We start from the raw sequence: 55706 nt of genomic DNA, 5'->3' as shown, positions 1-55706 counted from the left end.
TCGGTCTCGCCCCTCTGGGCGGCGAGGCGCATCTTGGTCTGCAGGTTGGTGGTGATCTCGTGCAGCCTCTCGGGGGTGAGGTCGACCGGCTGCGACAGGGTCTTCACCAGCTCCGCGCGCGCCCTGTCGGCGCGATCCATGGCAGCGAGTTCCTTCGACAGCTTCGACTGCTCGACCTCCTGCATGTAGGCCTTGAGGTCGTCGGCCGTCATGAAGGTCTCGTCGCCCAGCTTGGCGTGCGGTGCGTTCGGCGCGGCGGTTTCCGACATGTCTTTCTCCCTCTCGTCCTGGGCCATGGGCGGGACCGGGCCAGTTTCGGCAGACCTCCCGCTTCGTCATTGTCCGATATCAACACCTTCCTGGCCCCGGCGCCAAGATGCAGTGCAAAAGCGCCACTTGCCGGAGGTTCCATCGTAAGGTTCAGGCCAGACACAAAAAGACCGGCGCGGCCAGGGGCCGGCGCCGGTCTGTTCAAAGCAGCTGGAAAGGTCGGCGATCAGATCGCCGCGAACGTCCCGGCGGGGATGCGGAAGAAGCCGCGGCCGTTGGACAGGGTGCGGTAATGGGGAGCAGCGCTCAGGAACAGGCGCTCGAACCAGGCCTTGGGCGCGACGCCCTCGGGCAGGCGGTCGATGGTGAGCACTTCGGCGCTGGGGCTGAAGCGGACGTGGATCAGCACGTCATCGGCCTTCTGGACGGGGGCTTCTTCAACCGGCAGCTCAACGCGCTTGGCAAGGGCACTCATCACATCGTCTCCTCAGGAAGGGATCAAGAAATCCGCAACGGAGCCTCTGGAATGCGGCCGCGCTCCCTTGAAAACACTGGGAAACGCGAACCCTGCGGCCTCGTGCGAGCTTCTGCCGGCCGAGTGCGAAACCTTGCGCTCCACCGGGCACGCCCGAAGACCCCGTCAACGTTTTGAGGTTAGGAGACGGCGAAAGATCATTCTTTGATCATGATCAATTGTTGGGCGGCGGCCGCCGAAGACCCGCGCGGCAGGCGGTCGCAGGACGGCGGGGTGCGCGGCTCAGGCCTGTCAGGCAGGTCCCTGCCACGCGAGAAATCGTGATCGACCACAAGGCGCAAAAATTGCTTGAGTGAGCCTGAAGGGCGCCGGTTTCGGCGCTGCATGTCGCCTCGCTGCCCCCGGGCCGGCGCGGCGGAAGGGGGTGGTCGCCATGCGCATCGTGATTCTGGGCAGCGGCGTCGTGGGCACGGCGTCCGCCTATTACCTGTCGCAGGCCGGACACGAGGTGACCGTCGTCGACCGCCAGAAGGCGGCGGGCATGGAGACCTCTTTCGCCAATGCGGGCCAGGTCTCGCCCGGCTATTCCGCGCCCTGGGCCGGGCCGGGCGTTCCGGTGAAGGCCATCAAATGGCTGCTCATGCACCACCGTCCGCTGGTGGTGTGGCCAAGCCTCGACCCCAAGCTCTATCTGTGGCTCGCCCAGCTGCTGGCCAACTGCACCGAGGCCGCCTATCGCCGCAACAAGGCGCGCATGGTCGCCCTCGCCGAGTACAGCCGCGACGCCCTCGACGCGCTGAGGTCCGAGACCGGCATCACCTATGACGAGCGCACGCTGGGCACGCTCCAGCTGTTCCGCACCCAGAAGCAGCTCGACCATGTGCATTCCGACACCGAAGTGCTGGACGCGCATAACGTCCGCTACGAGTTGCTCGACCCCTCCGGCTGCATCCGCGCCGAGCCGGCGCTCGCCCGGGTGCGGGACAAGTTCGTGGGCGGCCTGCGGCTGCCGGGGGACGAGACCGGCGACGCCCACATCTTCACCCAGCGCCTCGCGGAGATTTGCGCGCGGCAGGGCGTCACCTTCCGCTATGGCGCCACCGTGGAGGGGCTGCGGCACGAGGCGGGACGCATCACCGGCGTGGCTCTGGCCGGCGGCGAGGTGATCACCGCCGACATCTATGTGGCCGCCATGGGCAGCTATACCCCGGCGCTGCTCGCGCCTCTGGGCATCCGCCTGCCGGTCTACCCCGTGAAGGGCTATTCCCTCACCCTGCCCATCGTGGACCCGGACGCGGCGCCCCGCTCCACCGTGATGGATGAGACCTACAAGGTGGCCATCACCCGCCTCGGGGACCGCATCCGGGTGGGCGGAACGGCGGAACTGGCCGGCTTCGACCTGAATCTCAGGGAACCGCGCCGGGCCACCCTCGCCTTCTCGGTGGGCGACCTCTTCCCCGCCGGCGGCGACATCGCCAAGGCCTCGTTCTGGACCGGGCTGCGGCCCATGACGCCGGACGGCACGCCCATCATCGGCCCGACGAAGCTGGCCAACCTGTTCACCAATACCGGGCACGGCACGCTGGGCTGGACCATGGCCTGCGGATCGGGCCGGGTGCTGGCGGACCTGATCGGCGGCCGATCCCCCGACATCGACACCGCCGACCTCTCCGTCGCCCGCTACGCCGAGGCGGCCTGAGGGGCGGGCCTCAGTTTGAAAAGAAGCGCCGTCGGCCCCCTCTCCCGCTTGCGGGGGAGGGCTGGGGAGCGGGAGAGGGTTCCATGGTTCCCGGTCGAAGCCGCAGAACTCAAACTGAGGCACCACAGTGATTCGCCACCCCAGCTGCCGCTGGGGCACCAAGCGGGCGACCCTGCCCCGCCGCCATCTCCCACAACCGCAAGTCCTGAGGGCGGTTTCCCGCGCCCCCCGCGCAGCGGCCTTGCCTTGCCGGCGGCGGCGGCGTCTAAGCTCCCGCCCCGGGAGGGCCGCATGCGTTTCATCCACACATCCGACTGGCAGCTCGGCAAGCCGTTCGGCCGCGCGCCGGAAGAGGCCCGCGCGGCCCTGCAGGAAGCCCGCCTCGGCGCCATCGATGCCCTCGCCCGCGCCGCCCAAGCCCATGACGCACCACTGGTGCTGGTGGCCGGCGACGTGTTCGACAGCGCCGAGCCCGGCGACCGCGTCTACCGGCAGGCGCTCTCGCGCATGCGGCAGGCGGCGAACGTCACCTTCGTGCTGCTGCCCGGCAACCACGACCCCCTGCGCGCCGATGGCCTGTGGACCCGGCTCAAGGCCGAGACCCCGCCCAACGTGATCGCCGCCGTCGCACCCGAGCCCATCGCCCTCGGCGAAACCGCGGTGCTGCTGCCGGCCCCGCTCACCCACAAGCGCAGCCTGTCCGATCCCACCGCATGGTTCGACACGGCCGAGACGGCACCCGGCCTGTTGCGCATCGGGCTGGCCCACGGCTCGGTGCAGGCCTTCGGCTCCGACCCCGACACCAACCTCCTCGCCCCCGACCGCGCCCGGCGCGCCGGCCTCGCCTATCTGGCGCTGGGCGACTGGCATGGCCGGCTCCGGATCGACGAGCGCACCCATTACAGCGGCACGCCCGAGCCCGACGATTTCGGCCGCGAGGCCACGGGCCTGGCGCTGCTGGTGGACCTCGCCGGCCCGGATGCGCCGCCGCAGGTCACCGACCTTGCCATCGGCCGCCACCATTGGGTCGAGGCCGACTGGACCCTTTCCACCGCCTCCGATCTCGACGCCCTGATGGCTGGCCTTGCCCCCGGACTGGCGCGGCAGGACGTGGTGGCGCGACTGCACCTTGGCGGCCTGCTCTCCCTCGGCGACCGGGTGGCGGTGCGTCGCCGGCTGGAGGATGCCCTCGCCCACGAGCTGCGCTGGCTCGACCTCGACCTTAACGGCCTCGTCACCCGCCCCACCGACACCGACCTTGCCGAAATCGACGCCTTCGGCGACCTGCGCGCCGCCGCCGAACGCCTCAACGCCATGGCGGCCGAGGGCGGCGCCGAGGGGCGCCTCGCCGGTGCCGCGCTGGAGCGGCTTTATGTGGAGCATCATCGGGCCCAGCGGCCGGGAGAGGCCTGATGCGCATCCGCCGCCTGACCATCGAGAACTTCCGCAAGTTCCGCGCGCCCGTGGTGCTGGACGGCTTCGCCGACGGGCTCAACCTGGTCTGCGAGCCCAACGAGACCGGCAAATCCACGGTGCTGGACGCCCTGCGGGCCGCCCTGTTCGAGCGCCACAGCGCCAAGAGCGACCGCATCCGCTCGTTCCGCCCCCAGGGCGACGAGGTGGCGCCGACGGTGGATCTCGCCTTCGACGTGGGCGGCGGGGAATGGCGCCTGTCCAAGCGCTTCCTGGCCGCGCCGCAGGTGACGCTGGAGGGGCCGGACGGGCGCTTCGCGTCGGACGCGGCGGAGGAAAAGCTCCAGGCGCTGCTCGGCTTCAACCGCGCCGGCAATCGCGGCGCCGATGAGGAAAGCCGCGGCGCCCTCGGCCTGTTGTGGGTGGAACAGGGCCTGTCCTTCCAGCTCGGCGCCCCCGCCGAGACTGCCCGGCGCTCGCTGGAGGAAGCCCTGGCCGGCGAGGTGGGTGCGGTGACCGGCGGGCGGCGGGCGAAAGCCGTGGTCCTGCAGGTGGAAAAGAGCCTTGGCGACTTCCACACCGCCACCGGCCGCCCCACCGGCCGCCTGAAGCAGGCGCAGGAGGCCGCCGAGGCTGCGCGCGCCGAGGCCGAGGACGCCCAGCGCGAGTTGACCCAGTTCGAGAGCCTGCTGGAACGCCTGGAAGGCAAGCGCAACGAACAGCGCCGCCTCGTCCGCGACATGGAAAATCCGGAGATCGATGCTGATCTGAAACGGCTCGGCGAGGACATCGACCGCGCCAAGCAGGCGGGACAGGCGCTGCGCATCGCCGATCTCGCCCTGCAGAAGGCGTCCGGCGATCGCGCCGCGCTGGAAACCCGCACGGCCGCGCGCGTCCAGATGCGCGATGCCCTTGCCAAGGCGGAAGCGGCGGCACGCCACGTCGCCGCCGATGTCGCCGCCCACGCCGAAGCCCTGGCCCGCGCCCGGGGGGCCGAGCAGGAGGCCGCCGCCGCCCTGGAGCGGGCCCGCACCGACCTGCGCGCCGCCGAGGACGCCCGCGACGGCGCCCGCACCGAACGCGATGCCGCCGAGCGTCGCCGCATCCTCGCCGCCGCCTTCGCCCGGCTGGAGCGGGCCGAGGCGCTCGCGGCCGAAATCCGCATCCGCGACGCCCGCATCGCCGCCGAGCGCATGGACGAGGCGGCGGTGAACCGCCTGCGCCAGCTGGAAGACGCCGCCGGCGCCGCCCGCGCCGCGGTGGAGGCGGGCGCCGCCAGCTTGCAGGTGGCGCTGGAGCCGGGTGCGCCGGCCATCCTCATGGACGGCGCACCCCTCGCCGACGGGACGATGGTGCGCCTCACCCACCCCATGGTGATCACGGTTCCCCGCGTGGGCACCTTCACCCTCACCCCGCCCGCCACCGGCGCGCCGGCCCTTGCCGGTCTCGAAACCGCCCAGCGCAAGCTGGCCGAATTCCTCGCCGCGTCCGGCCACGCCACCCCGGCCACGGCGCGCACGGCGGCGCGGGCGCGGGCCATCGACGAGGCCGAGCTTCTGGGGCTGCGCACCCGGCTGAAGGCCGAATGCCCGGCCGATGCCGCCCTCGGCATCCCGGCGGGTCTCGATCCGTTGCGCGGGGCGCTGACCGGCCTTACCGCTCCCGCTCCAGAGGCAAAGGAAGCCCCCGCCGGCCTTGCCGACCTTGAAACGCGCACCCGCGCCCTCCGCACCGCCGAGACCGCGGCGGCGGCCCGGCGCGAGGCCATGCTGGAGGGGTTGAAGAGCGCACAACAGCAGGAAATGGCCCTCGCCACCGCGCGGGAGCGCGCCGAGGGCGACCGGCGCCGTCTCGCCGATGACCTCGCCGCCGAGACGGCAAGCCTCGCCGACGCCGACCTCGCCACCGCGCTCGCCACGGCGCAGACCGCCGAGGGGCGCACCCTCATGGATCGCGAGGCGGCCCAGCGTGCTGCCGACGTGCTGGACGAGGCGACCCTCGTGCGCAAGCGCGACGCGCTGACGAAGCGCCGCGAGACTTTGCAGGGCCAGTTGCCGGCCCTCGCCGGCGAAGTGGCCCGGCTGGAGGAACAGGCCAAGACCCTGGGCGGCGAAGGCCCTGCGAGCCGTGCCACCGCCGCGACCGAAGAGGCGGACGCCGCCGAAGCCGCCTTCCTGCGCCTGAAGCAGGAGGCGGACACGCTCGCGCTCCTCCTCAAGGTGCTGAGGGAGACCCAGCAGGAGGCGGCGCGGCGCTATCTGGAGCCGGTCACCCGCCGCATCGAACCTTATGTGCGCCGGCTTCTGCCCAATGCGAGCCTCGCCTTCGGCGAGACCCTGCGGCCCGAGGCCCTCAGCCGCGGCGGGCGGGAGGAGGCGGCGGACCTGCTCAGCAAGGGCACGCAGGAGCAGATCGCCATCCTCACCCGCATCGCCTTCGCCGATCTCCTGATCGCCAAGGGCAAGCCGGCCTCGCTGGTGCTCGACGACGCCCTCGTTTTCGCTGACGACGACCGCTTCGACACCATGATGGAGATCCTCACCGAGGCGGCGACCCGCATGCAGGTGGTGATCCTGAGCTGCCGCGCCTCCGCCTATCGCGGCGTGGATGCGACGCGCCTCGCCATCCGCGAGGGGCGGTAGGCCATCGAAGCGCTGTAAGGAGGGCGATGGAGCGGGCGGCGGGAATCGAACCCGCGACATACAGCTTGGGAAGCTGTCGTTCTACCACTGAACTACGCCCGCGCGCCGGGCGACCATAATCGCAGGCGGCCTCCCCCATCAAGGGCGTTGCGCGAAATACCCACCGTCTGGAGCGGGCGCCCGGTCCGCCGCGAAACGATGCCCCGCGACCTCCGAAGGGCATCTCCCCATCCGCCCGCGATGCGGGCCGATCGGACACGATCGTTCGCTTTCCCGGAGGAGGAAGGCGGAATTGCCGCCCGGATGATTCCACCGGAGCCGATCCGGCTCTATGGTTGGCGAAATATCCCTGTCCCAGCTCCGGCCGCCCCGCCCATGACCGCGCACCACAAGACCCCCCATGCCTTCAAGGCCGTGTTCCAGACCTTCGACGACCTCGCCGACGGCGCGGCCGGGCCGGCGCGGCTCGCCGCGCTTCGGGCCGAGCTGGCGCGGCTGAACGTGGACGGCTATGTGGTGCCCCGCGCCGATGCGCACCAGAATGAATATGTGCCGCCCTGCGAGGAACGCCTCGCCTTCCTCACCGGCTTCACCGGCTCTGCGGGCACGGTGATCGTGCTTCAGGACACCGCCGCCTTGTTCGTGGACGGGCGCTATACCCTACAGGCCCCGGCGCAGGTGGACACGGAGGCCTTCACGGTGGTGCCGCTCTCGCAGATGCGGCCCGATGCGTGGGTGGAAGCGAACCTGCCCCGTGGCGCGCGACTGGCCTACGATCCCTGGCGCACCACCATCGACGGCCGCGACCGGTTCGCCAAGGCGGTGGGGGCCGCCGGCGGCATCCTCGTGCCGCTGGAGGCCGACCCCTTCACCGCCATCTGGCCCGACCGGCCCGAGCCGCCCCGTGCGCCGGTGCGCCTGCTCGACCTGTCCGTGGCAGGCGAGGATACGGCGGCCAAGCTCCTGCGCGTGCAGGAGAAGCTTGCCGCCGACAAGCTCGACGGCGCACTGATCTCCGATCCCCACGGCGCGGCCTGGCTGTTCAACATGCGCGGCGGCGACGTGGCCCACACGCCGCTGCCGCTGGCCTGGTGCATCGTGCCGCGCGAGGGGCTGCCGGACCTCTTCCTTGAACCGCTGAAGCTCTCCCACGAGGTGCGCGCGGCGCTGGCCGGGCATGCGCGCCTCCACGGCACCGGCGACCTCGACACGGTGCTCGCCGCCTTCGCCAAGGGCCGCAAGATCCGCCTGGATCAGGCCACGGCGCCGGTGCGTCTGGCCGGCCTCATCGAGGCGGCGGAGGGCACGGTGGACAAGGGCGCCGATCCCATCGCCTTGCTGAAAGCCTCCAAGAACCCGGCCGAGATCGCCGGCATGCGCGCCGCCCATGTGCGCGACGGCCTTGCGCTGGTGCGCTTCCTTGCGTGGTTCGATGCCGAGGCGCCCAAAGGCCATCTCACCGAGATCGAGGCGGTGGAGGCGCTGGAAACCTTCCGCCGTGGCACCGGCACCCTCACCGACGTTTCCTTCCCCACCATCGCGGGCGCGGGGGAGAACGGCGCCATCGTGCATTATCGCGTCACCCGCAAGACCAACCGGGCGATCCGTCCCGACGAATTGTTCCTGCTGGATTCCGGCGCGCAATATCCGGACGGCACCACCGACATCACCCGCACCCTCGCCGTGGGCACGCCGACCGACGAGATGCGCCGCCACTACACGCTGGTGCTGAAGGGCCATCTGGCCCTGAGCCGCGCGGTGTTTCCGGAGGGCATCACCGGCGCCCAGCTCGATCCGCTGGCGCGGCAGTATCTGTGGGCGGCGGGGCTGGATTTCGACCACGGCACCGGCCACGGCGTGGGCGCCGGCCTCTCGGTGCATGAAGGCCCGGCGCGCATCTCCCAGCTCGGGCATCTGGCGCTGGCCCAGGGCATGATCCTGTCCAACGAGCCCGGCTATTACCGCACCGGCGCCTATGGCATCCGCATCGAGAACCTGATCCTGGTGGAACGCCGGAATCCGGAGGGCGCGGAGAAACCCTGCCTCGGCTTCTCGACCCTGACGCTGGTGCCCTACGACCGACGGCTCATCGACCTCAGCCTGCTGGATGGCGCCGAGCGGGAGCAGGTGGACGCCTATCACGCGATGGTGGCCGGGGCGCTGGCTGCAGAGCTTGATGAGGCCGAGCGGAACTGGCTGGCGCAGGCGACCGCACCGCTTTGAAGAAGCCCAAAGGCCTGTGACACCTGCTCCTGCCGCGCGACTCAGGCCGGTTTTCGCGTGCTGCCAAGGGATGAAGCCCCCGGAGCGGAACCTCCGCCGGTCCGGCCGCGTTCTCAAAGCGCGGCGGATGACGCGCCGCGCTCAGATCAAGCCAAGCGACTGCGCCCTCGGGCCAGCCCGGATGCGGGCCGGCGACGCGTGCGCGCGTCGTGAAGGGAGGCTCGCCCCGTGTCCACCATCCTCATCATCATCCTGATCCTGATTCTCGTCGGCGCGCTGCCCAATTGGGGCTACAGCCGCGGCTGGGGCTATGGACCCGGCGGCATCGTCGGCGTGCTGCTGATCATCGTGATCGTCCTGGCGCTCACCGGACGGCTCTGATCGTCCCTGCCGCAGAGCCGGAACGGGTCCCTGACGCGCGCTTCGACGCGCGCGGCAAGTCTGGGAGCGGCAAGTCCGGGAGCGACAAGTCCGGGAGCGACAAGTCCGGGACACGACAGGCCTTTCGCGACACGGCGCCGGCCCTTCTGCCGGCGCCGTGCTGTCGTCACGCCACCTTTTCGATGACCCGGCCCAGCTTCTCCACCAGCTCACCCACCTGATCCTTGGAGATGATGAGCGGCGGCGTCACCACCAGCGTGTCGCCGGCGATGCGCATCATCAGGCCGTCCTCGTGGAAGGCCCTTTCCAGCGCCTCGTAGCCCTTCAGGCCCGGCGCGCCGTCCTTCGGGGTGAGGTCCACGGCGCCGGTGATGCCCACGGTGCGGATATCGAGCACGCCGGGCTTGTCCTTCAGGCTCATCATCGCGTCGGCGAAGAAGGGCTCCAGCGCGCGGGCATGGGTGAAGGTGTGCTCCCGGGCGTAGAGGTCGAGGGTGGCAAGGCCCGCGGCGCAGGCCAGCGGATGCGCCGAATAGGTGTAGCCGTGGAACAGCTCCACCACATGCTCCGGCCCCTTCATGAAGGCATCGTGGATGCCCTTGCGCACCAGCACGCCGCCCATGGGCACGGCGCCCGCCGTGATGCCCTTGGCGAAGGTGATCATGTCCGGCACCACGCCGTAGCGCTCGGCGGCGAAGGCGTGGCCGAGACGGCCGAAGCCGGTGATGACCTCGTCGAAGATCAGCAGAATGCCATGCTTGTCGCAGATCTCGCGCAGCCGCTTCAGATAACCCTTGGGCGCCGGCAGCACGCCGGTGGAGCCGCCCATGGGCTCCACGATCACCGAGGCGATGGTGGAGGCGTCGTGCAGGGCGACGATACGCTCCAGTTCGTCGGCGAAGTGCGCGCCGTAATCCGGTTCGCCCTTGGTGAAGGCCTGGTTCTCGCGGTCGTAGGTCGAGCGCAGGTGATCGACGCCGGTGAGCATGGTGCCGAAGGTGCGGCGGTTCGACACGATGCCGCCCACCGAGATGCCGCCGAAGCCCACCCCGTGATAGCCCCGCTCGCGGCCGATGAGGCGGGTGCGGGTGCCGGCGCCGGTGGTCTGGTGATAGGCGAGCGCGATCTTCAGCGCGGTGTCCACCGCCTCCGAGCCGGAATTGCAGAAGAAGACGTGGTCAAGGTCGCCCGGCGCCAGTTCGGCAATGCGGCTCGCGAGGCGGAAGGCCTGCGGGTGGCCGTACTGGAAGGTCGGGGCGAAATCCACCTCGGTGGCCGCCTGGCGGATGGCCTCCACGATGGGCTCGCGGTTATGGCCGGGATTGACGCACCACAGCCCGGCGCAGCCATCGAGAATGGCGCGGCCCTCCGGAGTGTAATAGTGCATGTCCTTGGCCCGGGAGACGAGCCGCGGTCGCTTCTTGAACGAACGGTTGGAGGTAAACGGCATCCAGAAGGCGTCGAGATCGTTGGGGACAGCGTCCGCCCGCACGCCCGCGCTTTCGGTGACCAGATCGTCCAGAGCCATGATGTAACCTCTCCCACGCGCCGGCAGCGTCAGGCGAGATCTGGGCCTGCCTGCTGCCATTGTTCGGCCGCGTCGGTGCGGAAGCTAGCAGTGCGCGTGGCCGCTGGGAACACCGGAGCCGGATACGTCCCGACACACCTGCCGCAGCCTTGGCGTCGAAGGCTGAACTGACATGAGCTCAAGGGATTAGCGGACGATTCACCGTCTTGTGGGAAACGCCTGTGTTTCCTGTCCGGACGGATCGCGCCCAAGGGGAACGGCGGGACGGCCCCCTTGCACGCGCCATTGTTCTGACCCACAAAGATTGTGACCGTGCGTAAGGATGGTATCTTGGTAGAGCAAACGCCAGAGGCTTGCGAGCCGGACGCCGTCATGGACCTTGGCGCTCCGGCACCCGCGGAAGCCGCGCCGCCGGAAGACAACGAGGCGACCCTCGTTCGCGCCGCACTGGAACGTGTGCTCGCGGCCCCTGACTTTATCGCATCGCCCCGTCTGGCGGCCTTCCTGCGTTTCGTCGTGGAAGCGACCCTTGAGGGGCGCGCCGACGAGATCAAGGGCTACACCATCGCCGTCGAGGCCCTGGGCCGCCCGCCCTCCTTCGATCCCCAGTCCGATCCCATCGTGCGCGTGGAGGCGACCCGGCTGCGGCGCGCGCTGGAGCGCTATTACACCACGGTGGGCGCGGAAGACCCTCTGGTCATCGACATTCCAAAGGGGGGGTATGTCCCCCTGTTCCGGCCTCGCACTGAAGCGGAAGCAGGGCCGGCACCCGCCAGGCCGGAGCCGCAATCCCCGCCCGCGGCGCCGGTGCCGGATGTGCCGCTCCCCACACCGGTCTGGCGGCGCACCGGGGTGCGGTTGGCCGCCGCCGCGGCGGCCGTGGTGCTGGTGGCGGGGCTGGCGCTGCTGGCAGTGCAGATCAATCCGCTCACATCCGACCGCGGGGCCGCCCTGGCGGACCGCATCCGCCTGCCGGTGGTGGAGGTCCTCCCGTTCGAGGCCGCCGGTCCCGGTGCGCCGGCGGCGGCCGAACTGCGCGCCATCGAGGAGCAGATGCGCGACGCCTTTGCCCGCTTCGACTTCGTGGAGGTGAAGGCCGCCGGCGCCACCAGCGACGAAACCGGGGTCCCCGAGGCCTGTCTTGGCCCGCAATCGCGTTCGGTCTTTGCCCTCAAGGGCCTCGCCGAAGGCCGTGCCGACGGTACCTTCTCCCTGATCACACGGGTCACCGATCGCTGCGACGGTTCCATCATCTGGTCCGCCGCCCTCGACGGCCTGGCGCAGGGGCCCGCGCTGGCCGACAGCGAGCGCCGCGCCGTTCGCGACGTCGCCACAGCGATCATGGAAAGTTACGGCGTCATCCCGGTCCGGGCGCGGGCACAGGCCCTGGCCAAGGCCCCCGATTCCGGCTTCGGCTGCATCGCCGCCGCCGTCGCCTATGTTCGCGGCGACCCCCAGGGCCAGCGCGGCAACGGGACCGCATGCCTTACCCAGCTGACCCGGCGCGAGCGGGATTTCGCCCTCGGCTACGCGATGCGGGCGACGGCGCAGCTGTACACCACCCTGCACGACGACACGCCCAATCCCACCGCCGAGGAAATGGAGGAATTCCTCGACGCGGCGGAACGGGCGGCCGAGCTGGCCCCGGCGAGCGCCTATGCGGCCCGCACCCTGGCGCTGGTCCAGCTCTTCGCCGGCGAGCCGGACGACGCCATCGCCACCGCCGAGAAGGCCCTGAAGCTCAATCCGCTCGATTTCGACGTGGCGGCGACGGTGGCCACGGTGTTCATCGGCGCTGGCCGCGTCGAGGAAGGCGAGGCCCTGCTGTTGCGCGCCCGGCGCGAGGGTGCGATCCGCACCAACCACCAGGATGCATTCCTCGGCATCGCCGCCTTCATGCGCAACGATATTCTCGCCGCGCAGGCCATGGTGCCGCAGCTCACCCTTCACTCCGCCATCGAGAGCAAGCTCGCGCTCGCGCTGTGTCTCCACACCCTCGGCCGCACGAGCGGCGAGCGGGAGGTGGTTGGGGCGCTGCTCCACCGCATGCCGGACGGAGCGGAAGGTGTGCGCCGTCTCGTCCATCGGCTGCTGCCGACCCCGGCGCTGGCCGACAGGGCCCTCGCCGCGCTGGAGACCGCCGGCCTCTCCCGCGAGGCCGGCGCCGGAAAGCCACCGCGGGGATAGACCATGGCTCACGCGAATCAGAGGTCGGCGCGCAGCGGAAAGCGGGGCGGGACGCCCTCCGCAGCCGGCGGTGCGCCGATATGCTGCGGAAAATGCGTGGGGATTCGATCGGCCCGCATGGAACATATCCGCGCCGTGGATACACTCGCCCATCGCGCAAAGCCCGCGCCTCCATCAAGCGTCCTTGGACTGGAAACCCTTGCTGTGCCTGCGGCAGGGAAGAGCACAGCCCCACAGCAGCGCGCCATGAGATGGCGCCGGCGGCATATGATACCCGCCACTACCCCGAGATTGGGTACGGATTCACCTAAAGCGCTGCATGTTCTTGTTTCCAAGGCTTTTCACCATGCAGTATCTGTAACCATGCCTGCCTGAAACGCTCCAGAGACCGGATCGATAGCTTGGTCTAGTTTGACGATCGGGTCCTCTTACCGTAGCCTTTTACCCTGAATACGCGCCATGATTGTAAACTCCTCGGCCCCCCAGACCGACCGGCGCGCCTGCGTTCTGGTCTGCGACCCGGAACCGGACGTGCGCACCATGATGCGTGCCGCGTTCGCCCGGCGCGATGCCTTGCATGTGCTGGAAGCGGAGGATCTCGCCGCGGCCCTGCCGCTGGCGCCGCGCTGTGCGGCGATTCTGCTGTCGGCTGACCTTCCGGAAGAGGCCACCCGTCGGCTGCGGGCGGCCGGCTTTGCGGGAACGCTGGTGGTGGCACTGGCGCGTGGGGCCTCGGTGGCGGACGCCGTGGCGGCCATGCGCGCCGGCGCCGACGACGTGGTGATCAAGCCCATCGGACCCGAGGACGTGGTGGACCGCCTTTTGGCGTCAACGCCGGCCCGTCGTCCGGAACGGCGGCGGCGCGATCGTCCCCAGTTGCCCCGCAACGGCGACTTCTGCGGCTTCCTCGGCCGATCCCCTGCCATGCAGGCGGTCTATGAACAGATCGAACGCCTGGCGGCCTCCCGCGCGCCGGTCTTCGTGACCGGGGAAAGCGGAACCGGCAAGGGTCTCGCCGCCGCCGCACTGCACGTGGCCTCGACACGGCAGGACGGCCCCTTCAATGCCCTCAACTGTTCCGCCATCCCCGCGAGCTACATGGAACAGGCCGTCTTCGGCCTGACCGGCCCCGGCGCCATCGAACGCGCCCACGGCGGCACGCTGCTGCTCGACGAGGTGGCGGAGCTGGATAGCGCCACCCAAAGCAAGCTGCTTCATTTCCTCGAGAAAGGCCGCTTCCGCCGGGCCGGCGAGACCGACGAGCGCACCAGCGACGTGCGCCTCGTCTGCGCCACCGCCCGCGATCCGCTGGCGGACGTGCGCGCGGGCCGCCTGCGCGAAGACCTGTTCTACCGGCTGGACGTTCTCACCCTGGCCCTGCCACCTTTGCGCGAGCGCGGCAACGACGTGGTTGTCCTTGCGGAAGCTTTCCTGGCCCGCTTCGCCGGCGAGGAAGGGCGGCCCATTTCGCGGCTCGGCCCCGGCGCGGCCGAGGTGCTGCGGGCCCGGCCCTTCCCCGGCAATGTCCGGGAACTGCAGAATCTGATGCGGCGTGCCGTCATTCTGGGCGACGGCGGATTGCTGGGACCCGACCTGTTCGAGGAGACCGAAGCGACGCAGCAGGCCGAAGCGCCCCACGCCCAGGCCGTCGCCATGCTGATCGATGCGGCGCACGGCGGCACATTCGGCCGCGTGGAGCCCTTCGCCATCGTCGAGCGACGCATCATCGAGGCGGCCATCGCCGCATTCGACGGCAACATCCCGCTGGCGGCGGCCGCCCTCGACCTCAGCCCCTCCACCCTCTACCGCAAGAAGCTCGCCTGGCAGGATCGGCGCCGGCTCTCCTGAAAGACCCGGCGCGCCCCGGCTCGATCAGAGGATGAAGCGGCTCAGGTCGGCGTTACGCGCGAGGTCGGCGACGCGGGAGCGCACATATTCCGCATCCACCACCACGCTCTCGCCGGAGCGGTCGGGGGCGGAGAAGGACAGGTCGTCCAGCACCCGCTCGATGACGGTCTGAAGCCGCCGGGCGCCGATATTCTCCACGTTGGAATTCACCTCCACCGCCGCGTCGGCGATGGCCTCCACCGCGTCGGCGGTGATGGTGAGGGTCACCCCCTCGGTGCCCATGAGCGCCACCGACTGCTTGACGAGGCTCGCCTCGGTCTCGGTGAGGATGCGCACGAAATCGGCCCGCGTCAGCGCCTCCAGCTCCACGCGGATGGGCAGGCGGCCCTGCAGCTCCGGCAGCAGGTCCGACGGCTTGGAGACGTGGAAGGCGCCGGAGGCGATGAACAGGATGTGGTCGGTCTTCACCGGCCCGTGCTTGGTGGAAACCGTGGTGCCCTCGATGAGGGGCAAAAGATCGCGCTGCACGCCCTCGCGGGAGACGTCGGCGCCCGAGCGGCCCTCGCGGCCGGCGATCTTGTCGATCTCGTCGAGGAAGACGATGCCGTTGTTCTCCACCTGGTGGATGGCATCCTGGACGATGGCGTCCTGGTCGATGAGCTTGTCCGCCTCCTCCGCGAGGAGCAGGGGATGGGCCTCCTTCACATTGACGCGGCGCGGCTTGGAGCGGCCGCCGAAGGCCTTGCCCAGCATGTCGCCCAGATTGACCGCGCCCATCTGCGCGCCCGGCATGCCGGGGATCTCGAACATGGGCATGCCCTGGCCGCCGGCCTGGATCTCGATCTCCACTTCCTTGTCGTCCAGCTCGCCGGCGCGCAGGCGCTTACGGAAGGCGTCGCGGGTAGCGGGGGAGGCGGTGGCGCCCACGAGCGCATCGAGCACCCGGTTCTCGGCGGCGAGATGGGCTTTCGCCTGCACGTCCTTGCGCCGCGCCTCGCGCACCAGGCCGATGCCCACCTCCACGAGGTCGCGCACGATCTGCTCCACGTCGCGGCCCACATAGCCCACTTCCGTGAACTTGGTGGCCTCCACCTTGAGGAAGGGCGCGCCGGCAAGCCGGGCGAGGCGACGGGAAATCTCGGTCTTGCCCACGCCGGTGGGGCCGATCATCAGGATGTTCTTGGGCAGCACCTCCTCGCGCATCTTGTCGTCGAGCTTGAGACGCCGCCAGCGGTTGCGCAGGGCGATGGCCACCGCCCTCTTGGCATTGGCCTGGCCAACGATGTGGCGGTCCAGCTCGGAGACGATCTCGCGGGGGGAAAAGTCGCTCATGAAAGGTCGCTCATGGGGTCGGGGGCTTTCGGGGCGCGGGCGGAGCCTCAGGCGCCGATGGTTTCCACCACGATGTTGCGGTTGGTGTAGACGCAGATGTCGGCGGCGATCTCCAGCGAGCGGCGCACGATGGCTTCCGGGTCCTCCTCGCGGTCGAGCAGGGCCCGCGCGGCGGCCAGCGCGAACATGCCGCCCGAGCCGATGCCGGCCACCCCCACCTCCGGCTCCAGCACGTCGCCGGTGCCGGTGAGCACGAGGGAGATGGAGGCATCCGCCACGATCATCATGGCTTCCAGCCGGCGCAGGTAGCGGTCGGTGCGCCAGTCCTTGGCGAGTTCCACGGCGGCGCGCTGGAGCTGGCCGGGATATTGCTCCAGCTTGGCTTCCAGGCGCTCGAACAAAGTGAAGGCATCCGCCGTGGCGCCGGCGAAGCCGCCGATCACATCCCCCCGGCCGAGCCGGCGCACCTTGCGCGCGTTGGATTTCAGCACGGTCTGGCCGAGCGTCACCTGCCCGTCGCCGGCGATGGCGACGCGGTTGCCCTTGCGGACGGTGACGATGGTGGTGCCGTAAATGGTATCCGGGGAATGCTGCATGAAAAGCTCCGCTCGGGGCCTTACTTAGGGCGTTCCGGCGCGGACGCAACCGAGTGGCGGCATTCTCTCCCCCTCAGCTGCCTTGCAGGAAGGCGCGGACGGTGGTGGCGAAATTCTCGGGGGCCTCCACCATGGGGCAGTGCCCGCTGTCGACGATCTCATCCAGCGCCGCGCCATTGATGCCGTCCGCGATCTCCCGCACCATGTGAGGGGAGAACAGGCGATCGTCGTCGCAATAGATGACGAGGGTTCGGGCCGAGATGCGGCCGAGCCGCGCGCTGGTGTCCACGCTGGTGCACACGTCGAGCTGGCGCAGGAAGGCGTCCTTCTCCTGGTAGAGTCCCGCGTCCAGGGATTGCTGCACCGCAGCAAAGAGCGGGATCTTCTTCAGCGTGCCCATGCCCAGCACGAAGCTGGTCAGCGCCGCGCCGAAGGTCAGCTCGTCGTCGAGCTGGAGCCGCAGCTCCTTCAGCAGGCGCATGATCTCGGTTGTGTAGAGGTCGTTGCGGGCGATGGTGTTGGAGAGCACCAGCCGGTCCACCCGCCCGGGCGCCGTCAGGGCCAGTTCCTGGGCGATCATGCCACCCATGGAATGGCCGATGACGTGCGCCTTCGCGATGCCCGCCGCATCGAGCACGGCGAGGGCATCGCGCGCCATGTCGGCGGCGTCATAAGGCCCCTTGGCGCGCGCGCTCTTGCCGATGTCGCGATTGTCGAACTCGATGAGGGTGAAGCCCGAGAGCAGCGGCCGCGTCAGGGCCCAGAACGAGCGCTCGGCGGACAGGCCGGAAATGATCAGGACCGGCGGCCCCTCCCCGCTCACCTGATAGGCAAGTTCGAGCCCGTCGTTCTGCGTCGTCGGCATCGGCACCCCCATGCGCTGGCGCTGGTGCTATGCCATATCCGCCCCGGCGCTGCGAGGGAACGTTCGGGCGCCGGAAACGTCATCTCTTCGCCATATGGCGTCGCAGCGAGGTTGCTGATAGAACCCGCGGCCTTGGAGGAGTTCCATGCGCAAGGCCGACATCGTCCGCGAAACCAAGGAGACCCGCGTCGCCCTCACCGTCGATCTCGACGGAACGGGCCGCTCTGCCATCTCCACGGGGATCGGCTTCCTGGACCACATGCTGGACCTGCTGGCCCGGCATGCCCGCTTCGACCTTGAGATCAAGGCCGTGGGCGACCTCCATGTGGATTTCCACCACACCACCGAGGATGTGGGCATCGTGCTCGGCCAGGCGCTAAAGAAGGCGCTCGGCGACATGCGCGGCATCACCCGCTACGCCGACGTGCTGCTGCCCATGGACGAGACGCTGACCCGCGTCGCCCTCGATATCTCGGGCCGCCCGTTCCTGGTGTTCCGCACCGAATTCGCGGTGCCCAAGATCGGCGAGTTCGACACCGAGCTGGTGCGCGAGTTCTTCCAGGCCTTCGCCTCCAGCGCCGGGGTGACCCTGCATGTGGAGACGCTGTATGGGGTGAACGCCCACCACATCGCGGAAAGCTGCTTCAAGGGCCTCGCCCGGGTGCTGCGGGCGGCGGTGGCGGTGGACCCGGCGGCGGCGGGGGAGATCCCCTCCACCAAGGGCGCTCTGGGAACCTGAGGGAGCCGGACGATGGCCATCTGGACGGTCCTGAGCAGGACGGCACCCGGCGACACCGCCGAGGCGGCGGCCGGCCGCACCGTGTTCGTGCGCGAGAAATTCTCGTGGGCGACGCTGTTTTTCGCGCCGTTGGTGCTGGCGCGCTTCCGGCTCTGGCTGCCGCTGGCCGCCTATGTGGCCGTGGTGGTGCTGCTGCAACTTGCCGAACACTTCGGCGGCCTTGCCCAGGCGGTGACCGACGTGGTGATGGTGGGCTTCCACCTGCTGCTGGCCTTCGAGCTGCCGGCCCTGCGCCAGCGCAAGCTGGCCCGGCAGGGCTATGAGGAAGCCGCCGTGGTGATCGCTGCCGACCGGGACGCGGCGGAGCAGCGCTTCTTCGCGGACTGGGTCGGGACCCGCCCCGCTCCGCTGGCGCGCGCCGACCTCCCGGCTATCCGCCCCATGGCGCCCCCCGCCGCCTTCGCGGGCGGCCAGGCCGGCGTCATCGGCGCCTTTCCGGGAACCTGACGATGAGCGTCGCGATCATCGACTATAATTCCGGCAACCTGCATTCCGCCGCCAAGGCCATGGAGCGCGCCGCCCTCGACGTGGGCGCGGAACGGGTGATCGTCACCAGCGATCCGGAGATCGTGCGCACCGCCGACCGGGTGGTGCTGCCGGGCGTCGGCGCCTTCGCCGACTGCCGCGCCGGCCTCGACGCCGTGCCCGGCATGGTGGAGGCCATGACCGAGGCGGTGAAAGACCGCGGCCGCCCCTTCCTCGGCATCTGCGTCGGTCTCCAGCTCCTCGCCGAGCGCGGGCTGGAGCACGGCGTGACCGCCGGCCTCGGCTGGATCCGCGGCGAGGTGGAGCGCATCGCGCCCTCCGACCCCGAGCTGAAGATCCCGCACATGGGCTGGAACACGCTCCAGACCGCGCGCGAACACCCGCTGCTGGCCGGCATTCCCACTGGCGAAGGCGGATTGCACGCCTATTTCGTGCATTCCTACCACCTGAAGCCGGCCGACGGCATCGACCTCGTCGCCACCACGGATTATGGCAGCACCATCACCGCCATGGTTGCGCGCGACAACGTGGCCGGCACCCAGTTTCATCCCGAGAAGAGCCAGAGGCTCGGCCTCGCGCTCCTCGCGAATTTCCTGAAGTGGCACCCGTGATCCTTTTTCCGGCCATCGACCTCAAGGACGGCCTCGCCGTGCGCCTCGAACAGGGCGACATGGCGCGGGCCACCGTGTTCAACCGCGATCCCGCCGCCCAGGCGGCGGAGTTCGAAACCCTCGGCTTTCGCTACCTCCATCTCGTGGACCTCGACGGCGCCTTTGCCGGCAAGCCGGTCAACGCGGCGGCGGTGGAGCGCATCCTGGAGACCGTCTCCATCCCGGTGCAGCTCGGCGGCGGCATTCGCGACCTCAAGACCGTCGAGGCCTGGCTGGGCAAGGGGGTGACCCGCGTCATCCTCGGCACCGCCGCGGTGCGCGACCCGGACTTCGTGAAGGCTGCGGCGAAAGCCCATCCCGGCCGCATCGTGGTGGGCCTTGACGCCCGCGACGGCCGCGTCGCCGTGGAAGGCTGGGCCGAGACCTCGGACATCGCCGCCGTGGACATCGCCCGGCGGTTCGAGGATGCCGGCGTCACCGCCATCATCTACACCGACATCGCCCGCGACGGCCTGCTGAAGGGCCTCAACCTCGACGCCACCGTGGCGCTGGCCGAGGCGGTGAACCTGCCGGTGATCGCCTCCGGGGGCCTTGCCTCCCTCGCCGACATCGAGGCGCTGCTCACCCCGCACGCGAAGAAGCTTCAGGGCGCCATCACCGGCCGCGCCCTCTATGACGGCCGGCTCGATGCCCGCGAGGCGCTGGCGCTGGTGGCGGGACGATAGGTGTGCCATGCTGAAAGTCCGCGTCATCCCCTGCCTCGACGTGAAGGACGGCCGCGTGGTGAAGGGTGTCCAGTTCGTGGACCTACGCGACGCCGGAGATCCGGTGGAAGCGGCGCGGGCCTATGACCTCGCCGGCGCGGACGAGCTGACCTTCCTCGACATCACCGCCACCCACGAGAACCGCGGCACCATCCTCGACGTGGTGAGCCGCACCGCCGAGCAATGCTTCATGCCGCTCACCGTGGGCGGCGGCGTGCGCACCGTGGACGACGTGCGCACCCTGCTCCATGCGGGCGCGGACAAGGTCTCCATCAACACCGCCGCCGTGAACCGCCGCGCCTTCGTGGGCGAGGCGGCGGAGAAGTTCGGCGAGCAGTGCATCGTGGTGGCCATCGACGCCAAGAAGGTGAGCAAAGAGGGCGAGGAGAACCGCTGGGAGATCTTCACCCACGGCGGCCGCAAGCCCACCGGCATCGACGCCATCGCGTTCGCCCGCGAGGTGGTGGACCTCGGCGCCGGTGAGATCCTGCTCACCTCCATGGACCGGGACGGCACCGGCCAGGGCTTCGACTGCGCCCTCACCCGCGCGGTGGCGGACGCGGTGCACGTGCCGGTGATCGCCTCCGGCGGCGTCGGCACCCTCGACCATCTGGTGGACGGCATCCGCGAGGGCGGCGCCTCGGCGGTGCTGGCCGCCTCCATCTTCCATTTCGGCACCTTCACGGTGCGTGAGGCGAAGGAACGCCTCGCCGAGGCGGGGCTTCCCGTCCGCCTCGATGTGTAGGCCAAGCCCCTTGATGTGCAGGCCAAGACTTTTGATGTGCAGGCCAAGACCCTCGATCACCCCTTCCCCGCCCTCCGTCTCCGGGCCACCGCGATGAGCGACAGCTTCACCCTCGCCGACCTCGAAGCCATCGTCGCGGCGCGCGCCTCGGCCGATGCGGGGGCGTCCTATACCCGCTCGCTGCTCGACAAGGGCGTCGGGAAATGCGCCCAGAAGCTGGGCGAGGAGGCGGTCGAGACGGTGATCGCCGCCCTCTCCGGCGACGCGAAGGACCTCGTCGCGGAAACCAGCGATCTGCTCTACCATCTCCTCGTGCTGCTGAAGGCGCGCGGGGTGCCGCTGGCCGATGTCCATGCGGAGCTTGCGCGACGCACCGGCCAGTCCGGCCTTGCCGAAAAAGCCGCCCGGCAGCACGGCTGAAAAGAGCACGAGGCACCCGATGGATCGACGGCTCGACCCCGGCCTCTCGCCCTACCGCACCTTTTCGCGCGCCGAATGGGCCGCGCTGAGACGCGACACGCCCATGACCCTGCGGCCGGATGAAATCACCCGGCTGGAGGGCCTCGGCGTCCATCTCTCCATGCAGGAGGTGGAGGAAATCTACCTCCCGCTGTCGCGCCTGCTATCGCTTTACGTTGCGGCAACGCAAAAGCTCTTCCGTGCCATGAGCCACTTCCTCGACCACCGCGACAGCGAGGTGAACGGCGACGGCAAGATGCCCTACATCATCGGGGTGGCCGGATCGGTGGCGGTGGGCAAGTCCACCACCGCCCGCGTGCTCCAGGCCCTGCTGGCGCGCTGGACCAACACGCCCAAGGTGGACCTCGTCACCACCGACGGCTTCCTTTTGCCCAACGCCATCCTGGAGCGCGAGGGGCTGATGGAGAAGAAGGGCTTCCCCGAGAGCTACGACCTGCCGCTGCTGCTGCGCTTCCTCACCGACATCAAGGCCGGCCGGCGGCCGGTGCGCGCGCCGCTGTATTCCCACTTCTTCTACGACGTGATGCCGGACAAGTACGTGGAGATCGACCGTCCGGACATCCTGATCGTCGAAGGCCTCAACGTGCTGCAGACCACCCGTCCGCCAAGGGACGGCAAGGCCATTCCCTTCGTCTCCGACTTCTTCGACTTCTCGGTCTATATCGACGGCGACGAGGACGTGATCGAGCGCTGGTACGTGGAGCGCTTCATGCGGCTGCGGGCCACCGCCTTCAAGGACCCTTTGTCCTACTTCCACCGCTACTCGCAGCTCACCGAAGACGAGGCGCGGGCCACCGCCCTGTCCATCTGGCGTCGCATCAACCTGCCCAACCTCGTGGACAACGTGCTGCCCACTCGCCAGCGCGCCGACCTGATCCTGCGCAAGACCGGCGAGCACGAGGTGGCGGAAGTGAGCCTGCGCCGCCTGTAACCGCGGCGCAGCCGATCATTCCTTGCACGCCGCTCAGAAATTGCGCTGGATTCGCACCGCGCCCGAAGCGGCATTGGCGGACCCGCCCACCAGGGTGGGGATGACGGCGCCGCTGGCCGAAACGGCGTTGGCGATGCCCAGCGGCTGGCTGCCATCGACGGCGGTGTAGACCACCTCCACCCCGATATCGAGATTGCGCACCGGCGACCAGAAGGTGTTCACCCCCGCCTGCCACATGGCGAAGCTGGCCGCCCCCACCACATTGGTGGGCACATCCACGCTGACATAGCCGCCGAACACGGCGGAGCGCACCGCGGGCACCCAGAAATGCCGGAACTGGCCCTGGATCGCCCACGCGCCGACCATCTCATAAGATCCCGTCGGCCCCATCACCGCGTCGGCGAGGGGATAATAGGCGCCGCTCATGAGGCCAACGCTGGTGAGCGGAACAAAGCCGATGGCCTGCAACCGGTTCTGGTTGCCGGCGGCAAGGCCCGCATAATTGAGGGCGCCTTGGGAATAGTTGGCCTGAAGGTAAAGGCTGTCCCCCGCGCCGATGAACGGCAGCCGGATCTCGCCATAGGCGCCAAGGGCATATCCCCATTGGCTGGTGCTGGAACTGCCGATGAAAGCCGCGCCGAGATAGGCGGGAGGCATCGCCCCCACCTGATGCAGCGCCCCGGCCAGTTGCACCAGTCCCCACGCCCCCTCGGCCCGCAGGTTCGCGACCACATCCGGTGTCTGCTGGCCGGCCTGGTAGTTCGCATAGAGCAAGGGGACCCCGGTGCCGCCGCTCACGAACGGAAAGTCGGACGCCGAGGTCACCCCGGTGATGCTCACGCCCGTGGCCTGGACGCCGGTGGTGCGGTTGGCCGCGTCCTCCACCGCGAGCGAGGCGGAAAGGCCGTTGCCGAATTCGGCCGTATAGGCCGCCACGGTGTTCCAGGTGTTCGAGCCCGCGAACAGGGTGGCGATGGAATAGCCGATGCCGGTATCGAAGAACGACTGGGTATAACCGAACGTCAACCCGCCGAACTGGATGAAGGCGCGCTCCACATAGAGGGCGGGGCCGGGGCCGTTGCCGGGGCCGGTCTGGGAATCCCACTCGGCACCGCCGCGGAAATAGGAGCGCAAGGTGCCGTAGTCGGTCTGCGTCCGCGCATCGATCTCCGCAACGCCGCGCCCCTGGGTGAAGTAATCGGCGTCATGGACGTCCCGGAACGGAAAGGCGAACAGCGAGTATCCCGGACCACCGAACGCCGAGCCCTGCGAAAAGATCGCGGCGACGTTCATGTAGGTGTCCATGCGGGCCCAGCCGCCGACCCGGAGACAGGTATCCGTACCCGGAATGTAATAAAATCCCGGGCCATAGGCCGCGCAGACCTTCACATGCTCCGCCGCCTGGGCCTTGACCGGCAGATCGGCCGCCCGGGCCAGGCCCGGCAGAAGCAGGCCCGGCAGACCAAGAGTCGACAGAAGCAGCGTGGCCAGACACGCAAGGCTGGCGGCGCCGTGCGGCGCCCGAGAACGTCCGGTCATTTCCCCCCCGCCCGGTCTTCCCCGAACGTGTGGTCGGGGTTAGGTCGCTCTCTCTTCCATCCGGGCCGGGCTGAGAGAACCGAGGCCCGATGCCGCCGGCGGGGATGGCAGAGGGGGACAATGTAGGCGAACGAACCGCGGCGCGCCTAGTGCAGGAACAGCTCATGCTGAAACAATCTGAGCAGTATCCGCCACTCACCTAGAGGCATGCGCGCAAAGCCGATTCTGAATGGTATCGAGATGCATTTCATCTGAAGAGCGCCACATCTTGGGCGGGGATCATTCAGGCCCAGCGCTGCCGTCGGGCGGAGGGCGCGTTCAGCGCGGGCGATCTGGGACCTTGCAACGGCTTCAATCACACGAAGTCCATGCCGAAGATTGGAAGAGCCGTTGATCGGCCCGCCTGTCAGCACCCGGCATGGACGCCCTCCTCAAGGGGAATCGCCCCCTGCCCTCAAAATACCTGTGCTCCAACGACGACCTGCGCGCCAAGCCTATAAGGCGTCGGCGAACTGGTCGAGCAACGCGTCCCGGGCTTCCGCGATGCGGCGATACTGTTCGCTGCTGCCGCCGGCGTCCGGGTGCGCGGTCTTGGCGAGACGCCGGAAGGCGGCATTGATCTCCGACGGCTTGAGCGCGCCCTCCATGGGCAGGTCCAGGACCTCGCGGTGTTCCTTGTCGTCCTCATCGAAATTCAACCGGGACAGGAAGGCCTGGCGCTTCTTCCGCGCCTCGATGCGCAGCTCCACCTGGTCTTCCTGCCATCTCGCCCGCGACATGACGAGGCATTCGCCAAAGGCGATCCGGCCCTTGGTTTCAAGCTCGTCCAGGCTGAACGGGCCAACGACCCCATAGGGCGGGGCGAGACAGGCGGTCCGCCCGCCCTCGCCCTCTTCGATCAGGCCGATGGTTACCGTATCGAGGACCCCCAGGGAGCCGTTCCAGACGACCCATTGCTCTTTGTCCGTCATGCCACGTGCTTCCATGCATGAGCCGGCGCCGCGCGCCCCTTTTGTCCGAAAGGGTTCGCGGCCGCTGGACCGTCGGTACTGGCATGCAGGTTTGAAGCCAGAAGCCCGTGGGGAGGGGGCGGGACTGCGCATCGGCACCGGAGGCGCCAAGGAAAACCACCTGTTGCCCCCTCCCTGCCCTCCCTGCCTCAACGCGGGAGATATAAGGTATCAATACACCATCGACCGCGCATGGCCGCTCTCGTCTGGCATCTTGCCCATGCGTGGTGCCTGGGGGCGCCACCGCGGCCATGCGCAACACTTTCTTTTCGCAGACGTTTCCAGGCCAATGGGTCGACGGGGATGGCGCGGACCGGCCGCCGCCCTCCCCCGCTCCCCGCGTCGCGCGGTTGAACCGGCGCCGCGAATTGATATGACTGCCCCCATGACGTCTTGCGCCCTCCCCGCAGGGCGGTCGCCGCGATGACGGCGCCCGCCAAGGTATCCATCGACCTCGGCACCCGCGCGGGCGGGGACACGGCCGTGCTGGACCTGGAGGAACTGCTGGCCACGCGCCTGCTGGTGCAGGGCAATTCCGGCTCGGGCAAGTCGCACCTGCTGCGCCGCCTGCTGGAACAGAGCGCGCCCTGGGTGCAGCAGGCCATCATCGACCCGGAGGGCGATTTTGTCACTTTGGCGGACCGCTACGGCCATGTGGTGGTGGATGCCCAGCGTGGCGAGGCGGATCTCCAGCGCATCGCCGCCCGGGTGCGCCAGCACCGCGTCTCGGTGGTGCTCAACCTGGAAGGGCTCGACGCCGAGCAGCAGATGCGCGCCGCCGCCGCCTTCCTCGGCGGCCTGTTCGATGCCGACCGGGATGTCTGGTATCCGGTTCTGGTGGTGGTGGACGAGGCGCAATTGTTCGCCCCCGCCGCCGCGGGCGATGTGTCCGACGAGGCCCGCAAGGTGTCCCTTGGCGCCATGACCAATCTCATGTCCCGCGGCCGCAAGCGGGGCCTTGCCGGGGTCATCGCCACCCAGCGCCTCGCCAAGCTTGCCAAGAACGTGGCGGCGGAAGCCTCCAACTTCCTCATGGGCCGCACCTTCCTCGACATCGACATGGCCCGCGCCGCCGACCTGCTGGGCATGGAGCGGCGGCAGGCCGAGATGTTCCGCGACCTGCAGAGTGGCCATTTCATCGCCCTCGGCCCCGCTCTGGCGCGCCGCCCGCTGCCGATCCACATCGGCCCGGTGGAGACTGCCGCGCGCTCCACCAGCCCCAAGCTGGTGCCTCTGCCGGAGCCCGCCGCCGCCGAGGACGCCCACGATCTGATCTTCATGCCCGGCGCCCACGAGGTCCGCCCGCTGGTGCCGCGCCGGCCGCCGGCGGTGGCGCCCACGGCGGATGTGCTGGCCCAGCTCGCGCGCAGCGGCCCCCCGGCGCCACCGCCGGCCGCCGCGCCGCAGGTGCCAAGCCTCTCGCCCGAGCAGCGTCAGGCCGCCATCGATGCGGCGCTGCGCGAGATCCTGAGCGAGCGCGACGCCGGCTTCCGCACCATCTCGGTGCTCTACCAGGACTTTCTGGTGCGCTGCCGCATCCACCGGATCGGTGGGGACGCCCTCAGCCTGTCGGCCTTCCGTCGCCGGCTGGCGGTGGCCCATGCGGGCATCGATGCCGCCGAGGCGGAAGCCGAGGATTCCCCCTGGGCCGAGGTGCTGGCCATGGCCGGCACCCTGCCGGAGGACATGCAGGGCGTGTTCCTCTCGCTCGCCCGCGCCGCGTTCGACCGCCGCACCTGCCCCTCCGATGCCGACGTGGCCCGGGCCTACGGCAGCCGTTCGCCGGGCCGGGCGCGGCGCCTTCTGGCCTATATGGAAGAACGCCAGGTGATCGTCTGCCGGCTCGACAGCCAGGGCCGGCGCATCGTGGCCATTCCCGGCCTCGCCTGGGAAACCGAGCCCGGCGACCCCAACGCCGCCGCCAGCGCCAGCGCCAGCGCCCCCGAAGCGACCCCGGCCGACTGAAGCGCGCAGACCGACCGAAGCACGCAGCCCGCCCCGCGACCCGATCCCGCGACCCGATGGTCCCGGCCGGCGCCCGGCAGGGCCGGCCCATGGCCAAGCAAAAAAATATGATTATTCTCGACCCTTGAATAGTCTACACCATATGGGTCAAAGTCGACTTAATGGATCAAGCTTAGGGGAGCACCATTACCTTCCCTAGCGTTATTGCGTCCCCTTCTCTTCAGAGCCTGTTTGGACATTTTCCAAAAATGGAGACCTGCAGCCCGCGCCGGCGCTTTATCACCGTCATGGCCGGGCTTATCCCGGCCATGACGGTGATTGAACAGCAGAGTTTCTTGGGTTTCCAAACCGGTTCTCAAAAGACCAGGCTTACGAAAATGCTTGAGGTCATACCGCTGATATGGAAGCGCTCCATATTTCAGTGCAATGAATATATGTCTCTTGTTCAAGAGAGAGCCATACTTATCTCATTCTGAAAGAGGTCATGCCATCTCATGTCCATTAACGTATCATTTGAACTTGCCCGCGCGGCCGAGCTTCACCAGGCTGGGCAGTTCAATGACGCGTTCGCGATTTATCGTCGCCTTGCAAAGGCACATCCCACATCCGTCGACATCCAGCGCCTGATGATCTTCGAGTTGCTTCAACTGGGGCGTCACAAGGAGGCCGTTACAACGGCCCGGCGCCTCCGGGAAGCGTATCCGCGCAGCCCCCATGCCGCGCTCCTCCTCGGCACCGGTTATCAGGCCATGGGCCAATGGCAACGCGCGCTTGCGGCCTTCGAAATCGCGTGGAACCTCGATGGAACACAGATGGAAGCCCGCTTTCTGGCAGGCAACGCGCTGTGTGCCCTCGGTCGCCACCAAGAGGGGGTGGCCTGCTACGACACTGTTCTGGCAGCTGACCCCCGATCGGTCGAAGCGCGCTCCAACCGGGCCGGCGCCCTTGCGCGCCTGGGACGCCTGCAGGACGCTCTGCGCGACAGCGAGACCCTCGTCGCCGCACAGCCCTGGCAACCGCTCCATTTGATCAACATGGCCGGGACCCTGCTCGAACTTGGCCGCCCCAAGGATGTGGTTGCCGCAACGGATGCGGCGTTGCGCTTGTCGCCCCGTCTTGCGGATGCCGAATTCTTGCGTGGGCAAGCTTTTCTAGGCCTTGGTGACTGGCCCCAGGCACGTCTGAGCTTGGAACGGGCGGTCGAGTTCGCGCCGGAGAACCTTGTTTTCCACGGGCGGCTGATTGCCATCCTGCATCTGCTCGAGGATTTTCCCGCAGCGCGCGATGCATGCGCGCGCGCCCTGCGGATCGAACCGAAATCGGCCTTGCTCCTGCAGAATCGCGCAGAAGTCCGGCGTGCGCTGGACGATGCCCCCGGCGCCATGACCGACATTGACGCCGCGCTGGCACTCGACCCACGGCTGGCATCCGCGCATGTCTCGCGCGCCCGCCTGCTGGCGGATCTCGGCCGCCTGGATGACATGCGCCCCGCGCTCGACCGCGCCCTCAAGGCCGATCCGGCGCAACCCTATGCCCTGTATTCGAAGGCGATGGACGATCTTGCCCGCGGCCATTGGCGCGCGGGTTGGGCGGGGTATGAACATCGGGAAGGCATCTCGCCGCCACCCTTCATGCCACTCCCGTTCCCGCGCTGGGACGGGCGGGACGAACCGGAACTGCTGGTTGTCCTCGGCGAACAGGGGATCGGCGACGTCATCTTGTTCGGCCGCCTTGTGCGGATTCTGGCGGACCGCGGGATAAGGACCATCCTGCTGACGCGGCCCGGCCTTGTCCCGTTGCTTCAACACCTTGATGACCGCGTCCCGGTCGTCGCCGACCTGTCGACCATCGATCAGGCGATGCCTGGCCTGCGCTGGGCCCCGCTCGGCAGCCTGCCCCATCTGGTCTGTCCTGATCCCGCCCTTTGGCCAGAGGCGCCCTATCTCGTCGCCCCGCCCGATCGGGCTTCCCGATGGCGCCATTTACGCAAGGACGGTGCCTTCACCATCGGCATCAATTGGCAAGGCAACCCGTCGCGCCATGTGGACGTGGGGCGTTCCGTTCCGCTGTCGCTTTTTGCTCCGCTCGCGGAGATCCCCGGCGTGCGCCTCTTGAGTCTTCAACACGGCGCCGGCACCGAGCAACTGGATGCGGTTCCATTCGGCGAGGCCATTGTGCGGCCCGACGCGGATTTCAACGCGGACGGCATTTTCATCGATACCGTTGGCCTGATGCCTCACCTCGATCTGGTGGTGACCACCGACACCGCGCTGGCGAACGTCGCCGGCGCCTATGACTGCCCGGCCTTCGTGGCCCTGCGGGCTGTGCCCGACTGGCGCTGGGGGTATGAGGGCGAGAGAACCCCCTTCTTTCCCAGCCTGCGGCTCTTCCGGCAGGCACGGGCTGGAGACTGGTCAAGTGTGTTCCAGAGGATGGCCCTGGAGATCCGAAAATCCAGCCCACCCCATGCCAGTGGCTGATGAGCTTGAGGTATCGACCAGGGTTCAGGCCCGCGCGGCGCCTTGTTTCTCAGCACCTTCGGACGTGCAGACACCCGCAAGAATGACAACTGGTGTCCCGGAAGGGATTCGAACCCCTGACCTGCGGTTTAGGAAACCGCTGCTCTATCCTGCTGAGCTACCGGGACACAGCTTCCTTCTAGAACGAGCCGCGGCGGGAGGAAAGGGCGTCGGGTGGGCGGTGGAAAGCGGGTAATGGAAAGAGGGTGTAAGCAGAGTTGATCGCGGGCACCTTCATGCGCATGCCGCCATCGGCTATCGTCCGGTCATGCAGTTGCGCACCCACCACACCCGCTTCGCCCGCAGCCGCGCGCAGGCACCGGAAGCGAAGCGGGAACGGGGCGGGCGCCGCCTACGGACGGCTATCATCGCCCTTGCCTCATCTGCCCTTGCCTCATCTGCCCTTGCCTCATCTGCCCTTGCCTCATCTGCCCTTGCCTCATCTGCCCTTGCCTCATCTGCCCTTGCCTCCTCTGCCTTTGCCTCCTCTGCCTTTGCCTCCTCTGCCCTTGCCTCGATCGTAATCGCCCTTGCGGTCGCGGCCGGACCGCAGGCGGCCCGGGCGGATGCGGCCTGTATGCCGGCAGCTCAGGGCGGCGTGGACGAGGGCTCCGGTGCCAACCTTCGCGCCACCTGGTCCGATGCGGGCGCACTGGTCCTGTCCGACGGGCGACGGCTCGTGCCGGAGGGCATCGCTTTGCCCTCGCGGCTCGCCAGCGATGCGGCGCTGCCCCGCGCGGCCGAACGCGCGGTGCAGACGGCGCTTCAATCCTGCTTCGTGCGGCCCGGTGCGGGGCGCATGGACCGGCACCGCCGCTTGTCGGCCGCCGGAGGGCTGGCCTGCCCGGCGCGACAAGACCTTGCGGAAGAAGACCTCGCGGAAGAAGACCTTGCCACCGCGCTGCTGCGGGCGGGCGCCGGCTATGCCCAGCCCGCGGCGCAGGAGGGCGGCTGCCTGGCCCAGCGGCTCGCGGCGGAAACGGAAGCCCGCTCGGCCCGGCGCGGCATCTGGGCCGAGCCCTCGGCCGTGGCGCCGGCCGCCGACGAAGAGGCCATGGCCATCCGCGCGGGCCTGTTCACCGTAGCAGAAGGGCGGGTGCTTGCGGCCGGCGGGACACGGGAGCGGATTTTTCTCAATTTCGGGTCAAGCTGGCGGCAAGATTTCACTGCGATGATGGCAAGGGAGGATTTCGCCACAATCATGGGCGATAGCCTTGAACCAGCCATGTTGCGCGGCACCGTGGTGCGGGTGCGCGGCGTGGTGCGCGCAGAAGGCGGGCCTGCCATGATGCTGCAGCGTCCGGGGGAGATCGCCCTTCTGGCGGGCGCGCAGGCGGGGACAAAGCGCGCAAAGCGCGGCGGCGAGTGAAGCATTTGCATGAGGTTTCGGTGCGGGACGTGAGGCAACAACGGCCGGACGGCAAGACGGAGCGAGCGACGGAGCGGGCGGCCCAGCCCGCGGCCGGTCGCATCGCATGCCGTTGGGGCACGCTCCGCTTGAGCCGTCTCACCCGCGCGCTTCCCCTCCTGTTCCCTCTGTGGCTGTCGGCCTGCACCGGGCTTGATCTCGACCAGGCGAGCGTGCCATTGACCTCGCCCGCCTCGGCGTCCGAATACGCCGACATGTCGCCCAACCAGCGCCGCGAGCATGAGCGCTTGGTGGCAAGCTATGGCGGCGCCTACAACGATCCCGAGCTCAAGGCCCTGATCCAGCAGGTGGTGGAGCGGCTTGTCGCCGCCTCCGAGCGGCCCGACCTGAAATATCGCGTCACGGTGCTGAACTCGCCGGCCATCAACGCCTTCGCCCTGCCGGACGGCTCGCTCTACGTCACCCGCGGCCTGCTGTCCCTCGCCAACGACACCTCCGAGCTGTCTTCCGTGCTGGCCCATGAGATGGCCCACGTCATCGCCCGCCACGCCACCATCCGCGAGGACCAGGTGAAGCAGGCGGTGCTGGTCAGCCGCGTCATCTCCGACGTGGTCAACGATCCCGACCTCGGGGCGCTGGCCATGCAGAAGAGCCGGCGCACGCTCGCCTCGTTCTCGCGCGGGCAGGAACTGGAGGCCGACGCCATCGGGGTGGGCATCGCCGCGCGCGCCGGCTTCGATCCCTACGGCGCCTCGCGCTTCCTCACCGACATGGGCCGGTTCGGCGACCTGAAGAGCGCGGCCTTCTCAAGCTCCTCTTCCACCACGCCGGACATGGATTTCCTGTCCTCCCATCCGGCAACGCCCGAGCGCATCTCCATCGCCATCGCCAATGCCCGGCAATATGCGGAAAACGCCAAGCCCGGCGACGGCGAGCGCGACCGCAACGCCTATTTCTCCGCCATCGACGGCATGGTCTATGGCGACGATCCCAAGGAAGGCTTCGTGCGCGGGCGCAAGTTCTTCCATCCCAAGCTGGGCTTCACCTTCACCGCGCCCGAGGGCTTCTCGCTGGAGAACACCTCCCAGGCGGTGCTGGGCGCCACCCAGACCGGGCGGGAGGCGCTGCGCCTCGATGCGGTGCGGGTCGCCCCGGACCAGTCGCTGGCCCAGTACCTGTCCTCCGGCTGGGTCGAGGGGGTGGAGATCAACACGGTGGAAACCCTCACCGTGAACGGATTTATCGCCGCAACCGCCATCGCCCGCGGCGACCAGTGGTCGTTCCGCATGTTCGCCATCCGCTTCGGCTCGGACGTGTACCGCCTCATCTTCGCGGCGCGGGAGCTGACCCCGGAGCTGGACAAGCAGTTCCGCGCCGCCGCCGACACCTTCCGCCGCGTCTCCTCCGGCGAGGCGGAGACGGTGAAGCCGTTGCGGGTGCGCATCGTCACCGCGGGGCTCGGCGACAATGTGGACAAGCTGGCCGACCGCATGCAGGTGCCGGACCGGCCCATGGAACGCTTCCTGATCCTCAACGGGCTCGATGCCGCGGCCAAGATCAAGTACGGCGAGAAGGTGAAGATCATCTCCGAGTGAATTGGACGTGCCAGACGCGCCCGCTCCCGCCGAGTTGATCAGCCTCAAGCTGCGGACGTTGCAACCTTTGCTATCATCTCCTCTCCCGAAAGGGGGAGAAGACGATGTACAAGACCATCCTCGTCGCCACCGACGGCTCGGCCCTTTCCGATCTCGCCGTCACCCAGGCCGTGGAACTGGCCGCAGTGCTCCACGCCCGCCTGGTCCTCGTCACCGCCAGCGAGCCGTTCCACCTGCTCTCCACCGAGGCGGAACAGATCGCCGATACGGAAGACATCTATCGCCGCACCATGCAGCAGCGCGCCGACCGCATTCTCGGCGCGGCGGCGGAGAAGGCCGCGGCCAGCGGCGTGCCAGCCGTGACGGTACACGTGGAGAACGACCACCCCTTTGAGGCCATCATCGCCACCGCCGAGCGCCAGCTGTGCGACCTCATCATCATGGCCTCCCACGGCCGGCGGGGCTTCTCCGCGCTGGTGCTCGGCAGCCAGACCACCAAGGTGCTCACCCATTCCACCATTCCCGTGCTGGTGGTCCGGGCCGAGGCCACGCCGGCGGAGCGTGGGGCGGCGGCCTGACATGGCTTTCCCGGCGCCGGCCTGTCGGCGCGCCGGGACGGCCCGGGGCGAATCCGGCGTTTTGAGAGCGCGCTACCGCCGTGGCCGCCACACTTGAGGGGAAGCTGGCACCAGCCCTTGCGTTGAAGGGGCTTTTGGACTATCTCAGCGCCGGTCCGAGGCTGCGCTCCTTCAAAAGCAGGAAGCCGCCCGGGCGGGCAGGGGTACGCGGGATACGCGGCCCTGATCGTCGGAGGCAGCCCGCCCTGGCTTTCGCTGAGCGCACAGCGCGACATCCAATTCATCGTCCGTACCGCCCGGCTTATGCGCCGGCCCGCCGCTTTGCCGGCGGCCGTCCGTCCTTCCCCATGGAAAGACGGACACCCGAGCGGTTCGGACCTCGCAACGCGAGATGCCGGCGCAAGAAGTCTGGAGCGTGAATGTCCGCCGTAGAAACCACCCGTGAAGATTTTGCCGCCCTGCTCGACGAGAGCTTCGGCCGCGCCGACATGCAGGAAGGTGCCGTCGTCAAGGGCATCGTGGTCGCCATCGAGAAGGATCTGGCGATCATCGACATCGGTCTGAAGACCGAAGGCCGCGTGGCGCTGCGCGAGTTCGCCGGCCCCGGCCGCGAGAACCCCATCCAGGTGGGCGACGAGGTCGAGGTCTATCTCGAGCGCGTCGAGAACGCCATGGGCGAAGCCGTCCTCTCGCGCGACAAGGCGCGCCGTGAGGAAAGCTGGATCAAGCTCGAGAAGGCGTTCACCGCCAACGAGAAGGTCTTCGGCGTGATCTTCAACCAGGTGAAGGGCGGCTTCACCGTCGATCTCGACGGCGCCGTGGCCTTCCTGCCGCGCTCCCAGGTGGACATCCGCCCGATCCGCGACGTCGGCCCGCTGATGCACAACCAGCAGCCGTTCCAGATCCTCAAGATGGACCGCCGCCGCGGCAACATCGTGGTCTCCCGCCGCACCGTGCTGGAAGAGACCCGCGCCGAGCAGCGCCACGAGCTGGTCCAGAACCTCGAGGAAGGCCAGGCCATCGACGGCGTGGTGAAGAACATCACCGATTACGGTGCGTTCGTTGACCTCGGCGGCATCGACGGCCTGCTGCACGTCACCGACATCGCCTGGCGCCGCGTGAACCACCCGACCGAGGTGCTCAACATCGGCCAGACGGTCAAGGTCAAGATCATCAAGATCAACCACGAGACCCACCGCATCTCGCTCGGCATGAAGCAGCTTCTGGGCGATCCCTGGGAGGGCATCGAGGCCAAGTATCCGGTGGAGGCCCGCTTCAAGGGTCGCGTCACCAACATCACCGACTACGGCGCGTTCGTGGAACTGGAGCCGGGCATCGAAGGCCTGATCCACGTCTCCGAAATGTCGTGGACCAAGAAGAACGTTCACCCCGGCAAGATCGTCTCCACCTCCCAGGAGGTCGAGGTCCAGGTGCTGGAAGTGGACAGCGCCAAGCGCCGCATTTCCCTGGGCCTGAAGCAGACGCTTCAGAACCCCTGGGAAGCGTTCGCCGAGAAGTATGCCCCCGGCGCGGTGGTGGAAGGCGAGGTCAAGAACAAGACCGAGTTCGGCCTGTTCCTCGGCCTCGACGGCGATGTGGACGGCATGGTCCACCTCTCCGACCTCGACTGGAACCGTCCGGGCGAGCAGGTGATCGACGAATACCGCAAGGGCGACATGGTCAAGGCCGTGGTGCTCGACGTGGACGTCGAGAAGGAGCGCATCTCCCTCGGCATCAAGCAGCTTGCCGGCGATCCCTTCGCCGAGGCTGGCGAAGTCAAGAAGGGCGCCATCGTCACCTGCGAAGTCACCGACGTGAAGGACGGCGGCATCGAGGTGAAGCTCACCGGCACCGACCTCTCCGCCTTCATCAAGCGGTCCGAGCTCGCCCGCGAGCGCAACGACCAGCGCCCCGAGCGCTTCTCGGTGGGCGACAAGCTGGATGCCCGCGTCACCCTGTTCGACCGCAAGGCGCGCAAGGTGCAGGTCTCCGTCAAGGCGCTCGAGATCGCCGAGGAGAAGGAGGCCGTGGCCACCTACGGCTCGCAGGATAGCGGTGCTTCGCTCGGTGACATCCTCGGCGCCGCGCTCAAGCAGCGTGCCGCCGGCGGCGAGACCGACGAGAAGGAAGAGACCAGGGAAGAGACCAAGGAAGACTGATCGCATTCTTTGCGAACAGTCGAAACGGAAAGGGCCGGCGCACTGCGCCGGCCCTTTTCTTTTGCATTGGAGCCGATACCGAACGCCCAGGAGTCAAGCTCAGGGGCCATTGGTATGAGGCCGCTCGTAAGCCCTCGCCCTCAATCGATCCGCAGCAGGAAGCGCCGGTTCACCGCCTGCAGCGGCCGGGCGTTCATGGGGAAGATGGCGCGGAAGGCGGCAATGTCGGCCTCGCTCACCTCGATGGGCGTTGCGAAGACGTGCCACTCCACCACCTCGGAACAGGGCGGCGTGGTCAGCGAGCCTTCGTAGCGATAGGTGGCCCGCTGCGCCGGCAGGAATGCCGTGGCGTCAAGCGGTGTCTTGAGCACCGCCGCGCCTTCGGTGGTGGGCGCCACCTTCATCACCTCCGCAAAGCCGGCATTGGCCTTGCCGACCTTCATGAACACGCCCGCCACCAGCAGATTGCCATCGGGCGCCTCATGGACGAAATGCGCCTCCATGGCGGTGCGCTCCCCGTTCACGGTATGCTCGCTCGGCGCGTGGAAATGGAACTGGCGCAGGATACAGGTCTTGCCGCCCATGGTAGCCGTTCCGGCGTCCCCCACCACGTCGGCCTGGATCGCGTGGCCGTTGTTGACGATTCTGAAGGCGTCGGGCTTCCAGGCCAGCGTCGGCCCCGTACCCGCGGCCTGCACGGCCCCTTCCAGATTGATCGGCGACTGCTGGCCTCCCACCGCGCAGGCCTGGAATCCGCTTTCCAGCGAACCCCATTCCTGCGGGCCACCGTGGCCCTCATAACTCCAGTGCGCACCCGCCGCGAGCGCGGTGCTGGCGCAGACCGGGCACGAGACAAGGCCCGCAAGCAAAGTACGGCGTGTAACGGCCATGACGTTCCCCCCAACGACATCCGAATTCCATCGGTGGCCGAAAGCTAGACCATGAGTGGTCAGGATGGAAATGGTGCTGGTGCCGTTTCGACGGTGAATTTGGATCGAACGCTTCGCCTCGATCCCGATGCACCTACCGAATACCACCGCGCCACGGCAGCCCCGGGCTTGACCTACCCCGCTCCCACCACCAGACGCAGGGCACCATCCGCCTCGCCCGCATCTCCCCGCCAGGCGAGATAACCGTCCGGACGCACCAGCACCGCCTCCCCCGGGCCGAGCCCGTAAGCGGCGGCACAGGACCCCGCCTCATCCTCCACGAGGCTCACCCCATGGGGATCGGGGAGGCTGGCCCCCGCCGGCGCCACCGCCACCACCCGCACCGGCAGGTTGCTACCGGCCAGCCGTGCCCCGAGGGCCTCCATGGCCGCGAGCGCATCCCGGGTCCCGTCAACGGCCACCACCGCCACGAAATCCGTGCCACGCAGCAGATCGAACATCCGAAGCGGCGCCCCGACACCCCGCCGTCTCAAGCCGAGGGCATCCGGCGCCCGGTCACCGGCCACCGGCAGCCGATCACCCGGCAGTCCTTCGGGTGCGGCCGCGCCATCCACCACCGCCGCGCCGGCAAGGCCGGCATAGGACACCCGGATCTGGGTGTCGGCCAGCCGGTCGCGGGCACCGCCCGAGCCGCCGATGTTCATGCTTTCGGCGACGGTGCGGGCGATCACGTCCTGCGCCACCGGCCGACGCTCGGCCTCGTAGCTGTCGAGCAGCGCGGCCGGCGCCCGGCCCTTCATCACCAGCGCCAGTTTCCAGGCGAGGTTGTAGGCATCCTGGATGCCGGTGTTCATCCCCTGCCCGCCGGTGGGGGGATGGATGTGGCAGGCATCCCCGGCCAGGAACACCTGACCTTCGCGATAACGGGCCGCCAGCCGCATGGAGATGCGGAACTGGGACGACCAGCGCAGGTCGCCGGCGACGATCTGCCCCGGCGCGATGCGATCGGCCACCGCCTGGAGGTCGGCCAGCGACGGCCCCGGCCGTTCGGACTGGATGCCGTGGGCCTCGCCCGATCCCGCGGCGGCAAGGCTCTCCGGCGCCAGCATGGAGACGCGGTAGCGCCCGTGCTCCGGCAGCGGGATGGCGATGAACATGTCCGGCGCCGTATCCGCGCGCAGGCGCATGAGGCGCAAAGCGATGCCCCGCGCCGGCTTCAGGTCGCCCGGAAAAGCGAGTTGCACGTCGCCCAGCATGAAGGGATAGGGGAAGGCTTCCCCCTCGAACGGGATGCGCAGGGCATGGCGCACGAAGCTGTGGGCACCGTCGCAGCCCACCACGAAGCGGGCATGGGCGACATCCTCCCGCCCGTCCGGCGCGGTGAGGTCGAGCCGCACCCTCTCACCCTCCTGCACGAGGCTGGCGACCGCGACGCCGCGCTCCACTTCAATGCCGAAGCCGGCGAGATGCTGCGCCAGGATGCGCTCGGTCACGGGCTGGGGGATGCCGAGAACACCATAGGGCAGATCGCAGAGATCGGTGGCGATGGTCCGCACCGGCGCCCCGTCCACCGCCAGGGCGAGCCCGCCGAGCCAGAGCCCGGCGTCGATCATGGCGCGGACGACGCCCATGTCCTCATAGACTTCCAGGGTCCGGGGCGTGACGCCGAGCGCGCGGCAGTAGATGGACGGGGCGGTCGCCTTCTCCAAAATGCGACAACGCACCCCGTGCCGCGCCAGTTCCGCCGCCAGCGTGAGCCCCACCGGCCCCGCGCCGACCACGATCACATCCGCCGAATCCTGCCCCGAATGCTGCCCCATGCCCGCCCCCCATTTTGGGCAAGGTTCAGCTTTTGGCCCGTGCTGGCAAGGCCCCGTCGGGCTCAGGCGACGCGCTCGCGGGGTCCTTGCCGCCCCAAGCCGCAAGAAGGGCCGAAAATTCGGCAGCCGGATCCTCCGCCCGCATCACCGAGCCCATGACGGCGATGCCCGCCGCCCCGGCGTCGCGGCAGGAGCGGGCGTTGGCCGGCGCGATGCCCGCAAGCGCGATCACCGGAACCGGAGAGGCCGCCACGAACCCGGCAAGACCTGCCACTCCCAGCGCCGGGCCGTAGCCGGGCTTGGACGAGGTGAGAAAGACCGGGCTCGCGTTGATGTAGTCGAGGCTAGCCCCATCGGCGGCTTCCGCCTCGGCCAAGGTGTGGACCGAGAGCCCCACCAGCACATCCGGACCCAGCAGCGCCCGCGCTTCCTCTGCATTCCCGCCGCCGGGGAGATGCACCCCGTCCGCTCCGGCGGCGAGAGCAAGTTCAGCCGGGCCATGGAGCGTCAAGCGGGGGCGGAAGGCGCGTGTCGCCTCCCGCAGATGGGCGAACAGGGCGATCTGCTCCGCCGCCGGAAGGTCCTTCTCCCGAAGGCTGATCCAGCGGCATCCGCCGGCGCAGGCCCCAATCGCCACTTGCGTGAGATCGCCCCGCGCCAGTGTACGGTCGGTGATCAGCAACAGCGGCGGTTCGGGCAGCACGCGGCGCTCAGCTCCCCACCAGACCGAACTCGGGGCTGGACGCCTCCGCGTGCAGCTTCTTCGGAATGCGGCCCGAGAGGCGGGCGAGGCGGCCGCCCTCCACCGCATAGCGGAAGGCAGTGGCCATGCGCACCGGATCGTGGGCCTTCGACACCGCGGTGTTGAGCAGCACGGCGGAGCAGCCCAGCTCCATGGCCAGCGCCGCATCGGAGGCGGTGCCGATGCCGGCATCCAGCACCACCGGCACCGGCGAGCGGGCGCAGATCAGCTCGATCATGTGCGGGTTGGCAATGCCGAGCCCGGTGCCGATCATGGAGCCCAGCGGCATCACCGTGGCGGCGCCAAGATCGGCCAGCTTCTGGCAGGTGACGGGATCGTCGTTGCAATAGGGCAGCACCACGAAGCCGCGCGACACCAGTTCCTCGGTGGCCTTCAGCAGTTCCTCCACATTGGGATAGAGCAGCTCGCGGTCGCCGATCACCTCCAGCTTCACCCAGTCCGTCTCCAGCGCCTCGCGGGCCAGCTCGGCGGTGAGCACCGCATCCTTTGCGGTCTGGCAACCGGCGGTGTTGGGCAGGATGTGGACGCGGCCGGAGAGCAGGTCGGTCAGGCTCTCCTCGTAGCCGGCAAGGCTGATGCGGCGGATGGAGGCGGTGGCCATCTGCGATCCCGACGCCTCCAGCGCATCGAGAAACACCTTCTGGTTGGGATAACCCGCCGTACCGAGGAACAGGCGCGAGGAAAAGCTGCGCCCGGCGATGACGAGCGGGTCCGCGGGAGGGGAGGAATTGGCGTTCATGATGATGTTTCCCGGCGCCGGCAGGGGGCGCCTGTTTGTTAGGGCCAGGCGGTCGAGGCGGTCAGCCGCCCTGCTTGGCCTCGATGATTTCCACCGCGTCGCCGGCGGCAAGCGCCACCTCGCCCCAGGTGCGGCGCGGCACCACGGCGCCGTTCACCGCCACCGCAATGCCCTTGCGCTCGGGGTCGAGGCCCTTGGCGCGCAGCAGGTCGGCCACGGTGAACACCGCGTGGTCCTCGGGCGTTCCGTTCACCTTCAGGGCGAGCGCCATCATGCTCACTCCGCCGCCGCGCGCGGGGCGAAGCGCGCTGCGCCGAAGGGCGCCGCCACGTCCGCCATGCGGCCCGACAGGACATAATCGGCGATGACCTGCGTGGTCACCGGCAACAGCAGGATGCCGTTGCGGTGGTGGCCGGTGGCATAGATCAGGCCGTCCACCTCCGCGCTCGGGCCGAGGATGGGCGCATCGTCCCGGCTGCCGGGGCGGAAGCCGACCCATTGCTCGATGATGGTCAGCTCCTCCAGGGTCGGCAAAGCGCGCCACGCATTGGTGAGCAGCGCCAGCTGTCCGCCGGCGGTGAGGTCGGTGTCGAAGCCCTTTTCCTCGGTGGTGGCGCCGATGATGAGCCGGCCATCGTGGCGCGGCACCAGATAGGCACCGGGCGCCCACAGCACATGGGAGAGGATGGGGGCGGCGGGGTCCATGCGCAGGGCCAGCATCTGGCCCTTGATGGGCCGCACCGGCAACGGCGCGGCGGGGGCGATGTCGATGCCCCGGCTCCAAGCCCCGGCGGCCAGCACCGCCACGTCGGCCGCGTGGAGCGTATCGCCCGCCACCAGACCGGTGACGCGGCCGCCGACCGTGTCCACCCGCGAGACGGACGTGTGCTCGTGGATGCGCACGCCGGCCTTCAGCGCCGCCACCTTGAGGGCGGCGGCCACCTTGCGGTTGTCCACCTGATGATCCTCAAGGGTGAGGATGCCGCCTGCGAGCTTGGGCGAGAGATAGGGCTCGCGCCGCCGCACCTGCGCCGCCGTGAGCCATTCCACCGGCAGGCCGAGGGACTGCTGTAGCGCGAACAAGTGCCGGAGCCGCGCGAGATCGTCGGCGGTGAGGGCGATGGTGAGCGTGCCTTCGGTGCGCAGGTCCACGCTCGCGCCCGCTGCCTGTTCCAGCTCGGCGGCGAACGCCGGCCACAAGAGTTGGCTGGCGCGGTTGAGGGTGAGCAGGCCTTCCTCCCCCGGCTCGGCCTCGGCGCAGGCGGCGAGCATGCCGGCGGCAGCGCGGCTCGCGCCCTGGCCGGTTTCCCCGGCCTCGAAGACCTCCACCGGGCAGCCCGCCTGCGCAAGCCGCCATGCGAGGGCAAGGCCGATGACCCCGCCGCCGGCAACGGCGACGCGCGGTCGTGCAGAGGCAGTGGCGCCCGAGCCGGCTGAAGAAGAAGTAGACATGAAGGTCGACAAGCTGGCGCTCATCGGCGTCTCCCTACGCTGGAATGACCCAGACAGGTTCGATGGGTGTGATCTCAGCCGCGCATGATGCGTGGCACCCCAGGCCGTCCTGGTATTATCCATGCCTGAGCCGGGATCGCAAGGCCCCCAAAGCCGACTCGACGTCTCTATTTGTTCCCTGTATGTTCCGATCCAGCGAACAGGGAGGACCCAGATGAAGCTGTATTGGGCGCCGCACACGCGTGCCTTCCGCACCCTCTGGCTGATGGAGGAGGCCGGCGCGCCCTATGAGCGGGAGCTGGTGGATATCCGCACCGGCGCGCAGGACGATCCCGCCTTCCGCCGCATCAATCCCATGGGCAAGGTGCCGGCCCTGAGCGACGGCGATGTTCACCTCGCCGAGAGCGGCGCCATCTGCGCCTATGTGGCGGAGCAGGTCCCGGCGGCAAACCTCGCCCCGCCGGTGGGCGATCCGCTGCGGGCGCGCTACCTCTACTGGATGTTCTTTTCCGCCGGCTGCATGGAGCCGGCCTTCCTGCAGAAGATGAAGGGCATCGAACTGCCCAAGAGCGCCGCCGGCTGGGGCAGCTTCGACCTCGTCATGGAGGTGGTGGAAGAGGCGCTGAAGGACGGCCCTTATCTGCTCGGCGAACGCTTTTCCGCTGCCGACGTGATGCTGGCCATGGACCTGTGGTACGCCATCAACCTGCTCAAGGTGGTCACGCCCACGCCCCAGGTGGCGGCCTATGTGGCGCGCTGCACCGCCCGCCCCGCCTTCCACCGCGCCGAGGCCATCGAGGCGGCGGAGCTGGCCGCCCGGGCGGCCGCGGCCGGATAGGCCAACGGGCAGCCCGCAAGCATGGCCACCAAGCATGACCGTTCGCCTCGCGAACCGCATGTGCGAATCGCGAGGCGAACTGAGCCGGCTTCGGCTATGCTCCGATCATGCTGCCGCTCTTCCACTTCCTCCGGCGCCTGCGCCACGGCATGACGCTCGGGGTCCGCGTGCTCGCCGTGGACGACGCCGAGCGGGTGCTGCTGGTGCGCCATTCCTACGTGGCGGGCTGGCACCTGCCGGGGGGCGGCGTCGATGTGGGCGAGAGCGCGGAAGCCGCGGCGCGGCGCGAGCTGAAGGAAGAGACCAACGTGGAGGCCGACGGGCCGCTCGCTCTGGCCGGCGTTTTCTTCAATCCCCGCGTGGGCGGACGCGACCATGTGGTGCTGTACCGCACCGCCGGGCTCATCGTGGGTCCACGGCCGGAGCGCAACCTGGAGATTGTCGCCGCCGAGTTCTTTGCGCCCGACGCCCTGCCGGAGGACCTGTCGCCAGCCACCGGCCGTCGCGTGGCGGAATGGCGCGGCGCGCCGTCCGGCGATCGCTGGTAAGCGCCCGGCCACCGACGGGACGCGACGCCGCGGAAACCGCTTTTCCAATGCGGGGTTCCGGCAGTGGCGCCAAGGTGCGCCTTGCCGGGGAGTGCCTTGCCCGGAAGTACCTCGCCAAGGTGCGCCTTGCCGAGGAGTTCCTTGCCAACCCCGGGCCACCTGCTTAAGTGCGGCCCATCGGTCCTGTCCGCCTCCGGCGGCCGGTGTGCCCTGAAGGAGCTTGAGTCATGTCGCTCGACGCGGACCAGATCGTCGAACGCCGCCGCCTGCGGCGGAAGGTCACTTTCTGGCGCACGCTGGGCGTGCTCGCCGCCGTCGCGGCCATCGCGGTGGGGGTGGCCTCCGTGGCGGGCGACAGCGTTTCAGCGGCATCGCCCCATGTGGCGCGGGTGACCATCGGCGGCGTCATCCGCAACGACCGCGCCCGGGTCGAACTCTTGGAAGAGATCGGCCGCTCGCGGGCGCGGGCGGTGATCTTGTCCATCGACAGCCCCGGCGGCACCGTCACCGGCTCCGAGCAAGTGTTCGACGCCCTGCGCCGCCTTTCCGAGAAGAAGCCGGTGGTGGCCGTGGTGGAAGGCATCGCCGCGTCAGGGGCCTATATCGCGGCGCTGGGCGCCGACCACATCGTGGCCCGGCGCAACGCGCTGGTGGGCTCGGTGGGCGTCATCTACCAGTATCCCAACGTCACCGAGCTGCTGAAGACCGTGGGCGTGACCATGGAGGACATCAAGTCCTCGCCGCTCAAGGCCTCGCCCAATCCCTACACCCCCACCACGCCGGAAGCCCGGGCGGCGGTGGATTCGCTGGTGAAGGACAGCTACGGCTGGTTCAAGGGCCTGGTGAGCGAGCGCCGCAAGCTCACCGACGAAAAGCTCGCCACGGTGACGGACGGGCGCGTCTTCACCGGCCACCAGGGCCTCGCGCTTCAGCTGGTGGACGAACTGGGCGACGAACGCACCGCCCGGGCCTGGCTTGCCCGCGAAAAGGGCGTGCCGGAAAACCTCAAGGTGCGCAGCTGGCGCACGCGGGAGGTGGGCGACGAGTTCGGCTGGCTGCTCGGCGCGGCGCGCGGCGTGGTCACGGCGCTCGGTTTCCCCCAGGCGGCCGAGTTCCTCACCCAGACTGCCCGCGGCGCGCTGGAGCGCGCCCAGCTTGACGGTCTACTGGCCCTCTGGCACCCTCGCACCGATGGGTGACAAGGGCTTGAGGCTCCTGCAATAAACGCGGCAATCCGTCGCCGGACGGCACCATGTCCGCCGAACCCAGCGGATCGTTCGAACCCAGCGGATCGTTCTCGAGGGAAATGCGGCCATCATGATCAAGTCCGAACTGGTCCAGAAGATCGCCGAAGCCAACCCGCACCTTTACCAGCGGGATGTGGAGAACATCGTCAACGCCATCCTGGAGCAGGTGGCCTCCGCGCTCGAACGTGGTGATCGCGTGGAACTGCGCGGCTTCGGCGCCTTCTCGGTGAAGAAGCGCGACGCCCGCGTGGGCCGCAACCCGCGCACCGGCAAGCAGGTGGACGTGAGCGAAAAGACCGTTCCCTATTTCAAGACCGGCAAGGAGATGCGCGAGCGTCTCAACACCGGAAAGTAGGCGCCCGTGGCCCGCATCCTCTCCATCCTCATCGGCCTGCCGCTCTCCATCGTGGCGGTGGCCCTCGCCGTGGCGAACCGCAAGTCCGTCACCCTCTCCCTCGACCCGTTCTCGCCGGATGCGCCCGCGCTTTCGGTGACGCTGCCTTTGTTCGCGCTGGTGTTCGCCGCGCTGATCGTGGGCGTGCTGGCCGGCGGCATCGTGGTGTGGGCCCGGCAAGGCCGCTTCCGCCGCGCGGCGCGCGAAGCCAAGCGCGAACTGAAGCGGGTCGCGCCCGCCCCGCAGTCCTCTTCCACCGCCCTCGGCCTGCCGGCCCCGCGCGGCTGAACCCGGGTCAGCCCTGTTCGGACGACGCGCCCAGCCCATCGGCCTGACTTCACCGGCCCCGCTTCACCGGCCTGGCTTCATGGGCTTGGCCGGATCGGCCTGACCTGGTGTCAGTGCCCCGGCCGCCGGGGCGGGGCCCGTTCCCCGCGTGCCCGCTCGGCGCGCTCGATGAGATATTTCGCCACCAGCGTGAACAGCGCCACCCCCGCCAGGACCGTCGCGGCGGCGAAGGCGGCGAGCACATGGCTGTCCTGGTACAGAAGCTCGATCTGCAGGGCGAGCGTCGAGGTCTGGCCGCGGATGTTGCCGGACACCACCGAGACCGCGCCGAACTCGCCCATCACCCGCGCGTTGCACAAGGCCGCGCCGTAGAGCAGGGCGAAGCGCACGTTGGGCAAAGTGACCAGCCGCAGCACGTCGAAGCCGTTGGCGCCGAGGCTCACCGCCGCCTCTTCCTCGTCGCGCCCCTGCGCCATCATCAGCGGCACCAGCTCGCGCACCACGAACGGCGCGGTGACGAACATGCTGGCGAGGATGATGGCCGGCAGCGCGAACACGATTTTGATGTCGTGGGCCTGTAGGAACGGGCCGAACAGCCCCTGCCCGCCATAGACGAACAGATAGGCGACGCCGGCCACGATGGGCGAGATGGAGAAGGGCAGCTCCACCACCGCCAGCAGCAGGTTGCGGCCGGGAAAGCTGAACTTGGTGACCGCCCAGGCCGCGGCGATGCCGAAGCCCACATTCACCGGCACGCAGACGAGGGCGGTGATGAGCGTGAGGCCGATGGCGTGCAGCGTATCCGGCCGCACCAAAGCCTCGGCATAGGCTGAAAAGCCGCGCGCGAACGCCTCGGAGAAGATGACCGCGAGCGGCGCGATGAGGGCCACCGCCGTGGTGGCGAGCACCAGGGTGAGCAGCACCGTCCGCGTGCGCAGCCCATCCCCCACGCGGTGGCGATTGCGGTTGACCGGAGCCGCCATCTCAGCCCTCCCCCAGCGCGCTGCGCTGGTGCCAGGCCTGCACCGCGTTGACCACCAGCAGCATCAGGAAGGCAAGCCCCAGCATGGTCACCGCGATGGCGGCGGCGGCGGCATAGTCATATTCCTCCAGCCGGATGAAGGTGAGCAGCGCCACGATCTCGGTGCGGAACGGCTGGTTGCCGGCGATGAACACCACCGCGCCGAACTCCCCCAGGGAGCGGGCGAAGGCGAGGGAGGTTCCGGCCAGGAAGGCGGGGAACAGGGTGGGGAAAATCACCCGGCGGAAGGTGGTGAAATCCGAGGCGCCCAGCGTCGCCGCCGCCTCCTCCAGCTCGGGCTCCATGTCTTCCAGCACCGGTTGCACGGTGCGCACCACGAAGGGAATAGAGGTAAAGGCCATGGCGCAGACGATGCCGGCTGGCGCATAGGCCACCTGGATGCCCCATTGGGCCAGCGGCGCGCCGAACCAGCCGTTCTTCGCGAACAGCGTGGTGAGCGCGAGGCCCGCCACCGCCGTGGGCAGGGCGAAGGGCACGTCCACCATGGCATCCAGCAGGCGCTTGCCGGGAAACTCGTAGCGCACCAGCACCCAGGCCAGGCCCAGCCCGTAGACCGCATTGAACAGGGCGGCCACGGCGGCAGTGGCGATGGTGATCTGGAACGACGCCAGCGTGCGCGGCGAGGTGATGATGGCGATATAGCCCCAGAACCCCACGTCCGCCGCCTTCAGCAGCAGCGCGCCGATGGGCAGCATCACGATCAGGGCGAGGTAGAGCAGCGTCAGCCCCAGGGAGAGGCGGAAGCCGGGAATGACGCTGCGCCGGGCCGGGCCGGCCCCGGCCGGAAATGCGAAACGAAGGCGGGGCATGAACACGGCCCTGTCGGCTGTCTGGCTTGGGGAGAACGCGCCGGGCACGCTCCATAATGCGGCACACCGCGCGAAGGGCCGTTATGACGCGGCGCGATCTGAATGTCATTCCGCCACGGGAGAAAAAATATCTCACGTAATCGAGATGTGTTTTCCCGGCACAAAAAAGGACCGCGTCCGTGCGGCCCTCTTCCACGCGTCTTTTCGCCGGCTCAGAAGCCCGGCAGCTCGAACCGGCTAGGCAGCGGCGAGCGAATGCCGCTGATGGGACCGGTGCCGGCTGCGCCACCGCCGTCATAGGTCGGGTAGAACCAGCCGGACGGCAGGGCGTAGTCCAGATACGACTTGGAACCGGGCTTCACCACGGTGCCGGCGTCCAGATAAGAGCGGCGGGTGATCTCGATGCGGCTACGCTTCTTGACGGTGGTCTGGGCCGAGGCGTCATCGGCCGAAACGACAGAGGCGACGCCCGTCAGCGCCACCGCGGACGTCACCGCAAGCGCCACCCGGAACGCCGCGGCGATGGTGAAGTACGGCGCGACACGCATGACATCCTCCTGAAACGGCACAGCCGCCGCCCCTGCCTGAATTAGGACACTCTTGGTCCTGGTGCAAGGAAACGCGGGGGTGCAGGGGGATGTTCCGCGAGCGTGGAGCCCGGCGCGTTGCGCTGGCGCAACAGTTCGTCGTCGGCTCGCGGAGGCGCACGCGCGCGATCTTCAAATTTGCAAGCGCGTGCCGTTCGGCCTAAAACCCCCGTTCCGGCCATCAGGGCCGGCAGATTCCGAGGACTATCATGGGTTACAAGGTCGCCGTCGTCGGCGCCACGGGCAACGTGGGCCGGGAGATCCTCTCGATCCTCGCCGAGCGGGGCTTTCCCGCGGACGAGGTTGTGGCGCTTGCATCGCGCCGCTCGCAGGGCGTGGAAGTCTCCTTCGGTGACAAAACCCTCAAGGTCAAGGCGCTCGAAACCTACGACTTCTCCGACACCGATATCTGCCTGATGTCGGCCGGCGGCACCGTGTCGAAGGAATGGTCGCCGAAGATCGGCGCGCAGGGCTGCGTCGTCATCGACAATTCGTCGCAATGGCGGATGGATCCGGACGTGCCGCTGATCGTGCCCGAGGTGAATGCGGACGCCATCGTCGGCTTCACCAAGAAGAACATCATCGCCAATCCCAACTGCTCCACGGCGCAGCTGGTGGTGGCGCTGAAGCCGCTGCACGATGCCGCCACCATCAAGCGCGTGGTGGTCTCCACCTACCAGTCCGTTTCCGGCGCCGGCAAGGACGCCATGGACGAGCTGTTCACCCAGACCCGCGCCATCTTCGTCTCCGATCCGGTGGAGCCGAAGAAGTTCCCCAAGCGCATCGCCTTCAACCTCATTCCCCAGATCGACGTCTTCCTCGACGACGGCTCGACCAAGGAAGAGTGGAAGATGGTGGCCGAGACCAAGAAGATCCTCGATCCGAAGATCAAGCTGACGGCCACCTGCGTGCGCGTGCCGGTGTTCATCTCCCACTCGGAATCAGTGAACGTCGAGTTCGAGAAGGAGCTGTCGGCCGAGGACGCGCGCAAGATCCTGCGCGAGGCCCCCGGCATCATCGTCATCGACACCCGCGAGCCGGGCGGCTACGCCACCCCGCACGAGGCGGCCGGCGAGGACGCCACCTTCATCTCGCGCCTGCGCGATGATCCGACCGTGGATAACGCCATCAACTTCTGGTGCGTGTCCGACAATCTGCGCAAGGGCGCCGCGCTCAACGCGGTGCAGATCGCCGAGGTGCTGGTGAACCGCAAGCTCATCACCGCCCGCAGCAAGGCGGCCTGAACGCGCCTGCGCATCCCGAAAGACCGCGAACGGCCCTCTCCGGAGGGCCGTTTTCGTTTGTGCGGCCGTCAGGGGATCGGATCGGCGGCGGGAGCCGGTCTCCGCCGCCCCACCCGCTGGGCGATGGCCACCACCACCGCCACGGCGAGGGCGAACAGCAGCGTCTCGGCATCGGGCCGCTCGCCGTTGATGGGCCAGGCGAGGCCCACCGTCACGAAGGTCTGGAGCAGTTGCATCTGCCCCACCCGCGCGATGCCGCCCAGCGCCAGCCCGGCATTCCAGAAGAAGAAGCCGATGAACTGGCTGAACAGGCCGAGATAGACCAGCGCCGCCCACGATTCCCCCGCCACCGGCCGCCCCCACGGAAAGGTGACGAGCGCCGCCGGCACCGTGACCGGCAGGGCGAGGATGAGCATGAAGGCGATCACCTCCCAGCCTGCCATGCGCCGGGCGAGCCGCCCCGAGACCGCATAGCCGGCGGCGCAGATCACCACGGCGAGGAACAGCAGCATGTCGCCATGGCCGAACCCGCCCGCCGCCCCGTTGCGCAGGGCGAAGGCCGCCACCAGCCCCGCCCCGACAGCGCTCGCCGCAAACAGGCCGAGGCCGGGGCGCTCCCCGGCCAGCACGGTGGCGGCGATGGCGGTGCATAACGGCAGCAGGCCGAGCACGATGCCGCCATGGGCCGCAGGCACGGTCTGCGTGGCGACCCCGATGAGGAGGGGAAAGCCGAACACCAAAGCGAGGGTGGCCAGCAGCAGGTCGCGCCGGGTCTGGCGCGCGCCGAACGGCCACGGCCGGCGCAGCACGAGGACCACGGCCAGCGCGCAAATCCCCGCCAGCGCCGCGCGGCCGAAGCTGATGAACCACGGGCTGAGATCGTGCAACGCAAGCCGCGTCATGGGCAGCGTCGCGCCGAACATGACCACAGCGACGAGGCCGAGGACAAGGCCCAGGGACGATTGGCGATTCGGGCGGCGGTCCATGGATGCCTTGTGACGCGTGCTGCCGGTGGTGGTCCCCCGCTGCTTAGGGGACCGGCCGCCCGGGCGATAACAAATCCGGCTGATGGCAGCATCAGCGCGCCTGATGGATGGGACCAGATAGGGGGTGAAACGCCCGCCCGCCCCCGCTATGGTGGCGCCGCCCCGCCAGGGGCGATCCGGCGCAGCCGCGCGTTTCCTCATAACGCAAACCCGCGCCGGCTGGTGTCCAACGCGTTTTCTGCGCGCGAGCCGGTCTCCGCTTCGCCTAAAACGCCCTGACGAGTGTTGCGATGATCCAAGCCCAGCGCCCCGGCCACGACGTGGACCCCAAGCTGCTCGAAATCCTGGTGTGCCCCCTCACCAAGGCGCCGCTGGAATATGACCGCGAACGCCAGGAGCTGGTGTCCCGCGCTGCGCGCCTCGCCTATCCCATCCGCGACGGCATCCCGATCATGCTCGCCGACGAGGCCCGCCAGCTCGACGAGAGCGAACTCTCCCGCTGAGGGCAGGGCCTCCGCGCCCTGCCCCGCCCCACGCTGGGGAACGGACTTGAGTCTACAGCGCCTCGCCGCGCAGCAGCTTCGGCACCTGCCCGGTGAGGCCCGCCGCGTCGCGGATGAACAGGCCCTTGAGGCGCGGCATCCGGTCCACCAGACCGAGGCCGAGGTCGCGCACCGCCCGCAGCGCATCGGACCGGTTGGAGAACAGGCGGTTCAGCCCGTCCGTCGCCACCCCCATGGCCAGGGTGTCGAACCGCCGCCAGCGCTGGTAGCGCTCCAGCACCGCCGGTCCGGCGAAATCGAGCCCCACCCGGGCGGCGTCCGTCACCGCCTCGGCCAGCGCCGCCACGTCGCGCAGGCCCATGTTGAGCCCCTGCCCGGCGATGGGGTGGATGAGATGGGCCGCATCCCCCACCAGAGCGAGGCGCTCGCCGATGAAGGTGCGTGCCATGGCGAAGCCCAGGGGATAGGCGCGCGGCTTGGTCACCGGCTTCACCCAGCCGAGCCGATGGCCGAAGCGCTGCTCCAGCTCTTCCTGGAAGACGATGGACGGCAGCGCGACGATGCGGTCGGCATCCTCCGTGCGCTCGGTCCAGACGATGGAGGAGCGGTTGCCCGGCAGGGGCAAGATGGCGAACGGGCCGGGGGGCAGGAAATGCTCTTCCGCCCGGCCCTCGTGGGGCCGCTCGTGCTCCACCGAGAAGGTGATGCCGCTCTGGCCATAGCCCCAGGCCACGTTGGCGATGCCCGCCATGCCGCGGATGCGCGACCTGGCGCCGTCGCAGGCCACCAGAAGCTGCGCCTTGAGCGCCGGCGCGCCGGCGGCCGAAAGGGTCACGCCGGAGCGGTCGGCAGTGAAATCGTCCACCGACTGGGCGCGCAGGTCGATGCCGGCGGAGCGCGCCGCATCGATGAGGGCGTATTGCAGGTCGGCGTTGGGCACCATGTGGGCGAAAGCCTCGCCCGGCTCCACATCCCCGTCGAAGGTGAGGAAGGTGGGCCGCGCCACGTCCTTGGTGCGGCTGTCGGTGACCACCATGGTCTCCATGGGCTGCGCCCTGGCCGCCACGTGCTGCCAGACACCAAGGGTGGTCAGCATGCGCCGCGCGCCGGCAGCGATGGCCGAGCAGCGGCCGTCATCCACCGTGGCGTGGGACAGATAGGGGTCGAACAGCACGATGTCGGCATCGGGCCCGAGCCCCTGGCGCAGGGCCAGCGCGAGGCTGAGGCCGGCCAGCCCGCCACCCACGATGGCCACATCCGCCCGTGCAGCCGCCGCCGTCGCGGCAAAGCCGGCTTCGGCATGCGGCATCCCGGCCTGAGGCATCTCAGCTTGGGGCTCGGACGTGTTCAGCCCGGTCATCGCTTCACTCCTTAGAACCTGTTTCCCGGCGGACCCGCCCGGCCGGGGCCGACCATCTATCCGTTCCATCTATCCGTTTCGCCGCTCGTCGTCCCGCCCTATAGGGAAGGCATCTGACGCAAAGGGACTTGACGCAATCCGCGCAAGCATGGCGTGTTCGGACACCACCCCATCCCTCCGGAGCGCCGAGCGCACCGGCTTTCAGCGAGCCAAGCCCTATGACCGGATCACCGTCCGACGTGGATACGCTTCTGGGCATCCTCGACCTCGAACCCCTTGAGATCAACCTGTTCCGCGGTCGCACCGTGACCCCGGACGGGGGCCGGGTGTTCGGTGGGCAGGTGGTGGCGCAGGCGCTGGTGGCGGCGCGGCGCACGGTGGACGCCGATCGCGTCGCCCATTCCCTGCACGGCTATTTCTTGCTGGGCGGCGATCCGCGGGTGCCCATCATCTATGACGTGGACCGCATCCGCGACGGGCGTTCCTTCACCACCCGTCGCGTGGTGGCGATCCAGCACGGGCAGGCCATCTTCAGCATGGCCGTGTCGTTCCATCTGGTGGAAGACGGGCTGCACCACCAGGGCGCCATGCCGGACGTACCGGCACCGGAGGACCTGCCCTCGGACGATGCCTGGCGCGACAAGCTGATGGCGCGCTTTCCCTCCGCCGCCAAGCGCGACTGGATGGCGCTGCGGCCGCTGGAGGTGAAACCCACCTCCCTCGACCCCGCCTATCTCGGCGCGCCCGGGGCGCGGCCCAGCATGTGGCTGCGCACCCGTGGCCCGCTGCCGGACGATCTGCCCACACATCAGGCGGTGCTTGCCTACGCTTCGGACCTTGCCCTGCTCCAGGCCGCCCTGCTGCCCCATGGCAAATCGGTGTTCGACCGCGACATGCAGGTGGCGAGCCTCGATCATGCCCTGTGGTTCCACCGCCCGTTCCGATCCGACGAGTGGTTGCTCTATACCCAGGAGAGCCCCACGGCGGCCGGCGCGCGCGGATTTTGCCGCGGCGAAATCTACACCCGCGACGGCACGCTGGTGGCTTCAGCGGCACAGGAAGGCCTGATGCGACCCGTTATCCCGCGCTGAAGGCCCCTAAAAGGTATCAAGGCACTCCATCTCGCGCTTGCGAAGACAAAATGCTGATATCTTAGGCGTATTGATCAATAAATAGGCATAAAAAGCGGCGAGCCAGCGGCAAAGCGAGGGCCTTCCGTCGCGTGGCCTAAAATTAGGCACGGCGAATGCCCGCCCCTATGACTTGGCACGGTACTTGATTCCCTCCTATGCAGGCTTGCCAGCCGCGGCGTGGATCTCCGACCCGCTCAGCGAAGCCGCCGCGAGAAAACAGCCGACACGCGTCATTGGCGGCGCATCGGCATCAGGGAACAGGGACCGATCCATGAAGATCGTCATGGCCATCATCAAGCCATTCAAGCTGGAGGAGGTGCGCGACGCCCTCACCGGTATCGGTGTCCACGGCCTCACCGTGACCGAGGTGAAGGGATACGGCCGTCAGAAGGGCCACACCGAGATCTACCGCGGCGCCGAATACGCCGTGAGCTTCCTGCCGAAGCTGAAGATCGAGGTCGCGGTGTCCGCCGACCAGGTCTCCAAGGTGGTGGAAGCCATCACCGCGTCCGCCAAGACCGGCCAGATCGGCGACGGCAAGATTTTCGTCCTGCCGATCGAGCACGCCGTGCGCATCCGCACGGGCGAGACCGACGCCGACGCGCTTTGAGCCTTTCTCATTCGACGGAGCTTTCATCCATGACGTTCAAGACGTGGTCCCGCGTGGGGCTTCCCGCGCTTCTTCTGGCGACGGCATTTGCCTTGCCGGTGCTGGCCCAGACGGCCGCACCCGCAGCCGACGCCACGACGACTGCAGCAGCAGCCGCTGCCGCACCCACCGTGAACAAGGGCGACGTGGCGTGGATGCTCACGTCCTCGCTGCTCGTGCTCATGATGGCCGTGCCCGGCCTGTTCCTGTTCTACGGCGGCCTCCTGCGCGCCAAGAACATGCTCTCCATGCTCATGCAGGTCGGCTACTGCGTGGCCATCGTCGGCCTCATCTGGGTGCTGTACGGCTACTCCCTGGCCTTCACCGGCGGCTCGCCCTTCATCGGCGGCTTCTCCAAGGCGTTCCTGTCGGGCGTGACCCTCGAATCCCTCGCCGCCACCTTCTCGGTGGGCGTGGCCATCCCCGAGCTGGTCTACGTCGCGTTCCAGATGACCTTCGCCATGATCACGCCCGCGCTGATCTTCGGCGCGTTCGCGGAGCGCACCAAGTTCACCGCCGTGGTGCTGTTCGTGCCGCTGTGGGTGACCTTCGTGTACTTCCCGGTGGCGCACATGGTGTGGTACTGGGCCGGCCCGGATGCCATCGACGCCGCTGCCAAGGCCGTGGCTGCCGCGGCTGACGGCACCGCCAAGACCGCCGCCCAGGCCGCCCTCGACGGCGTGCTCGCCGACGCCGGCTACATCTTCGCCCTCGGCGCCATCGACTTTGCCGGCGGCACCGTGGTGCACATCAATGCCGGTATCGCCGGCCTCGTCGCCTGCATCATGGTCGGCAAGCGCCTGGGCTACGGCAAGGAGGCGCTCTCGCCCCACTCGCTGACCCTCACCATGGTCGGCGCCGCCCTGCTGTGGGTCGGCTGGTTCGGCTTCAACGCCGGCTCCAACCTCGAGGCCAACGCGGTCACCGGCCTCGCCATGATGAACACCTTCATCGCCACCTGCGCCGCGGCCATCTCCTGGATGTTCGTGGAATGGCTGGTGAAGGGCAAGCCCTCCATGCTGGGCCTCGCCTCGGGCATCGTCGCCGGCCTCGTGGCCGTGACGCCGCCGTCGGGCTTCTCCGGCATCATGGGCTCGCTGGTGCTGGGCCTCGTCGTCAGCCCCATCTGCTTCATCTTCTGCACGGCCATCAAGAACGCGCTCGGCTATGACGACGCGCTCGACGTGTTCGGCGTGCATGGCGTGGGCGGCATCGTGGGCGCCATCGCCACCGGCATCCTGGTGAGCCCGTCCCTCGGCGGCACCGGCATCTTCGACTACACCACCGGCGCCGTTGCCTCCTACGACATGGCCACCCAGGTCATCGCCCAGCTCAAGGCCGTCGGCGTCACCGTCGTGTGGTCGGGTGTCGGCACCGCGGTGATCCTGTTCATCATCTCCGTGGTCGTCGGCCTGCGTCCCTCCACCGACGTGGAGCGCGAGGGCCTCGACATCAACGAGCACGGCGAGCGCGCCTACCACTCATGAGCTTTCCGGGGCGACGCGCCTTCGGGTGCGCCGCTCCGCCGAGATAAAAAGAGGGGAACGAAGAAGAGCCTCGGCACCTCGGTGCCGGGGCTTTTTTCATGGCCGCGAAGGGGATCCAGACCGGGCGCCGCGCGGGCCTTGCTCCTTCGCCGGCTCCGGCTGCGCTCATCTGCGGGCTTTTCGCGACGCGGGGCGCCTGCTAGAAGCCGGACCATGTGCGGATCTTTTCAGTGCGGCGGGGTCCTCCCCCGCCCCGGCGCGCCGGGCGTGGCGCGAATTATCGGCCCGGCCCCCCGCCGGCGCGCCTGAGCGCGCGGGGGCCGCCGGGTTTGTTTCGCCTGATCCGACCTTTCATGCCCCGAGCATTCCATGACCTCACCTGACACTTCCGCACCTGAAGCTGCCGCCCCTGAAGCTGCCGCCCCTGAAGCTGCCGCACCTGATACGTCCGCCGCCCCGGACTATTCCAAGACCCTGCTGCTGCCGCAAACCCAATTCCCCATGCGCGCGGGCCTGCCGAAGCTGGAGCCGGAGTTGCTTGCCCGCTGGGCCCGCACCGACCTCTATGGCCGCCTGCGCGAGCAGGGCCGCGGCCGCGCCCGCTTCGTGCTGCACGACGGCCCGCCCTATGCCAACGGCAACATCCACATCGGCCACGCGCTCAACAAGATCCTGAAGGACGTGGTGACGCGCTCCCAGCAGATGCTGGGCTACGATTCCAACTACGTGCCCGGCTGGGACTGCCACGGCCTGCCCATCGAGTGGAAGATCGAGGAAGACAATTACCGCAAGAAGGGCAAGGTGAAGCCCGACTTCACCGACGCTTCGGCCATGGTGGCCTTCCGCCAGGAATGCCGCGCCTATGCCGAGGAGTGGGTGGGCAAGCAGCGCGAGGAATTCAAGCGCCTCGGCGTGGAAGGTGACTGGGACCACCCCTACACCACCATGGCGTTCGCGGCGGAAGCCCAGATCGCCCGCGAGATCATGAAGTTCGCCGAGAACGGGCTTTTGTACCGTGGCTCGAAGCCGGTGATGTGGTCCGTGGTGGAGAAGACGGCGCTGGCCGAGGCCGAGGTGGAGTATCAGGATTTTACGAGTGATACGGTGTGGGTGAAGTTTCCGGTGGCGTCCGAAGGCGACCTGAAAGGCGCCACGGTCGTCATCTGGACGACCACCCCCTGGACCCTTCCCGGCAACCGCGCCATCTCCTATTCGTCCAAGATCTCCTATGGCCTCTATGAGGTCACCGATGCCCCGGCCGACAATTGGGCCAAGGCCGGAGACAAGCTTATCCTCGCCGACAAGCTGGCGGAGGATGTCTTCAAGCAGGCGCGCGTCACCAGCTTCGCGCGGCGCTGCGACGTGCTGGCGGATGTGCTCGGCACCATCATCTGCGCCCACCCCCTCGCGCCCCTCGGCTACAGCTTCATGGTCCCCCTGCTCGACGGCGACCATGTCACCGACGATGCGGGCACCGGCTTCGTGCATACCGCGCCGGGCCATGGCCGCGAGGATTTCGAGATCTGGACCCACCATCGCCGCTGGCTGGAAGAGCGTGGCATCAGCCCCGCCATCCCCTACACGGTGGACGCGGACAGCTTCTACACCACGCAGGCGCCCGGCTTCGAAGGCCGCCGCGTCATCACCGAGAAGGGCGAGAAGGGCGACGCCAACACCGCCGTCATCGACGCCCTGATCGCCCAAGGCAACCTGCTCGCCCGGGGCCGGGTGAAGCACCAGTATCCGCACTCCTGGCGCTCCAAGAAGCCGGTGATCTTCCGCAACACGCCGCAATGGTTCATCGCCATGGACCAGGACATCCCGCCCCAATCCCCTCTCCCGCTTGCGGGGGAGGGTCAGGGAGGGGGAAGGACCGGTGCCACGAACGCCGACCTGACCTTGTCCGCAGCCGCGGGGG

50 protein-coding genes, 2 tRNA genes and 1 riboswitch (1 of these 53 running past the window's edge) are annotated in these 55706 nt (G+C 68.8%); of the genes, 31 read left to right on the top strand and 21 right to left on the bottom strand.

What is annotated here, in order from left to right:
- On the bottom strand, window positions 1-269 hold the 5' portion of the coding sequence (locus tag V5F48_RS18645; protein ID WP_394259915.1) for a hypothetical protein. The gene continues 223 nt to the left of window position 1, outside the view; only the first 269 of its 492 coding nucleotides appear in the window; its start codon is at window positions 267-269; its stop codon lies beyond the left edge, outside the window.
- Window positions 270-496: 227 nt separating this feature from the next.
- Complete coding sequence (locus tag V5F48_RS18640; protein ID WP_394110309.1) at window positions 497-745, bottom strand: hypothetical protein; 249 nt, start codon at window positions 743-745, stop codon at window positions 497-499.
- Between the two features lie 433 nt (window positions 746-1178).
- Here V5F48_RS18640 and V5F48_RS18635 point away from each other — a divergent pair, with 433 nt between their 5' ends.
- From V5F48_RS18635 to V5F48_RS18625, 3 genes are all read left to right on the top strand, one after another.
- Window positions 1179-2444 (top strand): D-amino acid dehydrogenase, encoded by a 1266-nt coding sequence (locus tag V5F48_RS18635; RefSeq protein WP_394259914.1) that lies wholly within the window; start codon window positions 1179-1181, stop codon window positions 2442-2444.
- Window positions 2445-2735: 291 nt separating this feature from the next.
- Entirely contained in the window at window positions 2736-3857 is a 1122-nt protein-coding gene (locus tag V5F48_RS18630) for a metallophosphoesterase family protein (protein WP_394259913.1), read from the top strand.
- On the top strand, window positions 3857-6499 hold the full coding sequence (locus V5F48_RS18625; protein WP_394259912.1) for an AAA family ATPase: 2643 nt from the start codon (window positions 3857-3859) through the stop codon (window positions 6497-6499). Before V5F48_RS18630 ends, V5F48_RS18625 begins: the two co-directional genes overlap by 1 nt.
- 27 nt (window positions 6500-6526) lie before the next feature.
- Here the strand turns inward: V5F48_RS18625 and V5F48_RS18620 are convergent.
- Window positions 6527-6601: transfer RNA gene (locus V5F48_RS18620), tRNA-Gly, on the bottom strand.
- A 273-nt stretch (window positions 6602-6874) separates the two neighbouring features.
- On the opposite strand from V5F48_RS18620, the gene V5F48_RS18615 reads away from it, so the two are divergent.
- The gene (locus V5F48_RS18615) at window positions 6875-8722 is read left to right on the top strand and encodes an aminopeptidase P family protein (protein WP_394259911.1); all 1848 of its coding nucleotides are present in this window, start codon (window positions 6875-6877) and stop codon (window positions 8720-8722) included.
- 228 nt (window positions 8723-8950) lie between these two features.
- Entirely contained in the window at window positions 8951-9103 is a 153-nt protein-coding gene (locus V5F48_RS18610; RefSeq protein ID WP_012114320.1) for a DUF3309 domain-containing protein, read from the top strand.
- Between the two features lie 166 nt (window positions 9104-9269).
- Here the strand turns inward: V5F48_RS18610 and aptA are convergent, their stop codons facing one another.
- Window positions 9270-10631, bottom strand: coding sequence for an omega-aminotransferase AptA (gene aptA / locus V5F48_RS18605; RefSeq protein ID WP_394110304.1), 1362 nt, complete (start codon window positions 10629-10631; stop codon window positions 9270-9272).
- 372 nt (window positions 10632-11003) lie between these two features.
- Here aptA and V5F48_RS18600 point away from each other — a divergent pair, with 372 nt between their 5' ends.
- A complete protein-coding gene (locus tag V5F48_RS18600; RefSeq protein ID WP_394259910.1) occupies window positions 11004-12818 on the top strand; it encodes a tetratricopeptide repeat protein in 1815 nt (604 codons plus the stop codon).
- A gap of 459 nt (window positions 12819-13277) precedes the next feature.
- Window positions 13278-14666: a sigma-54-dependent transcriptional regulator gene (locus V5F48_RS18595; RefSeq protein ID WP_394259909.1), complete on the top strand. Its 1389-nt coding sequence runs from the start codon at window positions 13278-13280 to the stop codon at window positions 14664-14666.
- 24 nt (window positions 14667-14690) lie between these two features.
- On the opposite strand, the gene hslU is transcribed toward V5F48_RS18595, so the two are convergent.
- The 3 genes from hslU to V5F48_RS18580 all read right to left on the bottom strand — a co-directional run bounded on the left by hslU (window position 14691) and on the right by V5F48_RS18580 (window position 17459).
- Window positions 14691-15998, bottom strand: a complete 1308-nt coding sequence (gene hslU, locus V5F48_RS18590) for an ATP-dependent protease ATPase subunit HslU (protein WP_394110301.1) — start codon at window positions 15996-15998, stop codon at window positions 14691-14693.
- A gap of 47 nt (window positions 15999-16045) precedes the next feature.
- Entirely contained in the window at window positions 16046-16594 is a 549-nt protein-coding gene (hslV, locus tag V5F48_RS18585; RefSeq protein ID WP_149576034.1) for an ATP-dependent protease subunit HslV, read from the bottom strand.
- A 73-nt stretch (window positions 16595-16667) separates the two neighbouring features.
- Complete coding sequence (locus tag V5F48_RS18580) at window positions 16668-17459, bottom strand: alpha/beta fold hydrolase (RefSeq protein ID WP_394259908.1); 792 nt, start codon at window positions 17457-17459, stop codon at window positions 16668-16670.
- A 145-nt stretch (window positions 17460-17604) separates the two neighbouring features.
- Here V5F48_RS18580 and hisB point away from each other — a divergent pair, with 145 nt between their 5' ends.
- The 7 genes from hisB to coaA all read left to right on the top strand — a co-directional run bounded on the left by hisB (window position 17605) and on the right by coaA (window position 22275).
- Window positions 17605-18198: an imidazoleglycerol-phosphate dehydratase HisB gene (gene hisB, locus V5F48_RS18575; RefSeq protein WP_282639459.1), complete on the top strand. Its 594-nt coding sequence runs from the start codon at window positions 17605-17607 to the stop codon at window positions 18196-18198.
- Window positions 18199-18210: 12 nt separating this feature from the next.
- Window positions 18211-18705 carry a DUF2628 domain-containing protein gene (locus V5F48_RS18570; RefSeq protein ID WP_394259907.1) on the top strand — a complete coding sequence of 165 codons (495 nt, stop codon included), beginning with the start codon at window positions 18211-18213 and terminating at the stop codon, window positions 18703-18705.
- 2 nt (window positions 18706-18707) lie between these two features.
- Window positions 18708-19355, top strand: a complete 648-nt coding sequence (gene hisH, locus V5F48_RS18565) for an imidazole glycerol phosphate synthase subunit HisH (RefSeq protein ID WP_394259906.1) — start codon at window positions 18708-18710, stop codon at window positions 19353-19355.
- On the top strand, window positions 19343-20080 hold the full coding sequence (gene hisA / locus V5F48_RS18560) for a 1-(5-phosphoribosyl)-5-[(5-phosphoribosylamino)methylideneamino]imidazole-4-carboxamide isomerase (protein WP_394110296.1): 738 nt from the start codon (window positions 19343-19345) through the stop codon (window positions 20078-20080). The genes hisH and hisA overlap by 13 nt, the downstream gene beginning before the upstream one ends.
- Window positions 20081-20087: 7 nt before the next feature.
- Complete coding sequence (gene hisF, locus V5F48_RS18555) at window positions 20088-20864, top strand: imidazole glycerol phosphate synthase subunit HisF (protein WP_394259905.1); 777 nt, start codon at window positions 20088-20090, stop codon at window positions 20862-20864.
- A 93-nt stretch (window positions 20865-20957) separates the two neighbouring features.
- Entirely contained in the window at window positions 20958-21284 is a 327-nt protein-coding gene (locus V5F48_RS18550) for a phosphoribosyl-ATP diphosphatase (protein ID WP_394110293.1), read from the top strand.
- A gap of 19 nt (window positions 21285-21303) precedes the next feature.
- Complete coding sequence (coaA, locus tag V5F48_RS18545; protein ID WP_394259904.1) at window positions 21304-22275, top strand: type I pantothenate kinase; 972 nt, start codon at window positions 21304-21306, stop codon at window positions 22273-22275.
- 33 nt (window positions 22276-22308) lie between these two features.
- Here the strand turns inward: coaA and V5F48_RS18540 are convergent, their stop codons facing one another.
- Window positions 22309-23814, bottom strand: a complete 1506-nt coding sequence (locus tag V5F48_RS18540; protein ID WP_394259903.1) for a porin — start codon at window positions 23812-23814, stop codon at window positions 22309-22311.
- A gap of 494 nt (window positions 23815-24308) precedes the next feature.
- Window positions 24309-24785 (bottom strand): J domain-containing protein, encoded by a 477-nt coding sequence (locus tag V5F48_RS18535; protein WP_394259902.1) that lies wholly within the window; start codon window positions 24783-24785, stop codon window positions 24309-24311.
- Window positions 24786-25247: 462 nt separating this feature from the next.
- Between V5F48_RS18535 and V5F48_RS18530 the strand changes: the two genes are divergently transcribed.
- Window positions 25248-26789, top strand: coding sequence for an ATP-binding protein (locus V5F48_RS18530; RefSeq protein ID WP_394259901.1), 1542 nt, complete (start codon window positions 25248-25250; stop codon window positions 26787-26789).
- 494 nt (window positions 26790-27283) lie between these two features.
- On the top strand, window positions 27284-29269 hold the full coding sequence (locus tag V5F48_RS18525) for a tetratricopeptide repeat protein (RefSeq protein ID WP_394259900.1): 1986 nt from the start codon (window positions 27284-27286) through the stop codon (window positions 29267-29269).
- A gap of 90 nt (window positions 29270-29359) precedes the next feature.
- Here V5F48_RS18525 and V5F48_RS18520 read toward each other — a convergent pair.
- Window positions 29360-29436, bottom strand: a tRNA-Arg gene (locus V5F48_RS18520).
- A gap of 449 nt (window positions 29437-29885) precedes the next feature.
- On the opposite strand from V5F48_RS18520, the gene V5F48_RS18515 reads away from it, so the two are divergent.
- From V5F48_RS18515 to rpsA, 4 genes are all read left to right on the top strand, one after another.
- Window positions 29886-30677: a hypothetical protein gene (locus tag V5F48_RS18515; RefSeq protein ID WP_394259899.1), complete on the top strand. Its 792-nt coding sequence runs from the start codon at window positions 29886-29888 to the stop codon at window positions 30675-30677.
- A gap of 128 nt (window positions 30678-30805) precedes the next feature.
- Window positions 30806-32272: a M48 family metalloprotease gene (locus tag V5F48_RS18510; RefSeq protein ID WP_394259898.1), complete on the top strand. Its 1467-nt coding sequence runs from the start codon at window positions 30806-30808 to the stop codon at window positions 32270-32272.
- 104 nt (window positions 32273-32376) lie between these two features.
- A complete protein-coding gene (locus V5F48_RS18505; protein WP_394259897.1) occupies window positions 32377-32850 on the top strand; it encodes a universal stress protein in 474 nt (157 codons plus the stop codon).
- A gap of 419 nt (window positions 32851-33269) precedes the next feature.
- Window positions 33270-35009, top strand: a complete 1740-nt coding sequence (rpsA, locus tag V5F48_RS18500; protein WP_394110283.1) for a 30S ribosomal protein S1 — start codon at window positions 33270-33272, stop codon at window positions 35007-35009.
- 140 nt (window positions 35010-35149) lie between these two features.
- Here the strand turns inward: rpsA and V5F48_RS18495 are convergent, their stop codons facing one another.
- The 6 genes from V5F48_RS18495 to thiO all read right to left on the bottom strand — a co-directional run bounded on the left by V5F48_RS18495 (window position 35150) and on the right by thiO (window position 40697).
- On the bottom strand, window positions 35150-35899 hold the full coding sequence (locus tag V5F48_RS18495) for a carbonic anhydrase (RefSeq protein WP_394259896.1): 750 nt from the start codon (window positions 35897-35899) through the stop codon (window positions 35150-35152).
- Window positions 35900-36072: 173 nt separating this feature from the next.
- Window positions 36073-37719: an FAD-dependent monooxygenase gene (locus tag V5F48_RS18490; protein WP_394259895.1), complete on the bottom strand. Its 1647-nt coding sequence runs from the start codon at window positions 37717-37719 to the stop codon at window positions 36073-36075.
- Window positions 37720-37744: 25 nt separating this feature from the next.
- Window positions 37745-38422 carry a thiamine phosphate synthase gene (locus V5F48_RS18485; protein ID WP_394259894.1) on the bottom strand — a complete coding sequence of 226 codons (678 nt, stop codon included), beginning with the start codon at window positions 38420-38422 and terminating at the stop codon, window positions 37745-37747.
- Between the two features lie 7 nt (window positions 38423-38429).
- Entirely contained in the window at window positions 38430-39221 is a 792-nt protein-coding gene (gene thiG / locus V5F48_RS18480; RefSeq protein ID WP_394110279.1) for a thiazole synthase, read from the bottom strand.
- A gap of 61 nt (window positions 39222-39282) precedes the next feature.
- Window positions 39283-39495, bottom strand: coding sequence for a sulfur carrier protein ThiS (thiS, locus tag V5F48_RS18475; RefSeq protein ID WP_394259893.1), 213 nt, complete (start codon window positions 39493-39495; stop codon window positions 39283-39285).
- 2 nt (window positions 39496-39497) lie between these two features.
- On the bottom strand, window positions 39498-40697 hold the full coding sequence (gene thiO / locus V5F48_RS18470) for a glycine oxidase ThiO (RefSeq protein ID WP_394259892.1): 1200 nt from the start codon (window positions 40695-40697) through the stop codon (window positions 39498-39500).
- Window positions 40686-40785, bottom strand: a riboswitch (TPP riboswitch). (Overlaps the previous gene by 12 nt.)
- A 102-nt stretch (window positions 40786-40887) precedes the next feature.
- On the opposite strand from thiO, the gene V5F48_RS18465 reads away from it, so the two are divergent.
- The 5 genes from V5F48_RS18465 (at window position 40888) to V5F48_RS18445 (ending at window position 43988) form a co-directional block, all read left to right on the top strand.
- Window positions 40888-41511, top strand: a complete 624-nt coding sequence (locus tag V5F48_RS18465) for a glutathione S-transferase family protein (RefSeq protein WP_394259891.1) — start codon at window positions 40888-40890, stop codon at window positions 41509-41511.
- A gap of 107 nt (window positions 41512-41618) precedes the next feature.
- Window positions 41619-42059 carry an NUDIX domain-containing protein gene (locus V5F48_RS18460; protein ID WP_394259890.1) on the top strand — a complete coding sequence of 147 codons (441 nt, stop codon included), beginning with the start codon at window positions 41619-41621 and terminating at the stop codon, window positions 42057-42059.
- 227 nt (window positions 42060-42286) lie between these two features.
- Window positions 42287-43258 (top strand): signal peptide peptidase SppA, encoded by a 972-nt coding sequence (sppA, locus tag V5F48_RS18455; RefSeq protein ID WP_394259889.1) that lies wholly within the window; start codon window positions 42287-42289, stop codon window positions 43256-43258.
- Between the two features lie 118 nt (window positions 43259-43376).
- Window positions 43377-43661 (top strand): integration host factor subunit beta, encoded by a 285-nt coding sequence (gene ihfB / locus V5F48_RS18450; RefSeq protein WP_012114247.1) that lies wholly within the window; start codon window positions 43377-43379, stop codon window positions 43659-43661.
- A 6-nt stretch (window positions 43662-43667) separates the two neighbouring features.
- Complete coding sequence (locus V5F48_RS18445; RefSeq protein ID WP_394259888.1) at window positions 43668-43988, top strand: lipopolysaccharide assembly protein LapA domain-containing protein; 321 nt, start codon at window positions 43668-43670, stop codon at window positions 43986-43988.
- Window positions 43989-44098: 110 nt separating this feature from the next.
- Here V5F48_RS18445 and cysW read toward each other — a convergent pair whose 3' ends face one another.
- From cysW to V5F48_RS18430, 3 genes are all read right to left on the bottom strand, one after another.
- The gene (gene cysW, locus V5F48_RS18440) at window positions 44099-44971 is read right to left on the bottom strand and encodes a sulfate ABC transporter permease subunit CysW (RefSeq protein WP_394259887.1); all 873 of its coding nucleotides are present in this window, start codon (window positions 44969-44971) and stop codon (window positions 44099-44101) included.
- Between the two features lies 1 nt (window position 44972).
- A complete protein-coding gene (gene cysT, locus V5F48_RS18435; protein WP_394259886.1) occupies window positions 44973-45839 on the bottom strand; it encodes a sulfate ABC transporter permease subunit CysT in 867 nt (288 codons plus the stop codon).
- Window positions 45840-46051: 212 nt separating this feature from the next.
- The gene (locus V5F48_RS18430) at window positions 46052-46387 is read right to left on the bottom strand and encodes a hypothetical protein (protein ID WP_394110269.1); all 336 of its coding nucleotides are present in this window, start codon (window positions 46385-46387) and stop codon (window positions 46052-46054) included.
- A 248-nt stretch (window positions 46388-46635) separates the two neighbouring features.
- On the opposite strand from V5F48_RS18430, the gene V5F48_RS18425 reads away from it, so the two are divergent.
- A complete protein-coding gene (locus tag V5F48_RS18425; RefSeq protein ID WP_394110268.1) occupies window positions 46636-47670 on the top strand; it encodes an aspartate-semialdehyde dehydrogenase in 1035 nt (344 codons plus the stop codon).
- A 68-nt stretch (window positions 47671-47738) separates the two neighbouring features.
- On the opposite strand, the gene V5F48_RS18420 is transcribed toward V5F48_RS18425, so the two are convergent.
- Window positions 47739-48656, bottom strand: a complete 918-nt coding sequence (locus V5F48_RS18420) for a DMT family transporter (RefSeq protein ID WP_394259885.1) — start codon at window positions 48654-48656, stop codon at window positions 47739-47741.
- A gap of 290 nt (window positions 48657-48946) precedes the next feature.
- Here V5F48_RS18420 and V5F48_RS18415 point away from each other — a divergent pair, with 290 nt between their 5' ends.
- Entirely contained in the window at window positions 48947-49159 is a 213-nt protein-coding gene (locus V5F48_RS18415; RefSeq protein ID WP_394110266.1) for a Trm112 family protein, read from the top strand.
- A gap of 52 nt (window positions 49160-49211) precedes the next feature.
- Here the strand turns inward: V5F48_RS18415 and V5F48_RS18410 are convergent, their stop codons facing one another.
- Window positions 49212-50468 carry a ubiquinone biosynthesis hydroxylase gene (locus V5F48_RS18410; protein WP_394259936.1) on the bottom strand — a complete coding sequence of 419 codons (1257 nt, stop codon included), beginning with the start codon at window positions 50466-50468 and terminating at the stop codon, window positions 49212-49214.
- Window positions 50469-50737: 269 nt separating this feature from the next.
- Here V5F48_RS18410 and tesB point away from each other — a divergent pair, with 269 nt between their 5' ends.
- The 4 genes from tesB to V5F48_RS18390 form a co-directional block, all read left to right on the top strand.
- Window positions 50738-51610 carry an acyl-CoA thioesterase II gene (tesB, locus tag V5F48_RS18405; protein WP_394259884.1) on the top strand — a complete coding sequence of 291 codons (873 nt, stop codon included), beginning with the start codon at window positions 50738-50740 and terminating at the stop codon, window positions 51608-51610.
- A gap of 313 nt (window positions 51611-51923) precedes the next feature.
- The gene (locus V5F48_RS18400) at window positions 51924-52262 is read left to right on the top strand and encodes a P-II family nitrogen regulator (protein WP_012114237.1); all 339 of its coding nucleotides are present in this window, start codon (window positions 51924-51926) and stop codon (window positions 52260-52262) included.
- A gap of 29 nt (window positions 52263-52291) precedes the next feature.
- Window positions 52292-53788 (top strand): ammonium transporter, encoded by a 1497-nt coding sequence (locus V5F48_RS18395; protein WP_394259883.1) that lies wholly within the window; start codon window positions 52292-52294, stop codon window positions 53786-53788.
- Between the two features lie 369 nt (window positions 53789-54157).
- The coding region (locus V5F48_RS18390; RefSeq protein ID WP_394259882.1) for a class I tRNA ligase family protein at window positions 54158-55706 on the top strand (1549 nt) is incomplete at its 3' end.

The sequence above is a fragment of the Xanthobacter autotrophicus ATCC 700552 genome (genome assembly GCF_043194565.1).
Taxonomy (GTDB): Bacteria; Pseudomonadota; Alphaproteobacteria; order Rhizobiales; family Xanthobacteraceae; genus Xanthobacter; species Xanthobacter autotrophicus_F.
The sequence above is the reverse complement of the archived record's forward strand: the minus strand, read 5'-3'. Positions and strand labels throughout refer to the sequence as shown.

What these genes read in the sequence shown, in the direction of transcription:
- V5F48_RS18430 (WP_394110269.1), bottom strand. Translation starts at nt 46,387, where the DNA reads ATGCGTGTCGCGCCGTACTTCACCATCGCCGCGGCGTTCCGGGTGGCG.
- cysT (WP_394259886.1), bottom strand. Translation starts at nt 45,839, where the DNA reads ATGCCCCGCCTTCGTTTCGCATTTCCGGCCGGGGCCGGCCCGGCCCGG.
- V5F48_RS18595 (WP_394259909.1), top strand. Translation starts at nt 13,278, where the DNA reads ATGATTGTAAACTCCTCGGCCCCCCAGACCGACCGGCGCGCCTGCGTT.
- cysW (WP_394259887.1), bottom strand. Translation starts at nt 44,971, where the DNA reads ATGGCGGCTCCGGTCAACCGCAATCGCCACCGCGTGGGGGATGGGCTG.
- V5F48_RS18425 (WP_394110268.1), top strand. Translation starts at nt 46,636, where the DNA reads ATGGGTTACAAGGTCGCCGTCGTCGGCGCCACGGGCAACGTGGGCCGG.
- V5F48_RS18465 (WP_394259891.1), top strand. Translation starts at nt 40,888, where the DNA reads ATGAAGCTGTATTGGGCGCCGCACACGCGTGCCTTCCGCACCCTCTGG.
- V5F48_RS18570 (WP_394259907.1), top strand. Translation starts at nt 18,211, where the DNA reads ATGGCCATCTGGACGGTCCTGAGCAGGACGGCACCCGGCGACACCGCC.
- V5F48_RS18410 (WP_394259936.1), bottom strand. Translation starts at nt 50,468, where the DNA reads ATGCCGCATGCCGAAGCCGGCTTTGCCGCGACGGCGGCGGCTGCACGG.
- V5F48_RS18630 (WP_394259913.1), top strand. Translation starts at nt 2,736, where the DNA reads ATGCGTTTCATCCACACATCCGACTGGCAGCTCGGCAAGCCGTTCGGC.
- V5F48_RS18460 (WP_394259890.1), top strand. Translation starts at nt 41,619, where the DNA reads ATGCTGCCGCTCTTCCACTTCCTCCGGCGCCTGCGCCACGGCATGACG.
- V5F48_RS18600 (WP_394259910.1), top strand. Translation starts at nt 11,004, where the DNA reads ATGGACCTTGGCGCTCCGGCACCCGCGGAAGCCGCGCCGCCGGAAGAC.
- V5F48_RS18540 (WP_394259903.1), bottom strand. Translation starts at nt 23,814, where the DNA reads ATGACCGGACGTTCTCGGGCGCCGCACGGCGCCGCCAGCCTTGCGTGT.
- V5F48_RS18550 (WP_394110293.1), top strand. Translation starts at nt 20,958, where the DNA reads ATGAGCGACAGCTTCACCCTCGCCGACCTCGAAGCCATCGTCGCGGCG.
- V5F48_RS18640 (WP_394110309.1), bottom strand. Translation starts at nt 745, where the DNA reads ATGAGTGCCCTTGCCAAGCGCGTTGAGCTGCCGGTTGAAGAAGCCCCC.
- V5F48_RS18635 (WP_394259914.1), top strand. Translation starts at nt 1,179, where the DNA reads ATGCGCATCGTGATTCTGGGCAGCGGCGTCGTGGGCACGGCGTCCGCC.
- aptA (WP_394110304.1), bottom strand. Translation starts at nt 10,631, where the DNA reads ATGGCTCTGGACGATCTGGTCACCGAAAGCGCGGGCGTGCGGGCGGAC.
- thiO (WP_394259892.1), bottom strand. Translation starts at nt 40,697, where the DNA reads ATGAGCGCCAGCTTGTCGACCTTCATGTCTACTTCTTCTTCAGCCGGC.
- V5F48_RS18515 (WP_394259899.1), top strand. Translation starts at nt 29,886, where the DNA reads ATGCCGGCAGCTCAGGGCGGCGTGGACGAGGGCTCCGGTGCCAACCTT.
- V5F48_RS18580 (WP_394259908.1), bottom strand. Translation starts at nt 17,459, where the DNA reads ATGCCGACGACGCAGAACGACGGGCTCGAACTTGCCTATCAGGTGAGC.
- V5F48_RS18530 (WP_394259901.1), top strand. Translation starts at nt 25,248, where the DNA reads ATGACGGCGCCCGCCAAGGTATCCATCGACCTCGGCACCCGCGCGGGC.
- hisF (WP_394259905.1), top strand. Translation starts at nt 20,088, where the DNA reads ATGCTGAAAGTCCGCGTCATCCCCTGCCTCGACGTGAAGGACGGCCGC.
- V5F48_RS18495 (WP_394259896.1), bottom strand. Translation starts at nt 35,899, where the DNA reads ATGGCCGTTACACGCCGTACTTTGCTTGCGGGCCTTGTCTCGTGCCCG.
- V5F48_RS18505 (WP_394259897.1), top strand. Translation starts at nt 32,377, where the DNA reads ATGTACAAGACCATCCTCGTCGCCACCGACGGCTCGGCCCTTTCCGAT.
- V5F48_RS18395 (WP_394259883.1), top strand. Translation starts at nt 52,292, where the DNA reads ATGACGTTCAAGACGTGGTCCCGCGTGGGGCTTCCCGCGCTTCTTCTG.
- tesB (WP_394259884.1), top strand. Translation starts at nt 50,738, where the DNA reads ATGACCGGATCACCGTCCGACGTGGATACGCTTCTGGGCATCCTCGAC.
- V5F48_RS18420 (WP_394259885.1), bottom strand. Translation starts at nt 48,656, where the DNA reads ATGGACCGCCGCCCGAATCGCCAATCGTCCCTGGGCCTTGTCCTCGGC.
- coaA (WP_394259904.1), top strand. Translation starts at nt 21,304, where the DNA reads ATGGATCGACGGCTCGACCCCGGCCTCTCGCCCTACCGCACCTTTTCG.
- hslV (WP_149576034.1), bottom strand. Translation starts at nt 16,594, where the DNA reads ATGCAGCATTCCCCGGATACCATTTACGGCACCACCATCGTCACCGTC.
- V5F48_RS18625 (WP_394259912.1), top strand. Translation starts at nt 3,857, where the DNA reads ATGCGCATCCGCCGCCTGACCATCGAGAACTTCCGCAAGTTCCGCGCG.
- rpsA (WP_394110283.1), top strand. Translation starts at nt 33,270, where the DNA reads ATGTCCGCCGTAGAAACCACCCGTGAAGATTTTGCCGCCCTGCTCGAC.
- V5F48_RS18400 (WP_012114237.1), top strand. Translation starts at nt 51,924, where the DNA reads ATGAAGATCGTCATGGCCATCATCAAGCCATTCAAGCTGGAGGAGGTG.
- V5F48_RS18525 (WP_394259900.1), top strand. Translation starts at nt 27,284, where the DNA reads ATGTCCATTAACGTATCATTTGAACTTGCCCGCGCGGCCGAGCTTCAC.
- hisB (WP_282639459.1), top strand. Translation starts at nt 17,605, where the DNA reads ATGCGCAAGGCCGACATCGTCCGCGAAACCAAGGAGACCCGCGTCGCC.
- V5F48_RS18615 (WP_394259911.1), top strand. Translation starts at nt 6,875, where the DNA reads ATGACCGCGCACCACAAGACCCCCCATGCCTTCAAGGCCGTGTTCCAG.
- hisH (WP_394259906.1), top strand. Translation starts at nt 18,708, where the DNA reads ATGAGCGTCGCGATCATCGACTATAATTCCGGCAACCTGCATTCCGCC.
- V5F48_RS18490 (WP_394259895.1), bottom strand. Translation starts at nt 37,719, where the DNA reads ATGGGGCAGCATTCGGGGCAGGATTCGGCGGATGTGATCGTGGTCGGC.
- thiS (WP_394259893.1), bottom strand. Translation starts at nt 39,495, where the DNA reads ATGATGGCGCTCGCCCTGAAGGTGAACGGAACGCCCGAGGACCACGCG.
- hslU (WP_394110301.1), bottom strand. Translation starts at nt 15,998, where the DNA reads ATGAGCGACTTTTCCCCCCGCGAGATCGTCTCCGAGCTGGACCGCCAC.
- V5F48_RS18415 (WP_394110266.1), top strand. Translation starts at nt 48,947, where the DNA reads ATGATCCAAGCCCAGCGCCCCGGCCACGACGTGGACCCCAAGCTGCTC.
- thiG (WP_394110279.1), bottom strand. Translation starts at nt 39,221, where the DNA reads ATGAACGCCAATTCCTCCCCTCCCGCGGACCCGCTCGTCATCGCCGGG.
- sppA (WP_394259889.1), top strand. Translation starts at nt 42,287, where the DNA reads ATGTCGCTCGACGCGGACCAGATCGTCGAACGCCGCCGCCTGCGGCGG.
- V5F48_RS18535 (WP_394259902.1), bottom strand. Translation starts at nt 24,785, where the DNA reads ATGACGGACAAAGAGCAATGGGTCGTCTGGAACGGCTCCCTGGGGGTC.
- ihfB (WP_012114247.1), top strand. Translation starts at nt 43,377, where the DNA reads ATGATCAAGTCCGAACTGGTCCAGAAGATCGCCGAAGCCAACCCGCAC.